This window comes from Klebsiella sp. Q11 (assembly GCF_964241505.1).
Lineage (GTDB): Bacteria > Pseudomonadota > Gammaproteobacteria > Enterobacterales > Enterobacteriaceae > Klebsiella > Klebsiella michiganensis.
In genome coordinates this window covers 114,516-172,186 of record NZ_CAXSXW010000006.1, presented here as the reverse complement: position 1 = coordinate 172,186, position 57,671 = coordinate 114,516, and the positions used below count along the sequence as shown (strand labels likewise).

Annotated in this window: 43 protein-coding genes, 1 tRNA gene, 1 other RNA gene and 2 pseudogenes (2 of these 47 cut by a window edge); 25 read left to right on the top strand and 22 right to left on the bottom strand. The window is 58.5% G+C overall.

Features of this window, described 5'->3' with window-relative positions; translation table 11 throughout:
• Both ssnA and ygfK read right to left on the bottom strand, forming a co-directional pair.
• A protein-coding gene (gene ssnA / locus ACESQ2_RS11595) for a putative aminohydrolase SsnA (protein ID WP_373170587.1) crosses the window boundary here: on the bottom strand, nucleotides 1–993 show its 5' portion. Its footprint begins 339 nt before the window's first position; the window shows 993 of its 1,332 coding nt (coding positions 1–993); its start codon is at nucleotides 991–993; its stop codon lies off the left edge, out of view.
• Between the two features lie 2 nt (nucleotides 994–995).
• Nucleotides 996–4,100 (bottom strand): putative selenate reductase subunit YgfK, encoded by a 3,105-nt coding sequence (ygfK, locus tag ACESQ2_RS11590; protein ID WP_004851914.1) that lies wholly within the window; start codon nucleotides 4,098–4,100, stop codon nucleotides 996–998.
• A 531-nt stretch (nucleotides 4,101–4,631) separates the two neighbouring features.
• Here ygfK and ACESQ2_RS11585 point away from each other — a divergent pair.
• A pseudogene (locus ACESQ2_RS11585) lies at nucleotides 4,632–5,408 on the top strand (XdhC family protein); the annotation flags it as partial.
• A 112-nt stretch (nucleotides 5,409–5,520) separates the two neighbouring features.
• Here the strand turns inward: ACESQ2_RS11585 and arcC are convergent.
• The 5 genes from arcC to ygeW all read right to left on the bottom strand — a co-directional run bounded on the left by arcC (nucleotide 5,521) and on the right by ygeW (nucleotide 11,649).
• Nucleotides 5,521–6,453 carry a carbamate kinase gene (gene arcC, locus ACESQ2_RS11580; RefSeq protein ID WP_042945385.1) on the bottom strand — a complete coding sequence of 311 codons (933 nt, stop codon included), beginning with the start codon at nucleotides 6,451–6,453 and terminating at the stop codon, nucleotides 5,521–5,523.
• Nucleotides 6,454–6,465: 12 nt separating this feature from the next.
• Nucleotides 6,466–7,872: a dihydropyrimidinase gene (hydA, locus tag ACESQ2_RS11575; RefSeq protein ID WP_014229763.1), complete on the bottom strand. Its 1,407-nt coding sequence runs from the start codon at nucleotides 7,870–7,872 to the stop codon at nucleotides 6,466–6,468.
• Nucleotides 7,873–7,922: 50 nt separating this feature from the next.
• The gene (locus ACESQ2_RS11570) at nucleotides 7,923–9,134 is read right to left on the bottom strand and encodes a YgeY family selenium metabolism-linked hydrolase (protein ID WP_373170495.1); all 1,212 of its coding nucleotides are present in this window, start codon (nucleotides 9,132–9,134) and stop codon (nucleotides 7,923–7,925) included.
• A gap of 63 nt (nucleotides 9,135–9,197) precedes the next feature.
• Entirely contained in the window at nucleotides 9,198–10,397 is a 1,200-nt protein-coding gene (gene dpaL, locus ACESQ2_RS11565; protein ID WP_004851905.1) for a diaminopropionate ammonia-lyase, read from the bottom strand.
• A 64-nt stretch (nucleotides 10,398–10,461) separates the two neighbouring features.
• Nucleotides 10,462–11,649 carry a knotted carbamoyltransferase YgeW gene (gene ygeW / locus ACESQ2_RS11560; RefSeq protein ID WP_004851903.1) on the bottom strand — a complete coding sequence of 396 codons (1,188 nt, stop codon included), beginning with the start codon at nucleotides 11,647–11,649 and terminating at the stop codon, nucleotides 10,462–10,464.
• 489 nt (nucleotides 11,650–12,138) lie between these two features.
• On the opposite strand from ygeW, the gene ACESQ2_RS11555 reads away from it, so the two are divergent.
• Both ACESQ2_RS11555 and ACESQ2_RS11550 read left to right on the top strand, forming a co-directional pair.
• Nucleotides 12,139–13,923, top strand: coding sequence for a sigma-54-dependent Fis family transcriptional regulator (locus ACESQ2_RS11555; RefSeq protein WP_048262522.1), 1,785 nt, complete (start codon nucleotides 12,139–12,141; stop codon nucleotides 13,921–13,923).
• 339 nt (nucleotides 13,924–14,262) lie between these two features.
• The gene (locus tag ACESQ2_RS11550; RefSeq protein WP_004900141.1) at nucleotides 14,263–14,433 is read left to right on the top strand and encodes a hypothetical protein; all 171 of its coding nucleotides are present in this window, start codon (nucleotides 14,263–14,265) and stop codon (nucleotides 14,431–14,433) included.
• Here the strand turns inward: ACESQ2_RS11550 and ACESQ2_RS11545 are convergent.
• The 4 genes and pseudogenes from ACESQ2_RS11545 to pth form a co-directional block, all read right to left on the bottom strand.
• A complete protein-coding gene (locus tag ACESQ2_RS11545) occupies nucleotides 14,430–15,047 on the bottom strand; it encodes a Fic family protein (protein WP_064358142.1) in 618 nt (205 codons plus the stop codon). The genes ACESQ2_RS11550 and ACESQ2_RS11545 overlap by 4 nt on opposite strands.
• 168 nt (nucleotides 15,048–15,215) lie before the next feature.
• Nucleotides 15,216–16,222 (bottom strand): annotated as a pseudogene (locus tag ACESQ2_RS11540) (tyrosine-type recombinase/integrase).
• 75 nt (nucleotides 16,223–16,297) lie between these two features.
• Nucleotides 16,298–17,392 carry a redox-regulated ATPase YchF gene (ychF, locus tag ACESQ2_RS11535; protein WP_373170492.1) on the bottom strand — a complete coding sequence of 365 codons (1,095 nt, stop codon included), beginning with the start codon at nucleotides 17,390–17,392 and terminating at the stop codon, nucleotides 16,298–16,300.
• 117 nt (nucleotides 17,393–17,509) lie between these two features.
• Nucleotides 17,510–18,094, bottom strand: coding sequence for an aminoacyl-tRNA hydrolase (pth, locus tag ACESQ2_RS11530; protein ID WP_004121831.1), 585 nt, complete (start codon nucleotides 18,092–18,094; stop codon nucleotides 17,510–17,512).
• A gap of 272 nt (nucleotides 18,095–18,366) precedes the next feature.
• Between pth and ychH the strand changes: the two genes are divergently transcribed.
• Both ychH and ACESQ2_RS11520 read left to right on the top strand, forming a co-directional pair.
• Nucleotides 18,367–18,642 (top strand): stress-induced protein YchH, encoded by a 276-nt coding sequence (ychH, locus tag ACESQ2_RS11525; protein WP_004103160.1) that lies wholly within the window; start codon nucleotides 18,367–18,369, stop codon nucleotides 18,640–18,642.
• 209 nt (nucleotides 18,643–18,851) lie between these two features.
• Complete coding sequence (locus ACESQ2_RS11520) at nucleotides 18,852–19,898, top strand: MerR family transcriptional regulator (protein ID WP_004851896.1); 1,047 nt, start codon at nucleotides 18,852–18,854, stop codon at nucleotides 19,896–19,898.
• On the opposite strand, the gene dauA is transcribed toward ACESQ2_RS11520, so the two are convergent.
• The 4 genes from dauA to lolB form a co-directional block, all read right to left on the bottom strand.
• On the bottom strand, nucleotides 19,899–21,578 hold the full coding sequence (gene dauA / locus ACESQ2_RS11515) for a C4-dicarboxylic acid transporter DauA (protein WP_373170488.1): 1,680 nt from the start codon (nucleotides 21,576–21,578) through the stop codon (nucleotides 19,899–19,901). It lies immediately after the preceding gene.
• Between the two features lie 249 nt (nucleotides 21,579–21,827).
• Nucleotides 21,828–22,775 carry a ribose-phosphate diphosphokinase gene (prs, locus tag ACESQ2_RS11510; protein WP_004103157.1) on the bottom strand — a complete coding sequence of 316 codons (948 nt, stop codon included), beginning with the start codon at nucleotides 22,773–22,775 and terminating at the stop codon, nucleotides 21,828–21,830.
• 182 nt (nucleotides 22,776–22,957) lie between these two features.
• Entirely contained in the window at nucleotides 22,958–23,806 is an 849-nt protein-coding gene (gene ispE, locus ACESQ2_RS11505; protein ID WP_009651969.1) for a 4-(cytidine 5'-diphospho)-2-C-methyl-D-erythritol kinase, read from the bottom strand.
• Nucleotides 23,806–24,417 (bottom strand): lipoprotein insertase outer membrane protein LolB, encoded by a 612-nt coding sequence (gene lolB, locus ACESQ2_RS11500; RefSeq protein WP_004851888.1) that lies wholly within the window; start codon nucleotides 24,415–24,417, stop codon nucleotides 23,806–23,808. The genes ispE and lolB overlap by 1 nt, the downstream gene beginning before the upstream one ends.
• 273 nt (nucleotides 24,418–24,690) lie before the next feature.
• Between lolB and hemA the strand changes: the two genes are divergently transcribed.
• The 6 genes from hemA to kdsA are packed head-to-tail and all read left to right on the top strand — an operon-like array spanning nucleotide 24,691 to nucleotide 30,010.
• The gene (hemA, locus tag ACESQ2_RS11495; RefSeq protein ID WP_004851885.1) at nucleotides 24,691–25,947 is read left to right on the top strand and encodes a glutamyl-tRNA reductase; all 1,257 of its coding nucleotides are present in this window, start codon (nucleotides 24,691–24,693) and stop codon (nucleotides 25,945–25,947) included.
• A gap of 42 nt (nucleotides 25,948–25,989) precedes the next feature.
• Nucleotides 25,990–27,072, top strand: a complete 1,083-nt coding sequence (gene prfA / locus ACESQ2_RS11490; RefSeq protein WP_004851884.1) for a peptide chain release factor 1 — start codon at nucleotides 25,990–25,992, stop codon at nucleotides 27,070–27,072.
• Nucleotides 27,072–27,911: a peptide chain release factor N(5)-glutamine methyltransferase gene (prmC, locus tag ACESQ2_RS11485; protein ID WP_046877764.1), complete on the top strand. Its 840-nt coding sequence runs from the start codon at nucleotides 27,072–27,074 to the stop codon at nucleotides 27,909–27,911. Before prfA ends, prmC begins: the two co-directional genes overlap by 1 nt.
• Nucleotides 27,908–28,300, top strand: coding sequence for an invasion regulator SirB2 (gene sirB2, locus ACESQ2_RS11480; RefSeq protein WP_004851880.1), 393 nt, complete (start codon nucleotides 27,908–27,910; stop codon nucleotides 28,298–28,300). The genes prmC and sirB2 overlap by 4 nt, the downstream gene beginning before the upstream one ends.
• 3 nt (nucleotides 28,301–28,303) lie before the next feature.
• Complete coding sequence (sirB1, locus tag ACESQ2_RS11475; protein ID WP_004851879.1) at nucleotides 28,304–29,116, top strand: invasion regulator SirB1; 813 nt, start codon at nucleotides 28,304–28,306, stop codon at nucleotides 29,114–29,116.
• Between the two features lie 39 nt (nucleotides 29,117–29,155).
• Entirely contained in the window at nucleotides 29,156–30,010 is an 855-nt protein-coding gene (kdsA, locus tag ACESQ2_RS11470; protein ID WP_004851877.1) for a 3-deoxy-8-phosphooctulonate synthase, read from the top strand.
• Between the two features lie 87 nt (nucleotides 30,011–30,097).
• Here the strand turns inward: kdsA and chaA are convergent, their stop codons facing one another.
• Nucleotides 30,098–31,198, bottom strand: a complete 1,101-nt coding sequence (gene chaA, locus ACESQ2_RS11465) for a sodium-potassium/proton antiporter ChaA (RefSeq protein ID WP_024357863.1) — start codon at nucleotides 31,196–31,198, stop codon at nucleotides 30,098–30,100.
• 265 nt (nucleotides 31,199–31,463) lie between these two features.
• Between chaA and chaB the strand changes: the two genes are divergently transcribed.
• Both chaB and ACESQ2_RS11455 read left to right on the top strand, forming a co-directional pair.
• Entirely contained in the window at nucleotides 31,464–31,694 is a 231-nt protein-coding gene (chaB, locus tag ACESQ2_RS11460) for a putative cation transport regulator ChaB (protein ID WP_009651994.1), read from the top strand.
• A gap of 150 nt (nucleotides 31,695–31,844) precedes the next feature.
• Nucleotides 31,845–32,525 (top strand): gamma-glutamylcyclotransferase, encoded by a 681-nt coding sequence (locus tag ACESQ2_RS11455; protein WP_286116018.1) that lies wholly within the window; start codon nucleotides 31,845–31,847, stop codon nucleotides 32,523–32,525.
• 35 nt (nucleotides 32,526–32,560) lie between these two features.
• Here ACESQ2_RS11455 and ACESQ2_RS11450 read toward each other — a convergent pair whose 3' ends face one another.
• Nucleotides 32,561–32,803, bottom strand: a complete 243-nt coding sequence (locus ACESQ2_RS11450) for a DUF1883 domain-containing protein (RefSeq protein ID WP_002910387.1) — start codon at nucleotides 32,801–32,803, stop codon at nucleotides 32,561–32,563.
• A 238-nt stretch (nucleotides 32,804–33,041) separates the two neighbouring features.
• Nucleotides 33,042–33,395, bottom strand: a complete 354-nt coding sequence (locus ACESQ2_RS11445) for a DsrE/DsrF/TusD sulfur relay family protein (RefSeq protein ID WP_014229754.1) — start codon at nucleotides 33,393–33,395, stop codon at nucleotides 33,042–33,044.
• A 68-nt stretch (nucleotides 33,396–33,463) separates the two neighbouring features.
• Between ACESQ2_RS11445 and nasR the strand changes: the two genes are divergently transcribed.
• From nasR to ACESQ2_RS11410, 7 genes are all read left to right on the top strand, one after another.
• On the top strand, nucleotides 33,464–34,654 hold the full coding sequence (nasR, locus tag ACESQ2_RS11440; RefSeq protein ID WP_049069133.1) for a nitrate regulatory protein NasR: 1,191 nt from the start codon (nucleotides 33,464–33,466) through the stop codon (nucleotides 34,652–34,654).
• Nucleotides 34,655–34,901: 247 nt separating this feature from the next.
• Complete coding sequence (locus ACESQ2_RS11435) at nucleotides 34,902–36,158, top strand: CmpA/NrtA family ABC transporter substrate-binding protein (protein ID WP_201993322.1); 1,257 nt, start codon at nucleotides 34,902–34,904, stop codon at nucleotides 36,156–36,158.
• A 1-nt stretch (nucleotide 36,159) separates the two neighbouring features.
• A complete protein-coding gene (gene ntrB / locus ACESQ2_RS11430) occupies nucleotides 36,160–37,044 on the top strand; it encodes a nitrate ABC transporter permease (protein ID WP_014229752.1) in 885 nt (294 codons plus the stop codon).
• A 10-nt stretch (nucleotides 37,045–37,054) separates the two neighbouring features.
• Nucleotides 37,055–37,843 (top strand): ABC transporter ATP-binding protein, encoded by a 789-nt coding sequence (locus ACESQ2_RS11425; protein ID WP_014838761.1) that lies wholly within the window; start codon nucleotides 37,055–37,057, stop codon nucleotides 37,841–37,843.
• A 10-nt stretch (nucleotides 37,844–37,853) separates the two neighbouring features.
• Complete coding sequence (gene nirB / locus ACESQ2_RS11420; protein WP_373170480.1) at nucleotides 37,854–41,924, top strand: nitrite reductase large subunit NirB; 4,071 nt, start codon at nucleotides 37,854–37,856, stop codon at nucleotides 41,922–41,924.
• Complete coding sequence (locus ACESQ2_RS11415) at nucleotides 41,924–44,524, top strand: nitrate reductase (RefSeq protein ID WP_046877623.1); 2,601 nt, start codon at nucleotides 41,924–41,926, stop codon at nucleotides 44,522–44,524. The genes nirB and ACESQ2_RS11415 overlap by 1 nt, the downstream gene beginning before the upstream one ends.
• A gap of 102 nt (nucleotides 44,525–44,626) precedes the next feature.
• The gene (locus ACESQ2_RS11410; protein WP_033837193.1) at nucleotides 44,627–46,006 is read left to right on the top strand and encodes a YchO/YchP family invasin; all 1,380 of its coding nucleotides are present in this window, start codon (nucleotides 44,627–44,629) and stop codon (nucleotides 46,004–46,006) included.
• Here ACESQ2_RS11410 and narL read toward each other — a convergent pair.
• A complete protein-coding gene (gene narL / locus ACESQ2_RS11405; protein ID WP_004103129.1) occupies nucleotides 46,003–46,653 on the bottom strand; it encodes a two-component system response regulator NarL in 651 nt (216 codons plus the stop codon). The genes ACESQ2_RS11410 and narL overlap by 4 nt on opposite strands.
• Nucleotides 46,654–46,663: 10 nt before the next feature.
• Nucleotides 46,664–48,442, bottom strand: coding sequence for a nitrate/nitrite two-component system sensor histidine kinase NarX (narX, locus tag ACESQ2_RS11400; protein ID WP_014229747.1), 1,779 nt, complete (start codon nucleotides 48,440–48,442; stop codon nucleotides 46,664–46,666).
• A 311-nt stretch (nucleotides 48,443–48,753) separates the two neighbouring features.
• On the opposite strand from narX, the gene ACESQ2_RS11395 reads away from it, so the two are divergent.
• The 5 genes from ACESQ2_RS11395 (at nucleotide 48,754) to narI (ending at nucleotide 57,198) form a co-directional block, all read left to right on the top strand.
• A complete protein-coding gene (locus ACESQ2_RS11395) occupies nucleotides 48,754–50,142 on the top strand; it encodes a NarK family nitrate/nitrite MFS transporter (RefSeq protein WP_004851854.1) in 1,389 nt (462 codons plus the stop codon).
• Between the two features lie 396 nt (nucleotides 50,143–50,538).
• Complete coding sequence (locus tag ACESQ2_RS11390; protein WP_014229745.1) at nucleotides 50,539–54,282, top strand: nitrate reductase subunit alpha; 3,744 nt, start codon at nucleotides 50,539–50,541, stop codon at nucleotides 54,280–54,282.
• A complete protein-coding gene (narH, locus tag ACESQ2_RS11385; protein ID WP_014838755.1) occupies nucleotides 54,279–55,814 on the top strand; it encodes a nitrate reductase subunit beta in 1,536 nt (511 codons plus the stop codon). Before ACESQ2_RS11390 ends, narH begins: the two co-directional genes overlap by 4 nt.
• Nucleotides 55,811–56,521, top strand: coding sequence for a nitrate reductase molybdenum cofactor assembly chaperone (gene narJ, locus ACESQ2_RS11380; protein WP_014229743.1), 711 nt, complete (start codon nucleotides 55,811–55,813; stop codon nucleotides 56,519–56,521). Before narH ends, narJ begins: the two co-directional genes overlap by 4 nt.
• The gene (gene narI / locus ACESQ2_RS11375; protein ID WP_014229742.1) at nucleotides 56,521–57,198 is read left to right on the top strand and encodes a respiratory nitrate reductase subunit gamma; all 678 of its coding nucleotides are present in this window, start codon (nucleotides 56,521–56,523) and stop codon (nucleotides 57,196–57,198) included. Before narJ ends, narI begins: the two co-directional genes overlap by 1 nt.
• A gap of 233 nt (nucleotides 57,199–57,431) precedes the next feature.
• On the opposite strand, the gene ACESQ2_RS11370 is transcribed toward narI, so the two are convergent.
• A non-coding RNA gene (locus ACESQ2_RS11370) (RtT sRNA) lies at nucleotides 57,432–57,562 on the bottom strand.
• A 45-nt stretch (nucleotides 57,563–57,607) separates the two neighbouring features.
• Nucleotides 57,608–57,671: transfer RNA gene (locus ACESQ2_RS11365), tRNA-Tyr, on the bottom strand; it runs 21 nt beyond the window's last position.

The window sequence follows — 57,671 nt, the reverse complement described above, 5'->3', positions numbered from 1 at the left end:
GTCGCGGTGTTTAAAGAAGGCAAACTTCATCTCCTCGAACATGTCGGAACCGATGCCGTCGGTGCCGAGCGCCAGATTGCGCATCTGCGGCAGGCGGGGGTTGTAGCCGACGTGGTTGTTCATGTTGGAGCGGGCGTTGTGCACCAGGAAGCCGTCCTGCGCGTTGAGCAGCTCGACGTCGGCATCGGAGATGTACAGGCCGTGGGCAATCAGCGTCTTACTGTTGATAAGGTCGAACTCCGCCAGCCGCACCAGCAGGTCCTTACCGTAAAGGTGATGGCTGTGAGAGACATCGTAGCGGTCTTCCGCCGCGTGGATATGCAGGCCGCGGCCGGTGGCTTTTAGCGCTTCGCGCAGCATCGCCAGACCCTCATCCGGCACGGTGAACGGCGCATGGGCGCCGATATGGGCCTCGACCAGATAAGGCTGGTCGCCCTTTTCGCGCGCGGCGTCGATCTCTCTGGCGAAGCGAATGTTCTCCTCAACGCTGTCGCGCAGCTCGCGGCTGCCAAAGTTACGGTCGGTGGTTTCGAAGCAGGTCATCCCGCGCAGCCCGATTTTGAGGAAGGCGTTGCGCAGCTGGCTCAGGGAGCCCGCGATATAGTGGGGCGACGCATGATGATCGACAACCGCCGTGCAGCCGCTGCGCACGGCCTCCATGGCGCAGATCAGCCCGCTGTAGTAGAGCGACTCTTCGTCCAGCGCCCGGTCAAGGCGCCACCACAGGTTTTTCAGCGTGGAGATAAAGTCCGGGCTGGGGGCGATATTGGCCTGAATCCCCCGGGACAGGCCGGAATAAAAGTGATTGTGGGAGCAGACCATGCCGGGCATCACCAGCTGCCCGCGCATCTCTTTCACCTGCGCCTGCGGATAGCGCTGGCACAGGCCGGGGCCGACAGCGAGAATTTTATCATTCTCAATGGCGATATCGACGTTCTCCCACACTTTCGCCGGATAGATCTGCGCGGCGGTGGCATTTTTCAGGATCAGGATACTCATACTTCAACGCCTCCCAGAAGATAGCTTTGGTGCTGATGAATATGGCTTATGATGCGGCACATGGCGTCCAGCTGGGCCGGTACCTCGTTAAACTGGCCGCGGTCGTTAATTTCCAGCTGCCACGTCTGGTCGTCCTGACGCACTTTGACGCTGGCGCCCGCGACGAAGAAGCCCGGATTGGTGCTGTTGACAAAATCCTGCTCCAGGCTGAACACGGTGATTTTGTCTTTATACGGTTTTCCCTGCCACGGGCAGAACTGAGCGCAGTTGCCGCATTCGTTGCAATAAGCGTCCAGATGCAGGGTCTGGAAGCGATTCTGGAAGCCCGGCACGGCCACGGAAATATTGGCGCGGTTCGGACAGACGTCGACGCACTTGCTGCACACGTAGTTGCACTCCAGGCAGCGGCTGGCTTCCTGCTCGACAAAAGCCTCGCGCTGGTTTTTATCCACCAGCGTGACGGCGATGGCGCCTTTACGCTGGTACACCTTCGCCGGATCGACGTTGTTCCAGACTTTGTTTCCGTAGCTGCTGGCGATATTTTCCCGGGCCAGGATCGCGTCCGTGGCCCGTCGCGCGTTGCCGATAGCGGAGACGATAGAAGAGGGGCCGCGCTGAACGTCGCCGATCAGGAAAACGTTCGGTTTGCTGGTCTCGCCATCGGCGTTGACCACCGGCCAGCCCTGCGGGTCGAGCGGGATCCCCATTGCCGACAGCGCTTCGCCGTCCTGCTGCTCGCCGATGGCGGTAATCAGAGAGTCGACTTGCAGGGTGCGAATCTCATCGGTTTCCACCGGGCGGCGGCGGCCTTTCTCATCCGGCTCGCCCAGCTTCATGACGCGTACGACGAGCGTCCCGTCGGCGTTAAACTGTTCCGGGTTGCATAGCCACTCGAAGTCGACGCCGTCGAGCAGCGCCTCATCGTACTCTTCGCGCCAGGCGGGCATCTCTTGCTGCGAGCGGCGATAGACGATGGTCGCGCTCTGCACGCCGGGTACGCGCAGCGCCGCGCGGGCGCAGTCCATGGCGGTGTTGCCGGCGCCGACCACGGCCACGCGTTTGCCCAGGTTCAGCTCGGCGCCGCGGTTAAACTCGCGCAGGAACTGCAGCGACTTATGCACGTTCTGGTTATCGCCCCCCAGCTTCACGCCGCTGTTTTTATCGGTACCGGTGCCGACCAGCACGTAACGAAAACCTTTCGCCTGCAGTTTTTCCACGCTCAGATGCGGGTCGCAGCCGTACTCAATTTTGACGCCGTGGGCGACGACAAAATCGATATCGTGCTGGATAAGCTCGCCGGGAATGCGGAACTGCGGAATGATATTCTTCACCACGCCTCCGGCGCTGGCTTCGCGTTCAAAAACCGTGACCGGATGGCCGGCGCGGGCGAGGAAGTATCCGGCGGCGAGACCGGCAGGGCCCGCGCCGATCACCGCTACCGGGTGCCGGGAGCCGGATCCCGCGGGCTTATGCCAGCGGCTGCGGTACTCGTCCCAGCCTTTCTCCAGCGCCACTTTTTTCAGCTCACGGATGTTGAGCGCGCTGTCGTAATCCAGACGCGTACAGTTGTACTGGCACTGGTGGTCGCAGATATGACCGGTGATGGCCGGCAACGCGTTGCGCTGATAGATCAGCTCCAGCGCGTCGGCGTAGCGATGCTCGCCCAGCAGGCGGATATACTCCGGAATATCCTGCTTGATGGCGCAGGCCGTCACGCAGGGGGCGACGTAACAGTCCAGCAGCGGCAGCGGCTCGCCGGTATCAATGCGCTCTTCCGGCTTCCACTGTTTCTGGGTGTAGTCCATGCTCACCGCTTTTTCCGCCAGCGCGTTGAGGCGCTCGACGTCGATCTGCGTCATGTTCCAGCCGTCGGCTTTCTCCAGCTCGCGCATGCACTCGCTCAGGCGCAGATATCCTCCCGGCTTCAGCAGGTCGGTGGCCATGGTGATAGGGCGAATGCCGGTGTCGAAAATCTCGCGAATGTTGAGCTGGCTGGCGCCGCCGGAGTAGGAGATCGGCAGCTTGCCGTCAAACGCCCGCGAGAGCAGGGCGGCTACGTTGATCGATAGCGGGAATAGCGCGCGGCCTGACATATACATTTCATCTCCCGGCAGCGCTCCCTTGTTGTTGACGGTGCCGAGGGTGTTGGTCAGCTTGACGCCAAAGCCGAGGCTGCGCGCTTTCGCCAGCGCCATCAGGCGCGTCAGCATCTCCAGCGCCCGGTCGATCTTAAGGTCATGGTCAAACGACGCTTCGCTAAGGCCGATATAGCCGAAGCCGCAGGCGTCGAGGATCTGGCGAACGCGCGGATAGCCGAGCAGGGTCGGGTTGAGCTTCACAAAGGTATTGAGATTTTTCTCCGTCAGCATATAGCGGCAGATGGCTTCGATCTCGTCCGGCGGGCAGCCGTGCATGGTTGAGAGGGTGACGCCCTGAACCAGCCTGGCCGGCACGCGTTGAGCCAGATTGTCCAGCCCGTCTTTGCGCGCGCAGGTTGGCAGGCTGTCGATAAAGGTTCTATTTTGCAGCCAGCGGTTCAGGGTGTCGCGGTACTGGGCGAATTTAGGATGGGCGGAGGCGTCCATCATGTTGTCGATAAATTCCTGCATTGGCGGCTGCTTAATACCGTCAAGGTTGTAGCCGACGCTCATGTTGAAAATAAACGACTTGCTCTCTTTATGGGTGCCCAGCGGAAAGACCTGCTCCAGCAGATGCAGCGTGAACCAGGCTTTCAGGTACTCATCCCAGGCTTTTTTGAGGGTAAATTCGGTGGACCACTCGGTGTTGAAGCACTCATCTTCGGCATCGATGCAGGGCTTTTCCAGCTCCAGGCGGTCAAGGATCTGTACGGTTTTCAGCTCGATAAACCGCCCGCCGGTTAGCCAGGCGGTAATAATGTTCTGCGCCAGCTGGGTATGCGGCCCGGCTGCCGGGCCGAGCGGCGTCGCGCAGCTTTCGCCGAATACGCCGATCGACCGCTGCGCCTGCGGCGTATAAAACTGTTGCTCGGGGATGCCAAAAATAGTCCGCTGACTCTGATACTCGTCGAAAATGCGCGTTAAAAGCTCCTCAAACGGCACGGGACGCATTATATCTCCCATAACCCTCTCCTTAGATATCATTGTAAGATCGACATTGCCGGTGGTAATCATCCCGACGGATAACGAAAGAGGAGCAACAATCACACCAGTTATTCAAACCGCGGCGGCGAAATAATTAATTTGTGAACCAGGTCGAAACTCGACGATGCCGGGCGAATAATTCCATAGCGGGTAAATGAGAACTCAAATCAATACGCTTTATCATTCGGCGAGATTTCTCAAAATCAGATCCGGAATATCAGAATGATAATTTATGTCGGCTATTCGGCGGTGATTTTAGCAGGCGGCTTATTTTTGCTGCGGTAACAGAGGAAATAATCGATGAGATACCCCCGTTGCAGCGTCAATAGGGCTAACGAAATGACCTGACTCACAATTTACGATGAAAAATGGCAGCTAAGTATAAATATTGCATAGTTGCTACGGGTCGCTGCGACGCTATTTCAACGCCGGGTAGACTCTCAAACTGAGAACCCGGGGAAATATCGCAGATAATCAAATAGAGCCGTAAACATCGCCTTTGAGGTTGGTATGAATATTTTTGCAGAAGCTGCACGACTTGAGGAGCAGAACCGTCCCTTTGCCCTGGCGCAGATTGTCGAAAGCCGGGGCTCTACCCCCCGACACTCCGCTCAGATGCTTATCCGGGAGGACGGTTCGATTGTGGGCACCATTGGCGGCGGGATGGTGGAGCGTAAAGTCATCGATGCGGCGCTGGAAGCGCTGCGCGAACGGGCGTCGCGAATGTTTCACGGTCGCATGGCGCGCACCGGCAGCGACGCCGTGGGCTCCGACTGCGGCGGCGCGATGTCGGTTTACATCAGCGTGCACGGCCTGCGCCCGCGCCTGCTGCTGGTCGGCGCCGGGCACGTCAACCGCGCGGTTGCCCACGCCGCGGCGCGGGTGGATTTTGACATCTGCGTCGGCGATATCTATTCCGCCAGCCTTTGCCTCGACGCTTTTCCGCTTTCGGCGCGGCTGGTGCACGCTGCCAGCTTTACGGACGTGGTGGAGGCGATGGCGGTCCGGCCGCAGGATTTCGTGCTGATTGCCACCAACAACCAGGATCGGGAGGCGCTGGACAGGCTGATAACCCAGCCGGTAGCGTGGCTGGGGCTGCTGGCCAGCCGGCGGAAAGTGCAGGCCTTTGTCCGCCAGATGCGGGAAAACGGCGTAACGGAGGCGGATATCAGCCGTCTGCGGGCGCCGATTGGCTATGACATCGGCGCCGAGACGCCAAACGAGATTGCCATCAGCGTGCTGGCGGAGATCCTGCAGGTGAAAAACGGCGCGCCGGGGGGGCTGATGAACCAGGTGAGGCAAGCGTGCCAGCCGGATTGTCTGGCTGAGGCGGTTGAGGTCTGAGCTTCTGCGAGGGGAAATGTTGCCGGGAGGTTCCCGGCAACCCGTGGCGTACAGCTTATTGGCTAATAATGGTGCCCGTTTTTCCTTCAATCCCCTCTTTGGCTTTGCTCAGCATCGTGATCAGCGCTTTACGCCCCGGCCCTGAGCGGGCGAAGGCGGCGGCGGCTTCCACTTTTGGCAGCATTGAGCCTTTGGCAAAGTGCCCCTCTTCGATAAAGCGTTCGGCATCGCGCAGGGAGAGGTTATCCAGCCACTGCTCGTCAGGTTTACCGAAGTTGATCGCCACCTTTTCTACGGCGGTGAGAATGATCAGCAGGTCGGCGTCGATCATCTCCGCCAGCTTCGCGCTGGCCCAGTCCTTGTCGATAACCGCGCTGGCGCCGCGCAGATGGTTACCCTCGCGAATCACCGGAATGCCGCCGCCGCCGACGGTGATCACCACGTGGCAGTCATCCATCAGCGCTTTTACCGTTTGTTTCTCGATAATATCTACCGGCATGGGCGACGCGACGACGCGACGGTAGCCGCGCCCGGCGTCCTCTTTCATGATGTAGCCGTTTTGGCTCAGCTTGTCAGCCTCTTCTTTGCTGAAGAACGAGCCGATGGGCTTGGTCGGATTAAGAAATGCCTTATCGTTAGCATCCACTTCCACCTGGGTTATCAGGGTCGCCACCGGGATATCCAGCTGGCGCGTTAGCAGTTCTTCACGAATCGCGTTTTGCAGGTCGTAGCCGATGTAGCCCTGGCTCAGGGCCACGCAGACCGACATCGGCAGCATGGGCGTATGGGCCTCGGTTTTTGCCGCGGCCTCGAAGGCCTGGTTGATCATGCCCACCTGCGGACCGTTGCCGTGAGTGACCACCACCTGGTGGCCAAGGGCGATAAGATCGACGATCGTCCGGGCGGTGTGTCGTACGGCCTGCATCTGTCCGGCGAGATCGTCGCCCAGCGCATTCCCGCCGAGAGCGAGAACAATTTTTTTACTCATAGCTTCCTCTCATTACGTTTCTGTTCCGCTGACGGCCTGGTGAGCGGTGGAAAAGGGTTGTCGGCGTAAAAAGCGGCCCTGTCCGGCGATGCCGGTAAAGGTGCCGTTATCAAAGATCACTCTGCCGTGGGAGAGCGTCTGGCGAATCGCGCCCTGACAGATAAAGCCTTCATAGGGTGAATAGTCGGCGTTGTCGTGCAGCATGGCATGACGGATGGTGGTGGTACGCTGCGGATCGATGATAACCACGTCGCCATCGGCGCCGGGCGCCAGCAGCCCCTTCTGCGGCCACAGGCCAAACAGCTTCGCCGGGTTGGCGCTGGTGAGCGCCACAAAGCGCTCAGGGGTGATGCGCCCGGTCATCACGCCGTGCGAGAACAGCAGCAGCAGCCGGTTTTCCACCCCCGGCAGGCCGTTCGGGCAGCGGCTAAAGTCGCCGCCGGAGATCTGCCTGCGCTGCTGCGCAGAGAACGCGCAGTGGTCGGTGGCGACCGTGTCAATATCTCCATCATGGATACCGCGCCATAGCGCATCGTTGTTGCTGGCGTTGCGCAGGGGAGGGCTGAGCAGATAGTTAAGCGCGTCTTCGCGCTCGTAGCAGCGCTCGTCCAGCAGCAGATACTGCGGACAGGTCTCCACCCACACCGGCTGGTGGCGTCTTCTGGCCAGGCGCAGGTACTCCAGGCCCAGAGCGTTGGAAAGATGAACAATATAGAGCGGCGCGTTTCCCGCCAGCTGCGCGAGGTTGATCGTTCGGGCGATGGCTTCCGCCTCGCACTCCAGCGGGCGGCTCAGGGCGTGATAGCGCGGCGCGGTTTTACCGGCGTTGATAAATTCCGCCCGGCGCTGGGCGATGGCGGCATCGTTTTCCGGATGCACCGTCGTCAGCGCGCCGGCGCGCTGCAGGTGGCGCATCGCCTGCAATATCTCATCATCGCTGAGTTTGTACTGGTAGGTCAGATAGAGCTTAAAGCTGCTGATGCCGCTATCCACCATCATCGGGATTTCGTCGAGAATGCCGTGGTTAACGTGTTGGATAACGCCGTGAAAACTGTAGTCGATAACGGCTTTATAGGCGGCGTAGCCGCGATAGACCTCGAACTGGTGGCGCAGGTGGCAGCCGACGGGCCCGAAGCCCATATGATCAACAATGGTGGTGGTACCGCCGCAGGCCGCGGCCCGGGTGCCGGTAAAGAAATCATCGCAGCTGCGGGCGAGACCCACATCAATATTGAAATGCGTATGAACGTCGACGCCGCCGGGCATCACGTAGCAGCCCTCGGCGTCAATCACTTCGCAGGGTTGTTCTGCCTCAATAGAACTGGCAAGGCGCTTGACGAGGCCATCTTCAATGAGCAGGTCCTGCTTTAGCTGTCCGTCGGCGTTGACGACGAGGCCATTTTTAATCAGTACGCGCATAGAAACCTCAACATACCGCCGCAGAGCGCGGCGGCAGACAGGACGAACAATTACTCCGTGGCCAGCCAGCTCAGCGGGATAGCGGCATACATCGCGGCGCAGGTGACCAGATGCGATTTCCAGGTTTTCTCGTTCGGCGCATGCGCCTCCGGCTCTTTCCCTGGCCCAAAGCCGATAACCGGAATACCGTGGCGGCCCATAATGGAGACGCCGTTGGTGGAGAAGGTCCACTTATCTACCACCGGCGCTTTGCCGAACAGACCTTCATAGGCGTTGCTCAGGGCGCGAACGGTGAAGTGGTTCTCTTCCACTTTCCAGGTCGGGAAGTAGCATTCGGTCGGGTAGACCAGGCCGGTCCAGGAGGGGCGCTCGTAGTTGTACATTGAGACCACCGCGGCGGCTTTTTTCACCGCCGGCAGCGCGCGGATCTCTTCCAGCGCGCCTTCCCAGGTTTCGCCCCAGGTCAGACGGCGGTCAATGGAGACGGCGCAGCTATCCGCTACCGCGCAGCGGCTCGGCGAGGTGAAGAAAATCTCGGAAACGGTCAGGGTGCCTTTGCCGAGGAACTCGTCATCGCCCAGCTTGTGCGAAAGCTGTTCCAGTTCGGTGAGAACGGGCGCCATTTTGAAGATGGCGTTATCGCCGCGCTCCGGGGCGGAGCCGTGGCAGCTGACGCCCTGAACCTCCACGCGGATCTCCATACGCCCGCGCTGTCCGCGGTAAATCTGGCAGTCGGTAGGTTCGGTGCTGACCACGAATTCCGGACGTATGCCGGATTGTTCAATAATGTACTGCCAGCACAGGCCGTCGCAATCCTCTTCCTGAACGGTACCGGTCACCAGCAGGGTATACTCACCTTCCAGGCCCAGATCTTTAATGATTTTACCGGCGTAAACCATGGAGGCCATTCCGCCCTCCTGGTCAGACGCGCCGCGCCCGCCGATCAGCTCATCGGTCTCCATACCTTCGTACGGGTCGAAGTTCCAGTTCTTGATGTTGCCAATGCCGACGGTATCAATGTGCGCGTCCATGGCGACCAGACGCGGGCCGTGGCCGATGTAGCCCAGCACGTTACCCATCGGATCGATTTCCACTTTGTCGAATCCGACTTTCTCCATCTCCTCTTTGATACGGTGCACCACGCGCTTCTCATCGCTGCTTTCGCTGGGGATGGCGATCATATCGCGCAGGAAGCGGGTCATCTCTTTTTCGTATTGTTTTGATTTTTCCAGGATCGCGTTGAACGGAATTTGCTTAGCCATAAGGATGTTCTCCAGTTCTGAATACGGGGGTCCCGCCGGGCGGGAGGAATGTTGATCAATCGGCTACTGCGCGGCCGGATGTTTGCCTTCCCAGACGACTTCGCGATAGTGCTTAACGTCGGTGTCGCCTTCGGTGCTAATCACCAGCACCACGGAATCGCTATCCAGCTTGAGCTTGTGCATCAGCGCTTCGCGCTGCGGATGGAAATGAATCGCCGCCAGCAGGCCGAGACCGACGGCGCCGGATTCGCCGGAAATAACGCGCGGATCCTGGCCCGCCGGGTTTCCCAGCACCCGCATGCCGAGGGCGGCGACGGCGTCCTGACAGGAGACGAACTGCGTGGCGCAGTTGCGCAGCACTTCCCAGCCCAGCGGGTTGGGCTCACCGCAGGCGAGACCGGCCATAATGGTGGCCATATCGCCGCTGACGTTGACGATCTGGCCCTTCAGCGCAGAGCGGTAGAGACAGTCGGCCAGCTCCGGCTCGACGATAATGGAATGGAGATGCTTCGCGCCGTAGACATCGGCCAGGTAGCCCAGCACGCCGCCCGCCATCGCCCCCACGCCGCCCTGCAGAAGCACGTGCGTCGGACGGGCGATACCCATTGAGGAGAGCTGTTCTACCGTTTCATCGGCGAGGGTGGCATAGCCCTGCATAATCCAGGTCGGAATTTTCGTGTAGCCTTCCCAGGCGGTGTCCTGCACCACCTCCCAGCCGTTTTTCTGCGCGGTCTGCATGGTAAAGCGGACGGTGTCGTCGTAGTTCATGTCGGTGACGATACACTCGGCGCCGAGGCGCAGTATGGCGTCAACCCGCTCCTGCGCGGAGCCTTTCGGCATATAGATGACGGCGTTCTGGCCTAACTGGCGGGCTGCCCACGCCACGCCGCGGCCGTGGTTGCCGTCGGTGGTGGTGGCGAACGTCATCTTCTCTTTGATGCTGGATTTGAGCGTTTCGAAGGAGAGATCGTTGATATCTAAATGATATTTTTCACACAGCAGCCGGGCGATAGCATAAGAGCCGCCGAGCATTTTGAAGGCGTTGAGGCCAAAGCGCCGGGATTCATCTTTAACGAGGATTTTTTGTACCCCAAACAGCGCGGAAAGTTCGTTCAGCGCCACCAGCGGCGTAGGCTGATAGCCGGCGATCTTTTGATGAAAGCGGCGAGCCTGCTGCGCCTGCTGGCGTGAAAACAGCGGTGAAGTCTCTCCGTTAAAAAAACGGTTTTCGGCAATATCCATTTTCAGTGAGAAAGCAGACATACTCGATCCTTATCCTTTTTGAAATGCGAAAGTCGTGGGGCTGGCCCGCAGGCCAGCCTGGGGATTATTTGATGCGTTTCTGCGCTTCCTTGAGCAGCTGCTCCAGCACCTTGCCCGGGTTCGCGTATTTGCGGCAGACGATCATCGCGGCGATGATGTACGGCTTCCAGCTGGCCTCTTTGTAGGTCGGGATCCGGTACTTCTCGAAGACTCCCTCGGTGACTTCGCCCGCGTCGCAGGAGACGCCGGTGATATCCGCCGGCAGGCAGTGCATATACAGCGCGTCACCGTCGCGGGTGTGCTTCATCATCTCTTCCGTACAGTGCCAGTCTTTATGGCCGGCGTTCTGCTCAAGGCAGGCTTTCTCCAGCGCCTTCAGACCTTCATGGTCATTTGCGCGCAGCAGCTCGGTGCGTTTTTCCATTACCTTGTACGGCGCCCAGGATTTCGGATAGACGATATCGGCGTCTTTAAAGGCTTCCTCCATGCTGTTCACCTGGCGGAAGCTGCCGCCGGAGGCCTGGGCATTGTTTTTTGCCACTTCGATAACGTCAGGGATCAGGTCGTACCCTTCCGGGTGGGCGAGGGTGACGTCCATACCGAAGCGGGTCATCAGGCCGATAATGCCCTGCGGCACCGAGAGGGGTTTGCCATAGCTCGGCGAGTAGGCCCAGGTCATGGCGATCTTCTTACCTTTCAGGTTCTCCAGCGAACCGAAGTGCTCGCGCAGCCAGGCGAGATCGGCCATGGATTGCGTCGGGTGGTCGATATCGCACTGCAGATTGATCAGCGCCGGTCGCTGCGGCAGGACGCCCTGCTTGTGGCCGTCGTCCAGCGCTTCGCCTACCTCACGCATGTAGGCGTTGCCCGCGCCAAGGAACATGTCATCGCGGATGCCGATGGCGTCGGCGCAGAAGGAGATCATATTGGCGGTTTCACGGACCGTTTCGCCGTGGGCAATTTGCGATTTCCCCTCATCCAGATCCTGTTGCGCCAGACCTAACAGGTTGAGCGCGGAGGCATAGGAGAAGCGGGTGCGGGTTGAGTTATCGCGGAACACGGAAATACCCAATCCGCTGTTAAACACTTTGGTGGCGATATTTTCAGCGCGTAGCGTTTTTAGCGCGGCGGCGACGTCCAGCACCTGTTTCAGCTCATCCGGCGATTGTTCCCAGGTCAGCAGAAAGTCTTTCTCACTGAGATGAGAGTTAAGTTTATTGATATCCTTAATCAGTTCGTTAACAGTTTTCATGTTTCAATCCTGGTCGTGAATGACGGCTTATTGATTGCTGTGCGGTCGGATATGCAGAGTTGCCGAATTAGCGACTGCCAGCGCTGTATTACCACTAACAATAAGCGTGCCAAATCCTCCGGGAGAGGCGGCGGAGAGGATTGAATAGTTAAGATTATGCCAGGTCTGTCACGAATTCAGGCGAGTTATCCCGGGAAGAGAAAGGTGAAATTTTTCCCCCGCCGTCCATTTCAGCGGGACAGGCGCGGGTTGCCGCCGTAAATAATGCGATTATCATCTTCACATTGCGCCAATATGATAAAAACCGCTGCAAATTTATCATAATGATAAGAAACTGTGATAGCTCTTGCATATTTAAGATAAGGTGGGGGAATTGGCCCTATCTATATCAACGCGGGTGGCTAAAAGGAGTGGTATCATTCCCCGCAGATAAATAAAGCCGCTTCGCTTGACGCCGAACAGGTGAGCAATAATAGAAGGCCGATAGACATGATACCGTCCAAAGCACCCTCCATTTTAATGCAGATTCAGCCTACAATTCAAAAGTTTGCAAGGATGTTATCCAGCGTGCTGCAGCTGGAGGTCGAGATTGTTGATAACGAATTATACCGGGTCGCCGGAACTGGCGCTTATAGTAAACAGATTGGCTATAAATTAAATTCAAATTCACGGCTTCTGCGTTACATTATTGAAACACAGACCGAGAAGGTCGTTACCCACTCCCGCTTCGACCCCCTGTGTAAAGACTGTAACAATAAGGAGAAATGCGAAGAGAAAGCCTTTCTTGGCACGCCGGTGATGTATCACGACCGCTGCGTCGGCGTTATTAGCCTGGTTGCGCTGACGCGCGAGCAGCAGGAACGTATAAATGCGAATATCCAGGAGTTTTCTGATTATGTTCGTCATGTCTCAACCATATTCGTTTCCCGATTTTTGCAGGAGCGGGCGGTCGGCGACAATATCCATAAAATATTTTTAACCATGATCGAAAATATGGATCAGGGCGTACTGGTCGTGGGCAACGATCAAAGAGTCAAATTTGCCAACCAGGCCGCTTTGAAAATAATGAGCGTCACTCAGGGACAGGTGATTGGTAAGTCAATCCAGTTTCAGCCGTTGACCTTCGAAGATAATTTCAAGCACGGCCATATGCAGCACATTATCTCCTTTGACGATCGCAAGGAGCTCATTATCGGCCAGCTGCACGCGGTGCAGGATCAGTGGTTATTTTTAATGGCGTTCCATCAGTCGCACTCTTCGGCCGATTTCAGCTGCGGGCAGGAAGGGCCGCAGATTGAGGCGATGGTGGGAGAGTGTCGACCTATGCGGCAGCTTAAAAAGCTGATCAGCCGCGTGGCCCCGAGCCCCTCCAGCGTAATGATTGCCGGTGAAAGCGGGACCGGGAAAGAGGTGGTTGCCCGCGCTATCCACAAGCTCAGCGATCGCCACGCGAAGCCCTTTATCGCGATTAACTGCGCCGCGATACCCGAGCAGCTGTTAGAAAGCGAACTGTTTGGCTACGTGAAGGGGGCGTTTACCGGCGCATCGGCAAACGGTAAGACCGGCCTGATTCAGGCGGCCAATAGCGGGACGCTGTTTCTTGACGAAATTGGCGATATGCCGCTCACTCTGCAGGCCAAGCTGCTGCGGGCCATTGAGTCACGTGAGATTCAGCCGGTGGGCGCCAGCCATCCGGTTCAGGTCGATATTCGTATCATATCCGCGACCAATCAAAACCTGGAACAGTACATCGCGGAAGGGAAGTTCCGCGAAGATCTCTACTATCGTCTGAACGTGATTCCGCTGCGCCTGCCGCCGCTGCGCGAACGTCAGGAGGACATTGAGCTGCTGATTCACTATTTCCTGCATCTGCATACCGGTCGTCTCAATCTGGTTTATCCCGGCGTCGCGCAGGACGTGATCGATTTCCTTAAGCGCTATCGCTGGCCGGGCAATATTCGTGAACTCAGCAACCTGATGGAGTACCTGGTTAACGTGGTGCCGTCGGGAGAAATCATCGATATGTCGCTGCTGCCGCCGAATCTGTTAAGCAGCGGTGAAGCGGCGAGCCAGGCGACGTCGTCGGCTTCAGCGTCAGCGACACTCACTCAGGAGGAGAACGTGACGGCGCTGGAGGAGATGGAGCGGCAGATGATCCGCGATGCGCTCTCTCGCTACAGTAATAAAAAGCAGGCGGCGGATGAGCTGGGCATCGGCATCGCCACGCTGTATCGCAAAATAAAGAAATATTCGCTGGCGGCGGGTCAGAACTGACGGGAACTGCGGGCAATAAAAAATCCACGCGAGCGCGTGGATTTTGTGGAGGGCATCACGGCGAAGAAACGCTTAGACGTTGAATCGTGATTTGATATTTATTGAATTGATATTTAATGTTTTTATTTTTGATTTTTATTTTCATACTCATGTCTGTACTCACTTTAGTTGATGCTGCTATCTGAGGCTAGTTACCACTGACCCTGACCCAAATTCAGTGCAGTGCTAAATCAGAGCTAGATGGCCCCTTGATGACGTCGGGCTACAGATGATGTGAAGTCGTGTCGAAACCTTGATATAATGAGTACAGATTACACATTCGATAGCTGAGGAATCGCGATGAGCAATGACAAGAAAACGCAGGTGTATTACGTTAAACCGTCTCGCGCTGACATTGTTCGCTCGGTAGCAACGTCAACCGCCGTTGAGACGGGGCAGTCTTCTGAGAAGATCGAAGCTTCGCTTGAAGCGACGCGCAAAAAGTTCGCCCATCTTCGTCTTGCTGTTTAATCACGTCTTAACGCAGTACCGACCCAATAACACATCGGGCCGTAGTCCATTGACATACCTGCGTGGATAGCCGAAATATATTCGGCTTTGTTTTGCTCCCAGCTTTGATAATCCAGCGGCCTGTGTCCCCCCTGAACCGCCATCACATCAGCTAAAAGTCGTGATAAACGTCCATTGCCTTCCCGGAATGGATGGATGAGTATCAGCTCTACATGGGTTATAGCAATAGCCTCTATGATCTGTTCTTCGCTCATGTTAGTGCATGGTGTATATCGGGCAAGGTATTTAGCGTCGAAATCGTGTATTAGTTTTGGCAACTGTGCAGAGGGCGCGAACATAAAGCCCCCTTTGCTGATATTGACAGTCCTTTCTTGCCCGGCCCACTCATAGATGTTTCCCAGCCAGCGGCGATGCCAGCTTTTCAGCAAAGCAATGGTGATCTGCCCTGCTGGAAACTGCTCTTCAAAAATGCAGTGATAGAGCTTCTCTAACAGCACAAGCTCCGCTTCGTCCATCTCACCAGAATCAGCAATCCCCAGCTTATTTGCCAGAACTTGCTCATCGGAGTTTTTCTCATATTGTCCTTCACTGCCAGAGATACGGTATCGGCTCATGGGAACATCCTGCGCTAATGGGTGCTAAGAAATTATAACGCTGGGTGAGGAGAGTAACAATGGTCGTATAATCAGACAGTTACAAAAGTGTAGGCTGAAATATAGTTTTTATAATCTGATGGGAAATTATCGTTAATAATCAGCATTAACAGACCAATACATCATGGTTTACGAAACATCAATAGTGCTGCGCGCGCTTCCTACCCATTCTTCAAGTTTATTTGCCCAGTCCTGCATCATAACCTTTCGCTCATCAAGATAAGTTACATGGTTGTATGTGCGACGAACATTGTTGGTATCAGCGTGCGCAAGTTGGGCCTCAATAGCATCAGGTCGATAGCCCATCTCGTTTAAACGGGTACTTCCAGTGGTTCGGGTTGCATGTGGGCTATATGTACCACTCCAGCCGAGGCTTTTACGTAGCTGGCGCAGCGAGTGCGATGTCATTGGACCTAACGGATTATCCCTGCCCGGGAAAAGGTGCTGCCGATGCCCGGTTAATCCCTGTAGTGTTCTGAGCATTTTGATAGCTTGGGAGGGTAGGGGAATAACGTGTTCTCTCGGGCTTTCATTCGCGCTGCCGGAATTGTCCACAGGGCGTTATCAAGATCGAATTCTGTCCATTCTGCTTCGGTGGCTTCTGCAGGACGCGTCAATGTCCACCACATAAGCCACATACAATAGTTAACCTGGTACGAGCCACGACTATTATCAAAACAGTTTAATAACTTTCCGATTTGCTGAGGATTCAGTGCTTGTTTGTGCTGTGTCTTATTGGCCGGAAGGGCCTTGCGCACAGGCCGTACAGGATCGCTATCAGCTCTAAGCGTTGCAACTGCTAACTCAAAAACTGATGAAACGGTGCGGCGAGCTTCAGCGGCAACTGTCGGTGCTCCTCGTTTAGCAGTTTCTTGAAGAATTCTAAGGATATGGTGTGGAGTGACCTCTCTGATTGGGAGCTTACCTATTGCGGGGAAAACCACACGCTCAAGCATATCCAGTCGGCGCGTTTTGGTAATTTCGGCCCAGTCTTTCATCTGCAACCACTCTTTAGCGATCAGCTTAAAGGTGTTGGAGACGTCGTTGACCTTGCGGATCTTATCTAACTGGCGAGCCTGTGTCGGGCTAACTCCATCTGCGACTTGCTTACGCGCTTGCTGAAATGAAAAATCCACGCAATTGCGTGGATTTTGTGGTTTTTTTCGATGTTCATGAGGTTCAATGAAACCTCATGAGACAACAAATTTTATTTAGACGTTGAACAGGAAGTTCATCACATCGCCATCTTTCACGATGTAATCCTTTCCTTCAGCGCGCATTTTCCCGGCTTCTTTGGCACCCTGCTCGCCTTTATAGGCAATAAAGTCTTCATAGGCGATGGTCTGCGCGCGGATAAAGCCTTTTTCAAAGTCGGTGTGGATTTTACCCGCGGCCTGCGGGGCAGTGGCGCCGACGGGGATAGTCCAGGCGCGCACTTCCTTCACCCCTGCGGTAAAGTAGGTCTGCAGGTTCAGCAGCTCGTAGCCGGCGCGGATAACGCGGTTCAGGCCCGGCTCTTCGAGACCCAGCTCGGCCATAAACTCATCGCGGTCGGCATCGTCCAGCTCGGCGATATCGGACTCAACGGCGGCGCAAACGGCGACCACCACAGAACCTTCGGCGGCGGCGATTTCGCGGACTTTATCGAGATAAGGGTTGTTCTCAAAGCCGTCTTCGTTGACGTTGGCGATATACATGGTCGGCTTCAGGGTCAGGAAGCTCAGATATTTAATCGCCGCTTTGTCTTCGTCGGTCAGATTTTTCAACGAACGCAGCATACCGGCATTCTCAAGGTGCGGCAGGCATTTTTCCAGCGCCGCCAGCTCGGCTTTCGCGTCTTTATCGCCGCCTTTGGCTTTCTTCTGCACGCGATGGATGGCGCGTTCGCAGGTATCCAGGTCGGAGAGCGCCAGTTCGGTATTGATCACTTCAATATCGTCAGCCGGGTCCACTTTATTGTTAACGTGGATAATGTTGTCGTTTTCGAAACAGCGCACCACGTGACCGATAGCTTCGGTTTCGCGGATGTTGGTCAGAAACTGGTTGCCCAGGCCTTCACCTTTCGACGCGCCTTTAACGAGGCCTGCGATATCAACGAATTCCATCGTGGTTGGCAGAATACGCTGTGGTTTGACGATTTCAGCCAGTTTGTCCAGACGCGGATCGGGCATCGGCACGACACCGGTGTTCGGCTCAATGGTACAGAAGGGGAAGTTGGCCGCTTCAATACCCGCTTTAGTGAGCGCATTGAACAGGGTGGATTTGCCGACGTTGGGCAAACCGACGATACCGCATTTGAATCCCATGATTTAAATCACCTTAATCTTTGGATAATCAACCTGTTACAGTGAACAGATTGCAGAAAAGTAAATAGCTTCGCCTATTATACACGGTGCGTGACAAAAATTCCGCACGCCGACCGGTTATTGCGCTTTAAAAGCGTGTAAACGGTTGGTCGCCTTGGTCAGGCCATCCTTCAGCCACACCTCGGTGCAGCGCGCCGCTTCGTCAACGGCCTCATCAATCAGCTTCTGTTCGCTGGCGGGGGGCTTGCCCAGCACAAAACCGACAACTTTATTTTTATCGCCCGGATGGCCGATTCCCACGCGTAAGCGGTGAAAGTTCGGGTTATTGCCCAGCTTGCTGATGATGTCTTTCAGGCCATTATGGCCGCCGTGGCCGCCGCCCAGCTTAAACTTAGCCACGCCTGGCGGTAAGTCGAGCTCATCGTGGGCGACCAGGATTTCGTCCGGGTTGATGCGAAAGAAGGTCGCCATCGCGCCGACGGCTTTGCCGCTCAGGTTCATAAAGGTCGTCGGCACCAGCAGGCGGACATCCTCGCCGGCAAGGTTAATCCGCGAGGTGTAGCCGAAGAATTTGCTCTCTTCGCGCAGCGGCGCGCGGTGGCGTTCAGCCAGTAAATCCACGTACCAGGCGCCGGCGTTATGTCGGGTCGCTGCGTATTCAGCGCCGGGGTTCGCCAGGCCGACAATTAATTTTATGCTCACTTTTTTATCCTGCTTGGATCGTTCTCTGGCGCGTAGTGTACTGTCTGCGCGCGCGGTTGACAAAATTCTGCCAGCGAAACGCACCCGCCACAGATAATCACGGGTTTGAATAATTAGAATTTGATGTTGTTCAGTGGGTTATTTGTAAACTTTTGTTGGCAAGATGTTCGCTTCTGTGATCGTCCACGCAATCGCTATATTGGCCATTGTCTATACTACACCTATAAGATTTGGGGATATTCCCATGCAACCCAAGGTTCCGGAGGTGACATATGAAACGCAGAAACGCTTCGTTACTCGGTAATGTGCTGATGGGGTTGGGGTTGGTCGTCATGGTTGTCGGCGTTGGTTATTCTATTTTAAACCAGCTTCCGCAGCTTGACCTGCCGCAGTTTTTCGCACACGGCGCGATCTTGAGTATCTTTGTCGGCGCGGTACTGTGGCTGGCCGGCGCCCGTATCGGCGGTCATGAACAGGTTAGCGACAGATACTGGTGGGTTCGCCACTACGATAAACGCTGCCGCCGCGATCAGCATCGCCACAGCTGAGTGAATTCCAGACCGCCAGCCGTTGTGAACGGCTGGTGCGCTTTCATGCCGCCCGTTCAGGCTGCCCGCCTGTTGGTGTCTCAAATTCTCCTTTCTCTCTTCGTCTTTCTTCGCCACCGTCTGCCTAATACAATTCCTGTACAGAACGCTTGACCCTGACGTCACGTCAGGCAGCAGAGTGGCGCCACTGGTAAACGAAAGGAGCAGTCATGTTAATTCAGGTGGGTGAACTGGCGAAGCGCGCCGGCATAACCGTCCGCACGCTACATCACTATGAACAAACGGGACTGCTGACGCCTTCGGCCAGAAGCGCGGCGGGTTACCGGCTCTATAATCTGGCGGCCGTTCAGCGACTGCATATGATCAAAGCGCTGGCGCAGGCCGGGCTGGAGCTCGCCACTATCAAGGACTATCTCGACCGGGACGCCTTCTCGCTGTCCGACCTGCTGGTCAAGCAGATCGCCACCCTCGACCGGCAGCTGCAAACCCTCTCCACGCTGCGCCAGCGCCTGGCGCTGCTGCGTGAAGAGCTGGACAGCGGAGACGAGCCCGACCTGGAGTCCTGGCTACAAACGCTGGAGCTGATGAAAATGTACGATCGCTGGTTTAGTCAACAGGAATTACAGGTGCTGCCGTTCGCAGAGCAGGATGCGCAACGTAACCAGATATGGCTGAAGCTGGTAGGTGAAGCGCAGCAGCTTATGGGCGAACGCTGTCCGGCCGATGAGCCTCGGGCGATTGCGCTGGCCACCCGCTGGATGGCGCAGCTGGAGCAGGATACCGCCGGCAGGCCGGAGTTTCTGACTCGCCTGAATGAGATGCACGCCGCCGAACCGCAGATGCGCGAACAAACCGGGGTGACGCCGGAGATGATTGATTTCATTACCCGTGCTTTTGCCGAAAGCAAGCTGGCCATCTGGGCGCGCTATCTGAACGCCGAAGAGCTGGCTTTTACACGGCAGCACTATTTCGATCGCCTGATGGAGTGGCCGGCGCTGGTGGCCGAGCTGCATCGGGCCTGTCGTGAGAAGCGGGAGCCTGCCTCCGCGGAAGGTCAGCAGCTGGCGCAGCGCTGGCTGGCGCTGTTCCAGTCTTACGCGGGAAAGGATCCGCACACGCAGCAGAAGTTTCGTTATGCCATGGAGCGGGAGCCGCATTTGATGAAGGGAACGTGGATGACGCCGGAGGTGCTTGGCTGGCTTCAGCAGGCGATTGGCGTAATGATGCGGCAGGCGCCGGGGCCTGCCGCCGGGTAATTAAATATCCGCCAGCGCGGCGCTGCGGTCCGGGTAGAAGCTCAGGCGGCCCGGAATCGGTTTAACGCCTGCCCGCGCCAGGGTACGCAGCGGCTGAAATTCCAGGTTCGACACGCGTAGCTCACAGCCTTCCGGCAGCTTATTCACGAAGCGCTGGAAGGCATCCAGTCCGCCGGCATCCAGCACCGGCACCGCATCCCACTTCAGCACGACGATACGCTTGCCAGCAATCCGCGTTTCCAGATCGGTAAACAACCCTTCCGCGGCGGCGAAAAACAGCGGACCAATGACGCGCAGCACCAGTACGTCATCGGGAACCTCGACATTGACCGGCGCGAGGCGGGTCATCCGCGCGATCCGGCGCATAAACAGCAGGGAAGCCAGCACAATACCGACGCTAATAGCGATGACCATATCAAACAGGACGGTCAGCGACATACACATCAGCATGACGATAATGTCGTCTTTTGGCGCATAGCGCAGCAGGTTAACGACCTTGTGCGCTTCGCTCATATTCCATGCCACCATCAGCAGCAGCGCCGCCATCGCGGAAAGCGGCAGCCAGGAGAGCAGAGGGGCAAGCACCAGCAGCGCCATGATCACCAGCAGCGCGTGGATCACGGCGGAAACCGGCGAGGTCGCCCCGGCGCGAACGTTGGCCGCCGAGCGGGCGATAGCGGCGGTGGCGGTAATGCCGCCGAAGAACGGTGCGACGATATTGCCGAGCCCCTGGCCAATCAGCTCGCTATTGGCCTTGTGTTTGGTGCCGGTCATGCCGTCCAGCACCACGGCGCACAGCAGGGACTCAATCGCCCCGAGCATGGCCATGGAAAACGCCGCCGGCAGCAGCGCCTGCAGCGAGGACCAGCTGAGGGGGAAGTCTGAACCGGGCATATCCCACGGCAGCACCAGCTGCGGCAGCAGCTGCGGAATACCGTTGCCCTGGCTGCCGTCGGCGAGAATATAGTGGAACTGAGAGCCGATGGTGGCGACGTGCCCGCCAAGCAGGTTGACCACGCCCATCACCGCGCAGCCCGCCAGCAGGGCCGGCAGGTGGCCCGGCAGACGAATCCCCAGACGCGGCCAGATAATCAGCGTGCCCAGCGTGACAACGCCGATGGCGGCATCGCCGGGGTTAATGGTCGGCAGCGCCATCGCCAGCGCGCCGACTTTCTGCAGATAATGTTCAGGCACGTGGGCCATCTGCAGACCGAGAAAATCTTTAATTTGCATGGTACCGATGGTGATACCGATCCCGGAGGTGAAGCCGAGGGTGACCGATAGCGGAATATACTCAATCAGGCGGCCAAAGCGCGCCAGGCCGAAAAGAATCAGGAAGATCCCCGACATCAAGGTGGCGACCAGCAGCCCGGCGAGCCCGAACTGCTGCGAGACCGGGTAGAGGATCACCACGAAAGCGGCGGTTGGCCCGGACACGCTGAAGCGCGAGCCGCCGGTTAAAGCAATTACGATCCCCGCCACCGCGGAGGTATAGAGACCGTACTGCGGCGCCACCCCGCTGCCAATTGCCAGCGCCATCGCCAGCGGGATAGCGATAATCCCGACGGTAATCCCGGCAATCACATCACGAGTAAACCGCGAAGCGGTATATTTTTCTTTCCAACAAGCGTCGATGAGGGCGCGGAAAGGCATCACATGTGAGGAAAATAATCTGTTCACAATAATGTTTCATCCATGAGCGCATCATCTGTCAACTAAATGGCAGGTGAAGGAGGCATCGGTCATTTCCACGTCATCCTTCGGGATGCCTCTGTGTTGGCTGCGTTCATTTACCCCGGTCTCGTACTGCCTGTACGCTGCCGGAGATTCATTCACTTGCCGCCTTGACGCATGCCGAATGATTTTGTGGAGAATAAAAGGTTCAGAGACAAAAAAACCCGCCGCAGCGGGTTTTTGAGCCGGGCTCGATTAATGTTCGAACATAGCAGAGATAGATTCTTCGTTGCTGATACGACGAATCGCTTCGGCCAGCATACCAGACAGCGTCAGAGTACGTACCTTTTCCAGCGCTTTGATTTCCGGCGTCAGCGGAATAGTATCGCAGACGACGAATTCGTCAATCACAGAGTTTTTGATGTTCTGGATGGCGTTGCCGGAGAAGATCGGGTGCGTGGCGTAGGCGAATACGCGTTTCGCGCCGCGCTCTTTCAGCGCTTCCGCAGCTTTACACAGGGTACCGCCGGTATCGATCATATCGTCAACCATTACGCAGTCACGGCCGGCGACGTCACCGATGATGTGCATCACCTGAGAAACGTTAGCGCGCGGACGGCGTTTGTCGATGATAGCCATATCGGTATCGTTCAGCAGCTTGGCGATAGCGCGAGCGCGAACCACGCCGCCGATGTCCGGAGAAACCACGATAGGGTTATCCAGGTTCAGCTGCAGCATATCTTCCAGCAGGATCGGGCTGCCGAATACGTTATCCACCGGAACGTCAAAGAAGCCCTGAATTTGTTCTGCGTGCAGGTCAACGGTCAGAACGCGGTCAACGCCGACGCTGGACAGGAAGTCAGCAACCACTTTCGCGGTGATAGGCACACGAGCAGAACGAACACGACGGTCCTGGCGAGCATAACCGAAGTAGGGGATAACAGCGGTGATACGACCTGCCGAAGCACGACGCAGAGCATCAACCATAACAACCAGTTCCATCAGGTTGTCGTTGGTGGGAGCACAAGTGGACTGGATGATGAAAATATCACCACCGCGTACGTTTTCATTGATTTGTACGCTGACTTCGCCGTCGCTAAAACGACCTACAGCGGCGTCGCCAAGAGAAGTGTACAGGCGGTTGGCAATACGTTGTGCTAGTTCCGGGGTGGCGTTACCAGCAAAAAGCTTCATATCAGGCACGAGAAGAACCTCAGGCATGCGTCCAGTGGTGGATGAAATGGGCCAAAAACGGTGCGGGTGGGCACGATTTCATCCAGGCGGTGTATTTAAAGAGCCCGATGCAACGTCTGGAACAGGGTGACGTTGTCACCGTAACTCAGTTTCCCCGGCGTTTTCACCAAATTTGCTATAATGAGCAGAACTTAGCGCAGCGCCTGCTTGAGCGGAGAGATATTAACACCTCGCGCTACGAAGCCATGCAGCCATGCCGGGGCTTTTTCAAGCACCTGACGAGCGGCGGATTCAGTGTCAAATTCAGCAAAAACACATGCACCGGTGCCAGTCAGGCGCGACGGCGCATATTCTAACAGCCAGGAAAGCGCTGCATCAACCTCACGAAAACGTTTTCTTGCGATAACCTCGCAATCATTGCCGAATTTACATTTTAATAACGTATTAATTGACCTTGACGGGGTATTGCGCGGGAGTTCCGGATCGCGAAAAATGATCGGCGTGGGAATGCTCACTCCCGGATGGGCCACCAGATACCATTTTTCCTCCGGTTCGGCCGGGGTGAGAATTTCCCCGACGCCTTCAGCAAAGGCCGCATGGCCGCGCACGAACACCGGCACGTCGGCGCCCAGCTGCAGACCCAACGCCGCCAGCTCATCTTCCGAGAGATGGCAGCCCCATAAGTGATTCAGCGCCACCAGTACGGTCGCGGCGTTGGACGAACCGCCGCCGAGGCCGCCGCCCATCGGAAGAACCTTGTCGATGCTGATATCGGCGCCGCTGCCCGCAGGAAGCTTCCCGGCCTGGGCTGCGGCCTGCATTAAAAGCCTGGCCGCGCGAATAATCAGGTTCTCTTCATCCGGCACGCCGTCAACCGGCGTCAGCAGACGCAGCTGGCCATCGTCGCGCGGTTCAATCGTCAGCGTGTCGCCATAATCCAGAAACTGAAACAGCGTCTGCAGGGTGTGGTAACCGTCGGCGCGCTGCCCGGTAATATACAAAAACAGATTCAGCTTTGCGGGAGAAGGCCAGCGGGTCATCATTTCACAATCCAGTTATCCATTTTCAGCTTGATGCGCTGACTGCCGTCGTTAAGCTCCATATTGGCCGGTAGCGAAGGTTTGGTGTCCGAGGTGTAGCCACCGTAGGTGACGTGCCAGGTTTTGCCGTTTTGCGTGTAGTTCAGCTCGCGCAGGCGGTACTGATCGTCAAGCGAGTAGTCGGTGGCCTCGCCCGGCAGGCCAATAATCCACTGGCGCAGGCTGTTGAGCGGAATCGGCATGCCGGTCAGGCGGCCAATCATCTCTTCGGCGTCGGTCGCCGTGTAGGTCTGGCCTTTATTGTCAATCAGCTGCACGCTGCCCGGCTGGGCGGTTAACGACAGCTCGGTGCTGCCGAGGGGGTTAGTCAGCAGCAGGCGGTAGCGGTCCTGGCCGGTTTGCTGCCAGAAGAAGCGGGCATAGACTTTTTGCTCATCAGAAAGATAAGCAAAAGCGCCGCGCGTCTGGAACTGATTAAGATTGCGGACATCTTGCTGGTGCTGACGCCACTGTGGAGAATCCGGGCTTTTACCCGGCCCTTTCGGAGCATTAATCGCACAGGCGGTCAGAACGAGGCTTGCCAGCGGCAACAGGCGGAACAGTCGATTCATAATGATGACAAATCCTTGATGTCTACAGTGAAATGCGGCGAATGGGAGAAACAGGCGGCCGATTTGTGTAGCGGGTTACAATTATAACCATTAATGCTAGCGTTGCCGGACGGTAGCGTCTACGTTCAAGTTGTCTGAAATCAAAAAATTACCGTTAATGGCTATTACAGATTAGCTATTACTCCAAAAGGGGAGCCTCTCTTTTATTGATTACGCGCATCCTGTATGATGCCTGCAGACTAACCTTAGCAACGCTGGTACTACTCCCTCACAATGACGCTTTTAGCTCTTGGCATTAACCACAAAACAGCTCCTGTAGCGCTGCGAGAACGCGTAACGTTTTCGCCGGATACGCTCGATCAGGCGCTGGAGAGCTTGCTGGCCCAGCCAATGGTGCAGGGCGGGGTGGTGCTGTCGACCTGTAACCGCACGGAACTCTATCTCAGCGTCGAAGAGCAGGATAACCTTCAGGAAGTGCTTATCCGCTGGCTGTGCGACTACCACGGTTTAAATGAAGACGACCTGCGCAAAAGCCTCTACTGGCATCAGGACAACGAGGCGGTTAGCCATCTGATGCGCGTCGCCAGCGGCCTGGATTCGCTGGTGCTGGGCGAGCCGCAGATCCTCGGGCAGGTGAAAAAAGCCTTTGCCGACTCCAGCCGTGGTCACCTGAACGTTAGCGAGCTGGAGCGCATGTTCCAGAAGTCGTTCTCGGTGGCCAAACGCGTGCGTACCGAAACCGATATCGGCGCCAGCGCGGTCTCCGTGGCGTTTGCCGCCTGTACCCTGGCGCGACAAATCTTCGAATCACTCTCCAGCGTGACCGTGCTGCTGGTTGGCGCCGGTGAGACTATCGAGCTGGTGGCCCGCCATCTGCGCGAGCATAAGGTGCGCAAGATGGTGATTGCTAACCGCACCCGCGAGCGCGCTCAGGCGCTGGCCGATGAAGTCGGCGCGGAGGTAATCGCCCTGAGCGACATCGACGAACGGCTAAAAGAAGCGGATATCATTATTAGTTCTACCGCCAGCCCGCTGCCGATTATTGGCAAAGGGATGGTGGAGCGCGCGCTAAAGGCGCGCCGCAATCAGCCGATGCTGCTGGTGGATATCGCCGTTCCGCGCGATGTCGAACCGGAGGTTGGCAAGCTGGCGAACGCCTATCTCTACAGCGTGGACGATCTGCAAAACATCATTCAGCACAATCTGGCGCAGCGTAAAGCCGCGGCGGTGCAGGCGGAAACCATTGTCGAGCAGGAAGCCAGTGAATTTATGGCCTGGCTGCGCGCTCAGAGCGCCAGCGAGACTATCCGCGAATATCGCTCCCAGGCCGAGCAGGTCCGCGAGGAGCTGACGGCAAAAGCGCTGGCTGCGCTCAATCAGGGCGGCGATGCGCAGGAAATCATGCAGGATCTGGCGCGTAAGCTGACTAACCGCCTGATCCACTCGCCAACCAAATCTCTTCAGCAGGCCGCCCGTGACGGGGATGATGAACGCCTGCATATTCTGCGCAACAGCCTCGGGCTGGAATAGCGCACCTTTCTCTCTTTTTTAGGACAGGGTGAATTCACGCCTATGAAGCCTTCTATTGTTGCCAAACTGGAAGCCCTTTACGAACGCCATGAGGAAGTTCAGGCGCTACTCGGCGATGCCGCAACCATCGCCGATCAGGATAAATTTCGCGCATTGTCGCGCGAATACGCACAGCTGAGCGACGTCGCCCGCTGCTACACCGACTGGCGTCAGCTGCAGGATGATATCGAAGCCGCGCAGATGATGCTCGACGACCCGGAAATGCGCGAAATGGCGCAGGAAGAGCTGCGCGAAGCGAAAGAAAAGGGTGAGCAGATGGAGCAGCAGCTGCAGGTTCTGCTGCTGCCAAAAGACCCGGACGACGAGCGTAACGCGTTTGTTGAAGTTCGCGCCGGTACCGGCGGCGATGAAGCGGCGCTGTTCGCGGGCGATCTGTTCCGTATGTACAGCCGTTACGCGGAATCACGCCGCTGGCGCGTGGAAATCATGAGCGCCAACGAAGGCGAGCACGGCGGCTTTAAAGAAGTGATTGCCAAAATCAGCGGCGACGGCGTCTATGGGCGACTGAAGTTCGAATCCGGCGGCCATCGCGTACAGCGCGTACCGGCCACCGAATCCCAGGGGCGTATCCATACCTCCGCCTGCACCGTGGCGGTCATGCCGGAGCTGCCGGAAGCCGAAATGCCGGATATCAACCCGAGCGATCTGCGCATCGATACCTTCCGCTCCTCCGGCGCGGGTGGTCAGCACGTTAACACCACCGACTCGGCGATCCGTATTACCCACCTGCCGACCGGCATCGTCGTCGAGTGTCAGGACGAACGTTCTCAGCACAAAAACAAAGCCAAAGCGCTGTCGGTGCTTGGCGCGCGTATTCGCGCCGCGGAAGTCTCAAGGCGCCAGCAGGCGGAAGCTTCAGAGCGCCGTAACCTGCTGGGCAGCGGCGATCGCAGCGATCGTAACCGTACCTATAACTTTCCGCAGGGCCGCGTGACCGATCACCGCATCAACCTGACGCTTTACCGTCTGGACGAAGCGATGGAAGGCAAGCTGGATATGCTGATTGAGCCGATCGTTCAGGAATATCAGGCCGATCAGCTGGCCGCCCTTTCCGAGCAGGAATGATGACTTTTCAGCAGTGGCTGACGCAGGCCATCGTCCGCCTGAGCCAAAGTGAAAGCCCGCGCCGGGATGCCGAAATCCTGCTGGGTCACGTGACCGGCAGGGCGCGGACCTATATTCTCGCCTTTGGCGAAACGGCGCTGACGGCGGCGCAGGCCGCCGAGCTGGAAACGCTGCTCAGCCGTCGCGCCCGGGGCGAGCCGGTGGCTCATCTGGTGGGCCAGCGCGAATTCTGGTCGCTGCCGCTGTTCGTTTCTCCCGCCACGCTGATCCCGCGTCCGGATACCGAATGCCTGGTTGAACAGACGCTGGCGCGGTTATCCGACAAGCCGTGCCGCATTCTCGATCTCGGCACCGGCACCGGCGCGATCGCTCTGGCGCTGGCCAGCGAACGCCCCGATTGCCACGTCACCGCCGTTGACGTAATGCCCGACGCGGTGGCGCTGGCGGCGCGTAACGCTGAACATCTCGCTATCCCTAACGTCAGGGTACTGCAAAGCCACTGGTTTAGCGCGCTCGCCGGGCAGCAGTTCGACATCATCGTCAGCAATCCGCCCTATATCGATGAAACCGACCCGCATCTTGCGCAGGGCGATGTGCGCTTTGAGCCGAAAACGGCGCTGGTCGCCGCCGATGGCGGTCTGGCCGATCTGGCGCATATCATCCGCGAAGGCCGCCGCTATCTGGCTGCCGGCGGCGTGATGCTGCTGGAACACGGCTGGACGCAGGGGGAAGCGGTGCGCGCAATCTTTCGCGCGGCGGGTTATGGCAATATTGCCACCTGTCGCGACTACGGAGACAACGAGCGTCTGACGCTCGGGCAATATCAGGGAGGCGTATGAATCTGTTTAACGCGGTACTGTATCTGCATATCGCCTGCGTGGTGGTTTCGGTGAGCCTGTTCGTGCTGCGCTACTGGTGGAGCTGGAGCGGAAACCGTCTGCTCGACCAGCGCTGGGTTCGTATCGCGCCGCACTGTAGCGATACGCTGCTGTTTCTCAGCGGCGCCGGATTAATGGCAATAACGCACTATCTGCCGTTTACCGAAGAGGGTACATGGCTGACTGAGAAGCTGTTTGGCGTTATCATTTATATCGCATTGGGATTTATCGCGCTGGGCCGTCGTCGCCAGCGCAGTCAGCAGAGCCGGTTTGTCGCCTTTCTGCTGGCCCTGGTGGTGTTGTTTATCATTATTCAACTCGCCATCACAAGAACACCGTTACTGGGGTAAGGCATGAGGTCGTTAGCTGATTTCGAATTTAATAAAGCGCCGTTATGCGACGGCATGGTCCTCATTTCTGAATTAATCCGCGACGATTTTCCGACGCACTATGTGCAGGATGAGCTGGAGCGGCTGCTGGGCCTGGCGCGTGAGGAGATTGCCGCTTCGTGGGACCAGGAGCGCCAGATAGAACGTCTGCTGGAGCTTTTCTATCATGACTGGGGCTTTAGCGATTCGCGCGGCGTTTACCGCCTGTCCGACGTGCTCTGGCTTGATAAAGTCCTGAACAATCGTCAGGGTAGCGCGGTATCGCTAGGCGCAATCCTGCTGTGGATTGCTCAGCGTCTGGCGCTGCCGGTGGTGCCGGTGATTTTTCCGACCCAGATGCTGCTGCGCGCCGACCCTGAAGAGAGCGAAGAGATGTGGCTCATTAATCCATTTAACGGCGAAACGCTTAACGAGCATACGCTGGAAGTGTGGCTGAAGGGCAATATTAGTCCGGTCGCCGAGCTGTTTAACGAAGACCTCGATGAAGCCGACAACGCGGAAGTGATCCGCAAGCTGCTCGACACGCTCAAATCGGCGCTGATGGAAGAGCGGCAGATGGAGCTGGCGTTACGGACCAGCGAAGCGCTGCTGCAGTTCAATCCGGAAGACCCGTACGAAATTCGCGACCGGGGACTGATATACGCCCAGCTGGATTGCGATCACGTGGCGCTGCAGGACCTCAGTTACTTCGTTGAACAGTGCCCGGAGGATCCCATCAGCGAGATGATCCGCGCGCAGATCAACACCATTTCGCACAAACAAATTACATTGCATTAGTCTGAAACCATTCCGGTTACACCCTGATAAGGCGAACTTATGAAACAAAAAGTGGTTAGCATTGGTGATATCAACGTAGCAAACGACCTGCCATTCGTGCTGTTTGGTGGCATGAACGTGCTGGAATCCCGCGATCTGGCGATGCGTATCTGCGAACACTACGTGACCGTCACGCAGAAGCTGGGTATTCCTTATGTGTTTAAAGCCTCTTTTGATAAAGCTAACCGTTCTTCCATCCACTCCTATCGCGGGCCGGGGCTGGAAGAAGGGATGAAGATTTTCCAGGAGCTGAAACAAACGTTCGGCGTGAAAATCATCACCGACGTTCACGAAGCCAGCCAGGCTCAGCCGGTCGCTGACGTGGTGGACGTTATTCAGCTGCCTGCGTTCCTCGCCCGTCAGACCGATCTGGTTGAAGCGATGGCGAAAACCGGCGCGGTGATCAACGTGAAAAAACCGCAGTTCGTGAGCCCGGGCCAGATGGGCAATATCGTCGATAAGTTTATCGAAGGCGGCAACGACAAAGTGATCCTTTGCGATCGCGGCGCGAACTTCGGCTACGATAACCTGGTCGTCGACATGCTGGGCTTTGGCGTGATGAAGAAAGCCTCCAATAACTCACCGGTTATCTTCGACGTTACTCACGCTCTGCAGTGCCGCGACCCGTTTGGCGCCGCTTCCGGCGGACGCCGCGCGCAGGTTGCCGAACTGGCGCGTGCCGGGATGGCGGTGGGTATCGCCGGCCTGTTTATTGAAGCGCATCCGGATCCGGAGCACGCGAAATGCGACGGTCCGTCCGCGCTGCCGCTGGATAAACTGGAGCCGTTCCTCAAGCAGATGAAAGCCATCGACGATCTGGTTAAAGGCTTCGATGAGCTCGATACCAGCAAGTAACCGTCGCTGAAATGACAAAAGCCTGCCCGTTGCAAAACCGGCAGGCTTTTTTTATCTCCCCGACAGGCGGACGCCGCCGGGGAAGGTTCAGGCAAAAATGGTCATCAGGTAGGCGGCGAACAGCGCCAGGTGCGCCGCGCCGTTCAGCACGTTGGTACGCCCGGTAGAGAACGATATCTGGCACAGCAGCAGCGAGGCGACCATCACCACCATTTCCGGCGCGCCAAGGCCAAAGCGCAGTTCGTTGCCGGTGAGGAAGGCGATAAGCGTCACCACCGGTACCGTCAGGGAAATGGTGGCCAGCACGGAGCCGAAGAACAGGTTCATCGCCCGCTGGACCTGATTGTTCAGGACCGCTTTCAGCGCGCCAAGGCCTTCCGGAGAGAGGATCAGCAGCGCGACCAGGAAGCCGGTAAAGGCGACGGGGGCATTCATGCTGGTCAGCAGCGTCTCCAGCGGATTGGCGTTCATTTTAGTCACGGCGATAACCGCAACCAGGTGTACCAGCAGCCAGGCGGTGTGCCACTTGCTGCTATGGGCCGACGGTTTGCCGTGATGCGGGTCATCGTCGTCGCCGTCATCCTCGTGTTCGTAAACAAACAGGCTCTGGTGCGTTTTCGTTTGAATCAGCAGGAACACGCCGTACATGGCGGCGGAGATCAGCGCAACCAGCAGCGCCTGGCCGGTGGTGAAATTAGCCCCGGGCAGCGCCATGGGAAAGACCAGGACGATGATCGCCAGCGGAAAGAGGGCAATGAGGTACTGTTTAAGGCCGAACAGATTCATATACTGGGTGGCGAATTTGCGCCCGCCCAACAATAAAGAAAAACCTACCAGCCCGCCGGTAACAATCATGATGATTGAATAAAGCGTATCTCGCATCAGGGTCGGCGCGGCGTCGCCGGTGGCCATTAATGCGGAAATCAGGCTGACTTCGAGAATAACCACTGAAAGGCTTAAAATTAACGAACCATAGGGTTCGCCAAGGCGGTGCGCCAGAACGTCGGCGTGGCGAACAACGCTGAACGCGCTGCTCAGAATCCCGACCAGCGCCAGGATATTAATGGCAACGACCACTGGCAGTGACTGGCTGCTTCCCCAGAAAAACAGCACCGCCAGCGCCAGAACCGGAAAGGCGAGGGAGGTCTCCTTGTGGCGGGTTTTCACCGCCTCATGTGCATCGGTCATGAATTATCTCCAGGTGTGCAGGTGTTATAATTATAGATACTGTAAGTTAATAAAATAACAGACATTGATCGAACTACTTTGTTTTTTTACTTAAATTTACCACTCTGACCATGGAAAAGTGGTAGATTGCCATAAACTGCGGTTAATATCGTTTTGTATTTATTATTCAGATAATTACTAAAACATCTTTCTCATTTATCCATCGCCTTGCCAGCCGGTAAATTGCCTGACAGACTGACTATTCACCCTAAATCTGGAGGTCGCCATGCCCTATAGCAACAAAAGTGAATTACCCGACAGCGTTCAGCACGTTCTGCCTGCGCATGCCCAGGAGATTTACAAAGAGGCCTTTAACAGCGCCTGGGACCAGTATAAGCATAAAGAAGACCGACGCGATGACGCCAGCCGTGAAGAGACGGCGCACAAAGTCGCCTGGGCGGCGGTGAAAAATGAGTACCAAAAAGGCGATGATGATAAGTGGCATAAGAAGAAGTAATCGCTTTTGCTACCTCATGTGCTGCCTGAGCCCTTGCCCGCGGCTCGTTCATTGCTTATTGTCAAATAAAGCTGGATAATAATTCGGCAATACTTCACGGATGGCACCAGATAATCGCCGGGAAGCGGGCAGTGGCGGAGGTAGTAGAAAGTGTTAACGCGTGATTTCTTACTGAATGCGGATTGTAAAACGGCGTTTGGCGCTATTGAGGAATCGCTTCTTTGGTCGGCAGAGCAGCGGGCAGCCTCTTTGGCGGCGACCCTGGCCTGTCGTCCGGACGATGGCTCGGTGTGGATCTTTGGCTACGGTTCGCTGATGTGGAATCCGGCGCTGGAGTATCGCGAATCCTGTACCGGTACGCTACCGGGCTGGCACCGCGCGTTTTGCCTGCGGCTCACCGCCGGGCGCGGTAGCGCCACTCAGCCGGGTCGAATGCTGGCGTTGAAAGAGGGCGGGCGCACCACCGGCGTTGCCTATCGCCTGCCTGATGACACTCTCGAAGAAGAGCTGACCCTGCTGTGGAAGCGGGAGATGATCACCGGCTGCTACCTGCCGACCTGGTGTAAGCTGGATCTGGACGATGGCCGCACCGTCAATGCATTAGTTTTTATTATGGACCCGCGTCATCCGCTGTTTGAGGCGGACACCAGCGCGCAGGTGATAGCGCCGCTGATAGCGCACGCCAGCGGCCCGCTTGGCACCAACGCTCAGTATCTGTTCTCGCTCGATCAGGAGCTGCGGAAACTCGGGATGTACGATGCCTGCCTCGACGATTTAGTCGGCAAGGTGCGTCATCTGCTGGGGGAAAGCAGCCAGCCCGGGCTGGCTTAAGAGTATATCGCCCGGGTTTCCCCGGGCGTTTGCTATCAGGCGGGAACGTAGCTGATGGAGTGCTCCAGCGACTGGCTGTGGCTGTCGATGAGAACGTTCCAGGTGCCGCTGTAAGGCACGGTCAGATACGCGCTATCTCTGTCCTGCACACTCAGAATATCCGCATGACTATCGCCAGGCACTTTGGCGCTCATCAGGTGAATGTGGCAGCGTTCGGAACAACGCACCACCAACGTATCACCGCCAAACAACGTTAAACTTGCTTTTACCATTGCCATTTAATCTCGACCCCGTTTCTGTCTACAGCATCCTGCCAGCCCATTAACCCGCGTGATATTGTTCACACTTTGCTCTGTGCATAACACCAAAGGGGAGGGGGGCAGATGCTGATTTTGATCAAAAAAAGGAATAAAGATTAAACAAAAATGACGTTGTGCCTGAAAGCATTAAGCTGACATTGTTTTCGGTTAACAAACGCCGCCAGCTTAATATTTAATCCCGTTGAATGGCGGGTTTTTAGAAGGTCAGGACTTTATCCGCCGCCAGCGTCCACTGCGCCAGCTCGACGAGGGTGCCAATCTCCACGCCATCAATCAGCGGCAGCGCGCCGATTCCCCGGCCGTCAGCGCAGGTTTTACACAGCTTCACCGGCACGTTTTGCGCGGTGAGGATCTCCAGCATCTGCTGAATGTTGTAGCCTTCCGCTGGCTTCTGTCCGCGCAGGCCGGCGGTCACCGCATCAGACATTAAAAATAATTTCAGTTCGAGGTCAGACTGCTGCTCGCGCAGGGCGATAGCCAGACGCAGGCTATTGAACAGAGATTCGCTGCCGTAGGCGGCACCGTTAGCGATAATCACAATACGTTGCATAAGGACTCCTTCTATAAGGCACGGTTATTGCTTGGCTGAAGTATAAAGCGTTAACCCGGGGGAAGGGTATGAATAATGTGGCGGGTAATACGCCTGAGGTGGTCGACTGGTTTGCGCGCGCGCGTCGCTTACAGAAGCGGCAGCTGCACCAGCTGGCGCAGCAGGGGGCGCTGGCAGGCCAGATAAGCGCGCTGGTGCATATGCTGCAGTGCGAGCGCGGCGCGTCAAATATCTGGCTATGCTCGGGCGGCAGACTATACGCGGCGGAGTGCCGGGCGGGCGCGGCGCTGGTTGATGAGCAGCTCACGCGGTTTTATGCGGCGCTGGAACCTGCCCGCGATGCCGCCAGCAGCGCGCTCTGCTGGCGCATTGCCTGCGCGGTGTGGTATCTGACGCAGCTTGTCGCGTTGCGTAAACGCGTGCGCGGCCTGGAGATTGCCGCCGAAGAGGCCACCGGGCAGTTTAGCCGCATTATCCGCCACCTGTTGAATATCGTTCCGCAGCTCAACGACAGTATCGACGATCCGCAAATCGCCGGGCGGATGGTCGCGCTTTACAGCTTTATGCAGGGGAAAGAGCTGGTCGGACAGGAGCGCGCGCTGGGCGCGCTGGGCTTTGCCCGCGGACAGTTCAGCGATGAGCTGCGCCAGCAGCTGGTGGACCGCATTGACGGCCAGCAGCCCTGTTTTGACACTTTTCAGGCTTTAGCCAGTTCGCCGCAAACCGTTCTGTTTGTTGAGCAATGCCAGGCCGGCCTGGAAATTGAACAGCTGCGGCGGGTCGCCTGCACCCGCCAGCCGCCGCCGGACGAGGGAGAAACGGCGCTACGCTGGTTTTGCGTTCAGACCCTGCGTCTTGAGCAGCTGCGCGGCGTGGAAGAGCGGCTGATCGCAGACCTGCTTAACGCGGCCGATGCGCTGCTGGAGGGAGACGATCGGGAGGTCCAGATGCCGCCCGCCGACTGGCAGGAGGACGGTATAGCCCTGCGGCTGGATAAGCAGCTGTTGCCGCTGGTGCGCCAGCAGGCCCATGAGCTACAGCAGCTCTCCGCCCAGCTCGCGTCGTTAAAAGATGCGCTTGAAGAGCGCAAGCTGATTGAAAAAGCCAAAAGCGTGCTGATGACCCACCAGGGAATGCAGGAGGAGCAGGCCTGGCAGGCGCTGCGTAAAATGGCGATGGACAAAAATCAGCGCATGGTTGAGATAGCCCGCGCGCTGCTGACGGTGAAGTCGCTATGGCAAGTACCTCCAAAGGAGTAGATGCACAATCAGCGGGCATATATTGCCAGCCGACGGTGCAGTTTTTGCCTCAAACGCCCCCGGCAAGTGAGCCAACGCGCGTGAACCGGGCCTCCGCAAATCTGGCATTGGCTTTGCATTAAATAAAACGAGTGAATAAAGGTTTAGGGCAGCGGGCCAACGGCGGCACGTATGTCTAAGGATAAAGGCGTCCAGCGGTGCGTAAGCACCGCCGGGCGCTTTTTTTTTGCGCGTTTCTGGAGCGGGTATGGGCGATACGTTTTCAATTTCACGGCGGCGTTTATTACAGGCGGGGGCGGCGCTGGGCGGCGCGATGCTGCTCCCCGGCATAATGCAGGCGGCGTGGGCGGCTGGGTCGGATAAGCCGGAACAGACCACCGTGCGGGTGGGGTTTATTCCGCTAACCGACTGCGCTCCTTTAGCCATCGCTTCCCTGAAGGGATTCGATAAAAAGTACGGCATCACCCTCGTCCCGAGCAAGGAGGCCAGCTGGGCGGCGGTGCGCGATAAGCTGGTTGCCGGGGAGCTGGACGCCGCGCACATTCTGTACGGCATGCTCTACGGCCTTGAGCTGGGGATCGCCAGTAAACCGCAGGCGATGGCCAATCTGATGACCCTTAACCGCAACGGTCAGGCGATAACGCTCTCCAGCGAGCTGCAGGAGAAGGGCGTCACCGATCTGGGCGGGCTGAAAAAACTGATCGGCCAGCAGGCGCCGGGCAGCTACACCTTCGCCCACACCTTCCCAACCGGCACCCACGCGATGTGGCTCTACTACTGGCTGGCGAGCGGTGGAATTAATCCCTTTGACGATATTCGCACCGTCGTTGTGCCGCCGCCGCAGATGGTAATGAACATGCGCATCGGCAATATGAGCGGCTTTTGCGTTGGCGAACCGTGGAACGCGCGCGCGATTAACGATCGTATCGGCTTCACCGCCGCCACTTCGCAGGATATCTGGCCGGAGCATCCGGAAAAAATTCTCGGCACCCGCAGCGAATGGGTTGAGCGTCATCCCAACACCGCGCGCGCGCTGGTGGCGGCGCTGATGGAGGCCCAGCGCTGGATTGACGCATCCGCCGAGAACACCCGCGAAACGGCGCGCCTTCTCGCCAGACGCGCGTGGCTGAACACCAAAGAGCAGTACCTCAGCGGGCGCATGCTCGGCGAATACGACAACGGTATCGGCCGCCGCTGGCAGGACGCGCACCCGATGCGCTTCTACGAACGGGGAGAAGTGAGTTTTCCGTGGCTCTCGGACGGCATGTGGTTTTTGACCCAGTTCCGCCGTTGGGGATTGCTGAAGTTGGCGCCGGATTATCTGGCGGTGGCCCAGCGCATTAACCGGATTGACGTCTGGAAAGAGGCCGCGCAGGCGGTCGGCGGCATCAGCGCGCCGACGCAGGCGATGCGCAGCAGCACGCTGATCGATGGCAAGGTCTGGAATGGGGCCGATCCGGAAGGCTACGCCCGCAGTTTCGCGATTCAACGTAAGGGGGCATGAGATGAAACACGCATATAAACCGCAACCGCAGGCCGGCGCCGACAGCGCGCCCGGCGAAGTCATTACCCTGCCGCCGTTGCAGGTGCGCAAAACCACGCCTCCGCTCAGCCGCTGGCTGCGGGATGTCACCCAACGTCTTCTGCCGCCGCTGCTCGGGCTGGGATTGCTGCTGCTGGGCTGGCAGCTGGCGGCGATGAACAGCAAAGGCTTTCCGACGCCGCTCAGCACGCTGGATTCCGCGCTAACCCTTTTCGCCGACCCGTTTTATCAGGACGGGCCGAACGATATGGGCATCGGCTGGAACGTGCTGGCGTCGCTGCAGCGGGTGGCGGTGGGATTTGGTCTTGCCGCGCTGGCGGGAATTCCGCTCGGCTTCCTGATTGGCCGCTCGCTGTTTTTCGCCCGCATGTTTAACCCGCTGATCGCGCTGCTGCGCCCGGTCAGCCCGCTGGCCTGGCTGCCCATCGGCCTGCTGCTGTTCCAGAAAGCGGAACCCGCCTCCAGCTGGACCATTTTTATCTGCTCGATCTGGCCGATGGTCATTAACACCGCCGAGGGCGTGCGGCGTATTCCGGAAGATTACCTCAACGTCGCCCGGGTGCTGCAGCTGTCGGAGTGGACGGTGATGCGCAAGATCCTCTTTCCGGCGGTATTGCCCGCGGTGCTGACCGGGGTTCGTCTCTCCATCGGTATCGCCTGGCTGGTGATTGTCGCCGCCGAAATGCTCACCGGCGGCTTAGGGATCGGCTTCTGGATCTGGAACGAGTGGAACAACCTCAACGTCGAAAACATCATCATCGCCATCGTCATTATCGGCGTGGTCGGGCTGCTGCTGGAACAGGGGCTGATGCTGCTCGCCCGTCGTTTTAGCTGGCAGGAAAAATAGGGAGTCGCAGATGAAACCATTAATTCAGGTCCAGGGCGTCAGCCAGCGTTTTAACACCGCCAGCGGCGAATTCCTGGCATTGCAGAACGTCTCCTTCGACATCTACGAAGGGGAAACCATCAGCCTGATCGGCCACTCCGGCTGCGGTAAATCAACCCTGCTGAATCTGATAGCCGGGATAGCCCTGCCGACGGAAGGCGGCCTGCTGTGCGACAACCGTGAAATCGCCGGGCCGGGGCCGGAACGCGCGGTGGTGTTTCAGAACCACTCCCTGCTGCCGTGGCTGACCTGCTTTGACAACGTGGCGCTGGCGGTGGATCAGGTCTTTCGCCGCAGCATGAGCAAAGGCGAGCGCAAAGAGTGGATTGAGCACAACCTCGAGCGGGTACAGATGGGACACGCCCTGCACAAGCGCCCGGGAGAAATCTCCGGCGGCATGAAGCAGCGCGTTGGCATTGCCCGGGCGCTGGCGATGAAACCGAAAGTGCTGCTGCTGGATGAACCCTTTGGCGCCCTTGATGCCCTGACGCGGGCGCATTTACAGGACGCGGTGATGCAGATCCAGCAGTCGCTGAATACCACCATCGTCATGATTACCCATGACGTTGATGAAGCGGTGCTGCTTTCCGACCGGGTGCTGATGATGACCAACGGCCCGGCGGCGACGGTCGGGGAGATCCTCGACGTCAATCTGCCGCGACCGCGTCATCGCGTGCAGCTGGCGGACGATAGCCGCTATCACCATCTGCGCCAGCAGATCCTGCACTTCCTCTATGAAAAACAGCCAAAAGCGGCGTAGGGGGGCGGCGATGAGGCGGCAACTGGTGATTATTGGCAACGGTATGGCGGCCACGCGCCTGGCGCAGGCGCTGGTAGAGCGCGATGCGCAGCGGTTTAGCATCACCCTCATCGGCGATGAGCCGCGCCAGGCCTATAACCGCATTCAGCTGTCGCCGGTGCTTGGCGCCGAGAAAGCGGCAAGCGAGACGCTGCTGCTGCCCGCGTCATGGTATCCGCGGCATAACGTGACGGTACGCGCCGGTGAAACGGTTACGGCGGTGGATATTGCGGCCCGTACGCTGCAAACCACCGCAGGCGAACTGGGCTGGGATGAGCTGGTGTTCGCCACCGGCTCGCTGCCGTTTCTGCCGCCGCTGCCGGGCATCACCCAGCCGCACGTTTTTGCTTTCCGCACCCTGGCGGACGTTGAGGGCATCCTGGCCATCGACGGCCCGGCGGTGGTCATTGGCGGCGGCGTACTCGGCGTAGAGGCCGCCGCGGCGCTGCGGCGTCATGGTGACGGTGTCACTTTACTCCATCGCGGAAGCGGGCTGATGGAGCAGCAAATCGATGCTTTTGCCAGCGAGCAGCTGCAAATGCTGCTTGCCGAGCGCGGGATTCGCTGCGTGATGGAGAGCCGTATCGCCGCTATTGATGAACATCAGGTGCGGCTGGAGGACGGCCGCGCGTTTGCCGCCTCGCGGGTGGTGCTGGCGACCGGCGTGCAGCCGAACAAACGGCTGGCCGAGCGCAGCGGGCTGGCCTGCGCCCGCGGAATCCTCGTTGACCGCCAGCTGGCAACCGCGCAGCCGGGCGTCAGCGCCATCGGCGAGTGCTGTGAAATCGACGGTCAGACCTGGGGGCTGGTGGCACCGTGTCTGCGCCAGGCGGAGGTGCTGGCGGACCGCCTGTGCGCGACCCCTGGCGAGGATTTCAGCTGGCAGGACAGCGGCACCCGCCTGAAGGTCACCGGCATTGAGCTCTTCAGCGCCGGCGAGCTGCGGGCCGCCGAACAGGATGACGTATATACCAGCTGGGATCCGCTGGATCGCCACTACCGTCGCCTGCTGCTGCGCGACGGCAAGCTGCGCGGCGTACTGCTGCTGGGCGATTGCAGCAGCGCCGCGCCCCTCACCGCTCTGCTGGGGGCGCATGCGCCGGCGCCGGCAGATTGGCTCTTCGATCCCTCTTCAACGATGCAGCCGCGCGCTGCGGGACAAACTACGATGACAAAACCTGTATTAGTGCTGGTCGGACACGGTATGGTCGGCCACCATTTTCTTGAGCAATGCGTCGACCGTCACCTTCATCAACAGTACCGGATTGTGGTGTTCTGCGAGGAGCGCTATGCCGCTTACGACCGGGTTCATCTGACTGAATATTTCGCCGGACGCAGCGCGGAATCGCTGTCGCTGGTTGAGGGCGATTTTTTCGCTCAGCACGGTATTGAGCTGCGCCTGAGCGAATCGGTCGCCAGCATCGACCGCGAAGCGCGGGTGGTGCGCGATGCCTTCGGCCACGAAACCCACTGGGATAAGCTGGTGCTGGCGACGGGGTCTTACCCGTTTGTTCCGCCGGTGCCGGGTCATAATCTCGAGGGCTGTTTTGTTTATCGTACGCTAGACGACCTCGACCAGATTGCCGCCCGCGCCGCAACCGCCCGACGGGGTGTGGTTATCGGCGGCGGCCTGCTCGGGCTGGAAGCGGCCAACGCGCTGAAGCAGCTGGGGCTGGAAACTCACGTTGTCGAGTTTGCGCCGAACCTGATGGCGGTGCAGCTGGACAACGGCGGCGCGGCGATGCTGCGGGAAAAAATCAGCCAACTGGGCGTCGGGGTGCATACCAGCAAGGCGACGACGGAAATTGTGCGCAATGAGCAGGGGCTGCAGCTGAACTTCGCCGACGGCACCTCGCTGGCGACCGATATGCTGGTATTCTCCGCCGGTATTCGCCCCCAGGACGCGCTGGCGCGCAGCGGCGGACTGAACGTAGGCGAACGCGGCGGCATTTGCATCGACAACCAGTGCCGTACCTCCGACCCGGACGTACTGGCGATCGGCGAATGCGCCCTGTGGGAGAACAAAATTTATGGTCTGGTGGCGCCCGGCTATCAGATGGCGCGCGCCGCGGCGGCCACCCTGGCGGGCGAGGCAGGCTGCTTTAGCGGCGCGGATATGAGCACTAAGCTGAAGCTGCTGGGCGTCGATGTCGCCTCGTTCGGCGACGCCCAGGGGCGCACGCCGGGCTGTCAGAGCTATCAGTGGACTGATGGGCCGCAGCAGATCTACAAAAAAATCGTGGTCAGCGCGGAGGGCAAAAAACTGCTCGGCGGGGTGCTGGTCGGGGATGCCAGCGACTATGCCACGCTGCTACAGATGATGCTTAACGGGATGGCTTTACCCAAACACCCGGAAAGCCTGATCCTGCCGGCGCGGGAGGGCAGCGCGCCAAAAGCGCTCGGGGTAGCGGCGCTGCCGGACAGCGCGCAGATTTGCTCCTGTCACAACGTCAGCAAAGGCGATATCTGCCAGGCGGTGAGCGGCGGCGCGGGCGATATGGCGGCGATAAAAAGCTGCACTAAAGCGGCGACCGGCTGCGGCGGCTGTAGCGCACTGGTGAAACAGGTGATGGAGTACCAGCTTGCCGAGCAGGGCGTCGAAGTTAAAAAGGATATCTGCGAGCACTTTCCGTGGTCGCGGCAGGAGATCTATCACCTGGTACGCGTCAACCATATCCGCACCTTCGAACAGCTGATTGCCCGCTATGGACGCGGCCACGGCTGTGAAGTCTGTAAACCTCTGGTGGCCTCGGTGCTGGCCTCCTGCTGGAATGAATATCTGCTGAAGCCGGCGCATCTGCCGCTTCAGGACACCAACGATCGCTACTTCGCCAATATTCAGAAAGACGGTACCTATTCGGTGGTGCCGCGCATGGCGGCGGGAGAGGTGACGCCGGACGGGCTGATTGCGATCGGCCAGATCGCCAAACGCTATCAGCTATACAGTAAAGTGACCGGCGGCCAGCGTATCGACCTTTTCGGCGCGCGCCTGGAGCAGCTCCCGGCAATTTGGCGCGAGCTGGCAGAGGCGGGATTTGAAACCGGCCACGCCTACGGCAAATCCCTGCGGACGGTGAAATCCTGCGTCGGTTCGACCTGGTGCCGCTACGGCGTCCAGGATTCCACCGGCCTGGCGGTCACCCTCGAACATCGCTACAAGGGGCTGCGCGCGCCGCACAAAATTAAAATGGCCGTCTCCGGCTGTACCCGCGAATGCGCGGAAGCCCAGGGGAAAGATATTGGGGTTATCGCCACGGAGAAGGGCTGGAACCTGTACGTTTGCGGCAACGGCGGCATGAAGCCACGCCATGCCGACCTGTTCGCCAGCGATCTTGATGAGGCCACCCTTATTCGCAGTATTGATCGGCTGCTGATGTTCTACATTCGTACCGCGGATCGCCTGCAGCGCACCAGTACCTGGATGGACAACCTTGAAGGCGGGGTCGACTATCTGCGCGACGTGATCCTCGAAGACAGCCTCGGCATCGGCGAAGAGCTGGAGCAGGAGATGGCGCGGGTGGTCGAGAGCTACCAGTGCGAATGGCAAACCACCCTTAACGATCCGCAGCGGCTGGCGCTGTTCCGCTCCTACGTGAACAGCGATGAGCCGGACGAAAGCGTACAGCGGCAAACCCTGCGCGGCCAGCCACAGCTGGCCCCGTTCGCGGCGCAGGCCGAACCGGCGCTGCCGTCCCGCCCGTGGCAGGCCATTTGCGAACTCGATGCTATTCCACAGCAGGCGGGGATTGGCGCGCGGCTCGGCGAGCGGCAGATTGCGCTGTTCCGCTTCGGCGACCAGGTGTATGCCCTCGATAACCTTGAACCGGGCAGCGAGGCCAACGTTTTGTCGCGCGGCCTGCTTGGCGATGCGGGCGGCGAACCGATCGTGATTTCGCCTCTGTATAAGCAGCGTATCCGCCTGCGCGATGGCCGCCAGTGCGACGGCGGCGAACTGGCGGTACGCGCCTGGCCGGTTAAAGTGGAGAACGGTAAAGTGTGGGTTGGCAACCAGCAGCTGCTGGCGCGCGCGGAGGCCTCCTGATGACGGAAACCAGGACCACGTGTCCCTATTGCGGAGTCGGCTGCGGCGTTATCGCCAGCCTGAATGCCGATGGCCAGGTTACCGTACGCGGGGATGAGCAGCACCCGGCAAACGTTGGACGCCTGTGCGTGAAGGGGGCGGCGCTGGGCGAAACCGTCGGCCTGGCGGGAAGATTGCTCTTCCCGGAAGTCGACGGCGAGCGCGCAACCTGGACCCAGGCGCTGGCGGCGGCGGGTTCGCGCCTGCGGGAGGTCATCGACCGTCACGGGCCGCAGGCGGTGGCGTTTTATGCCTCCGGCCAGCTGCTGACCGAAGACTACTACGCGGCGAATAAGCTGATGAAGGGGTTTATCGGCGCGGCAAATATCGATACCAATTCGCGGCTGTGCATGTCTTCAGCGGTTACCGGCTACAAACGGGCGCTGGGCGCTGATGTGGTGCCGTGCAGCTATGAGGACGTGGAAAACAGCGATCTGGTGGTGCTGGTCGGGTCGAACGCCGCCTGGGCGCATCCGGTACTCTATCAGCGGCTGGCGCAGGCGAAGCGCGACAATCCGCAGATGCGGGTGGTGGTCATTGATCCGCGTCGGACCGCCACCTGCGATATCGCGGACCGGCATCTGGCGCTGGCTCCCGGCAGCGACGGCGGGCTGTTTGTCGGCCTGCTGAACGCCATTGCCGCCAGCGGCGCCATCAGCGGTGATTTCAGCGATGCGCCGCAGGCGCTGGCTATCGCCCGGAACTGGGACCTCGACAAAGTAGCGCAGTTCTGCGGCCTGCCGCGACAGCAGGTCGCCGATTTCTACAGCGAGTTTATCGCCGCTCCGCGCGCCATCACGCTCTATACCATGGGGATTAACCAGTCCGCCAGCGGCAGCGATAAATGCAACGCTATCATCAACGTTCACCTGGCGAGCGGGAAATTTGGACGCCCGGGCTGCGGGCCTTTTTCGCTGACCGGACAACCTAACGCCATGGGCGGGCGCGAGGTGGGCGGGCTGGCGACCATGCTGGCGGCGCATATGAATTTTGAAACCGATGATTTACGGCGTCTGGCGCGCTTCTGGGGGACCGAACGTCTGGCGCAAACGCCGGGGCTGACGGCGGTGGATCTGTTCGCCGCCATTGGCCGCGGCGAGGTGAAAGCGGTGTGGATTATGGGCACCAATCCGGTGGTGTCGCTGCCGGACAGCCATGCGGTAAGCGAAGCGCTGGCGGCCTGCCCGCTGGTCATCGTTTCCGACGTCGCCGCCGCTACCGATACCGGACGCTTTGCCCATATCCGCTTTCCCGCGCTGGCGTGGGGGGAGAAGAGCGGCACGGTAACCAACTCCGAACGGCGGATCTCACGCCAGCGCGCTTTCATGCCGCCGCCGGGGGAGGCCAGAGCCGACTGGTGGATCGTCGCCCGCGTGGCCCAGGCGCTGGGCTTCGGCTCCGCCTTTGCCTGGCAGCATCCGCACGAGGTGTTCAGCGAACACGCCGCGCTTTCAGGATATGAAAACGATGGCCAGCGGGCGTTTGACATCGGCGGACTGGCGGATCTCAGCCGCGAAGCGTGGGATGCGCTGGAACCGGTGCGCTGGCCGGTGAGCCGCAGCCATGCAAGCTGGGGTTTGCTCAAGGGGTGGCACCGCAGCGGCAAACTGCGCATGGTCCCGGTGACACCACAGCCCACTCGGGCGGTCACCGATGCGTTCTATCCGCTGATCCTCAACAGCGGGCGGATCCGCGATCAGTGGCACACCATGACCCGCACCGGCGCGGTGCCGCGTCTGATGCAGCATATTAGCGAACCGGTGGTGGAAGTCGCGCCAGCGGACGCGACGCGCTATCAGCTGCTGGAAGGTGAACTGGCGCGGGTCCGCTCACCGAATGGGGTGATGGTAGCAAAAGTGACAATCAGCGCTGGCCAGCGTCCCGGGTCGCTGTTTGTGCCGATGCACTGGAATGATCAGTATGCTCGCCAGGGACGGGTGAATAACCTGCTGAGGGCGGTCACCGACCCGCACTCCGGGCAGCCGGAGAGTAAACAGGCGGCGGTAGCGATAGCCGCCTGGCTGCCGGCGTGGAAAGGCGAGCTTTTTGCTCGCCAGCCGGTTCCGCTCCCCGCCTCGCTGCACTGGCGGCGGCGGGCGGCGCAGGGCGTTATCCATCTTTCGCTGGCGGGGGATATCCGCTCCCGCGACTGGCTTGTGGGCTGGTGTCAGCGGCAGGGATGGCAGATGCAGGTAGCCGAAGGCGGCAACGTCTGGAACCTTCTGGCGTGGCAGGGGGGAGAGCTGATGCTCGGCTGGTGGAGCGACGCCAGCGAGCCGGCTATTGATGCCGAGTGGATTCACGCCGCGTTTCGCACCCCGCCGCAGAACGCCGCCCGGCGCCACGCACTATTGAGCGGCAGAAAAGGCGGCGATGAGATGCCGCGCGGGCGCATTATCTGCAGCTGCTTTAGCGTGGGCGAACGGGCGATAGGCGAAGCGATTGCCAGCGGCTGCCGTACGCCTGCCGCGCTGGGGGCGAAGCTCAAATGCGGCACCAGCTGCGGTTCCTGTCTCCCGGAGCTTAAGGCGCTGCTGGCGGCGAAGCGGGTTCAGGCCTGAGATTCAGCATATTCCTGGAATCGCGCCAGAGGCTGCGAGGGCGGGCAAAAAACGATAAACTTAGGTTTTGCCGCCACCACTTCGTGAGTAGACGTAACCGATTTGAGCTCCTTGTCGTTCCGCATAACCCCGTATTTACCGCTTCTTCTGCTGCTGGCAGGCGCGCCCGCCCGCGCGCTGCAGGATAATCAGGCGTTCTCCGGCGCGCCTGAGAGCTTACCCGACCTCGGCCTGGCGCCGCAGGTCGACGACGACGCAAAGCACTTTGCCGAGATGGCGAAGAAATTTGGCGAAGCCAGTATGAGCGATAACGGGCTGACAACCAGCGAACAGGCGCGAGTATTTGCCATCGGTAAACTGGGGAACGAGGTCAGCCACCAGCTGGAGAACTGGCTTTCGCCGTGGGGCAACGCCAACGTCGATCTGCTGGTGGATAAAGAGGGCAATTTTACCGGCAGCAAAGGGAGCTGGTTTGTCCCTCTGCAGGATAACGGTGACTACCTTACCTGGAATCAGTACTCGGTCACCCAGCGGGATACGGGTCTGGTCGGCAATATTGGTCTCGGCCAGCGCTGGCGGATGGGCTCCTGGCTGCTGGGCTACAACTCTTTCTACGATAAAGCCCTGGACGATCGGATGGCGCGCGGCAGCGTCGGGGCCGAAGCCTGGGGCGAGTCGCTGCGCCTGTCGGCGAACTACTACCAGCCGCTCGGCGGCTGGCAGCAGGGGAGTAGCCTGACCCAGCAGCAGCGTATGGCGAGCGGCTACGATGTCACCGCCCAGGCGCGGCTGCCGTTTTATCAGCACATTAATACCAGCGTCAGCGTGGAGCAGTATTTTGGCGATAGCGTCGATCTGTTCCATTCGGGTACCGGCTACCATAACCCGGTCGCGGTGTCGGTGGGGCTGAATTACACTCCCGTTCCGCTGGTGACGGTCACGGCTAAGCATAAGCAGGGCGAGAGCGGCGTCAGCCAAAATGATGTCGGGCTGAAGCTGAACTATCGTTTCGGCGTCCCGCTGAAGCAGCAGCTGGCGGCCGATGAAGTCGCCGTTAGCCGATCGCTTCGCGGCAGCCGCTACGACAGCCCGGAACGGGATAACCTGCCGGTCGTTGAATATCGCCAGCGTAAAACGCTGTCGGTTTATCTGGCGACGCCGCCCTGGGATCTTCAGCCGGGGGAGACGGTGCAGCTGAAACTGCAGATTCGCAGCCTGCACGGCATTAAGTCGCTGAGCTGGCAGGGGGACACCCAGGCGCTAAGCCTGACTTCGCCAATTGAGGCGAACAGTACGGACGGCTGGACCGTGATTATGCCGCGCTGGAGCAGCGAAGCCGGGGCGAGCAACCGCTGGCATCTTTCGCTGGTGGTGGAGGATAAAACGGGTCAGCGCGTCTCATCCAATGAGATCGCACTGGCGCTGACTGAGCCGTTGGTACGGGTACCGGCCGAGGGCGTGTCGTGGCAGCATCTGCCCTAGAATACGCGCTCCTGATGGACCCAAACCGCCGCTTCCACGCGCGATTTCAGCTTCATTTTCTTGAGCATATGCTTGACGTGGACTTTGACCGTGCTTTCGGTGATGTCCAGACGGCGGGCGATCATTTTGTTCGGCAGGCCCTGGGCAATCAGCTTGAGAATATCGCGCTCGCGCGGGGTCAGCTGGCTGATGTCGCGGTCCGAGGTGGCGCGATTAGCGCGCAGGCTGGCAGCCAGCACCGGGGTTAACGCTTCGCTGAGCACCATTTCGCCTGCCGCGGCCTGCTGCAGCGCCTTCAGCAGATCTTCCGGTTCCATATCCTTCAGCAGATAGCCGTCGGCGCCGCGTTTCAGAGCGGTCACCACATCTTCTTCATGATTGGAAACGCTAAATACCACCACGCGGCCGGAAAGCGACTTTTCGCGCAGCTTGTCGAGGGTTTCCAGACCGTTCATGCCCGGCATATTGAGATCCAGCAGAATCAAATCGGGATCTAATGATTCCGCCATCGCAATCCCTTGCTCGCCGTTGCTGGCTTCGCCGATAACCTGGATGTCCGGGGCCATGCTGATCAGCTGTTTGACGCCGGTGCGCAGCATCGGGTGATCGTCGATGAGAAGGATGGTTGCCCGTTCCTGTTGACTCATGAAGTTCTCCTTATTGGATTGAAAACGATTTTTCAGGGATAAAAGTGACCACCACTTCGGTACCGCCGGTTTCCCGACGCCGAACCTGACAGTCCCCGCGCAGGCTCTGCGCGCGATCGCGCATGATAATCAGGCCGTAGTGGTTGCTGCGCTCCGCGTGATCCGGCACGCCGCGACCGTTATCGGCCACCGTCAGCCGGACCTGATTGTCCCGCAACGCCACGGTAACGCTGACATCGGTGGCATTGGCGTGCTTCAGCGCGTTGCTGAGCGCTTCCCGGGCGATTTGCAGCAGATGAATGGCCTGATGCGATGGAACAAAACGCGGCGGCAGCTGATAATCCAGGCGTACCGTGAAACCGAAGTGGGCGCTGTATTCCCGGCAGCTGGCCTCCAGCGCCGGGCGCAGCCCCGGTTCGGTGAGCTGTAGCCGGAAGGTCGTCAGCAGTTCGCGCAGCTGGGCCCAGGAGGTATTGAGTTCATTACGGATTTGCCCCAGCAGCTGGCGGCTCGCTTCCGGCAGATCGTCGCCCTGCATCTGCAGGCAGCTAACCTGCATTTTCATACAGGAGAGCGACTGGGCGATGGAGTCGTGGAGCTCGCGGGCGATAGTGGCGCGCTCCTCCATCACGATAAGCTGCTGCTGGCGCTCCTGATGGCGATCGAGGGCGAGGGTGCCGGTGAGTTGTTCAACCAGCGTATCCACCAGCTGCTGCTGATCGTGGCTCAGATGCCGCCCGGCGGGCAGGGTGGCCAGCAAAATACCGTACTGATTATGGGCATCCGACAGCCGCCATTTTAAGGTGGTGCCGGTATCCGGCAGCGGCGGCAGATCGCGCGGACACAGATAGCAGCCTCTGTCGTCGCACTGAATATCGGAGTGGCAGGAAAACTCCTGATGGTTGTCTTCATCTTCCATATCGTAAACGCGAACTTCAATATCGCGCAGCAGGGTTAGCCCCTGTAACCCGTTAAGAACGGGCGAAATGCGCTCGCAGAGCGGCGCGTTCGAGTGCAGTCGGCGGTTGGCCTGCCACAGGAAGGCGAGGATCTCGTTTTTCTGCTCCAGACCGGCGGTTTTTTCCTGCACCCGGCGTTCAAGCACCGAATAGCTCTCCGCCAGCTCTTCAGACATATTGTTCAGCGCCATACCGAGCGTCGCCATCTCGTTGCGCCCGCTAATCTGCGCGCGCTGGGTAAAATCGCGTCGGCTCACCGCTCGGGCCATGCCGAGCAGCTGTTTCCACGGGCGTAGCAGACGGGCGCGCAGCCAGACGATGGTAAACACCAGCAGCAGCGCCATCCCCACGGCCATGATGCGCTGGATCCAGACCACGTGTTTAATCCGCTCCTCGGTGGTGTGATCGAAAGCGGTCACCAGCTGGTCGATGCGATCGACAAAGCCGGCGACATCCGTCGCGACCGAGGCCTGATTTTGCGCCCTGCGCATCCCCGGCGCCAGCTCCAGCTGCCAGTAGTGCTGTAACGCCTGAAGCTGGCGCTGCTGATCGTCATGGCGAGCGGCGTACTGCAGTTCCGGGCTAAAAACGGTGGCCGTCATTTCATCAAGCAGCTTTTGATCGCTTTCGCCCAGCGGTACTGCCGCCAGCAGGCGGTAGCTCTGCATGCGCAGCGAGCCGGCTTTGTTAATCGCATGCGCGCTGCCCTGAACGCCGTGCACCAGGCGAGAAGAGATCGCCATTCCGGCGACGCCGATGACCGTGGCTAACAGAACGATTAACGCGAGTTGATTAACCAGCGTTAGCGGCGTAAAAAGACGTTTCAACATGGGGTATGAGGCTCCTGACCGGCAAATCATCCGGGAGTGGCGCTTATTCTCGGACATCCCCTGGAGTATACCCATACCCCCAAAGGATTACCCCTTAATTGTCAGGGTGTGATGGGCTGGTGGCAGACGTTCGGACAATGCCAGCACTGGCGTGAAAAACCACACTTTTTTACGCAGAAATAGCTACTCACTTCGGGTGATGCGTTTTTTTTAGCCAAATTAGCGCCAACTTTTCCTTTGATTTATATCAACTTACCGCCGCCTGTAACCCATAAGGTAGCCAGGGTTAATATGAATTATTAGAGGTGTCTATGAGTCACTCTTCAATCCCGGAGAAGACTAACAGTTCAGTCATTAGCGACTGGCGTCCCGAAGATCCTGAATTCTGGCAGCAGCGCGGTCATCGCGTCGCCAGCCGCAATCTGTGGATCTCCGTCCCGTGTCTTTTGCTGGCATTCTGCGTCTGGATGTTGTTCAGCGCCGTTGCCGTCAACCTGAATAAAGTCGGCTTTCAGTTTACCACCGACCAGTTGTTTATGCTGACCGCGCTCCCGGCGCTCTCCGGCGCGCTGCTGCGCGTGCCTTACGCGTTTATGGTGCCGCTGTTCGGCGGACGTCGCTGGACCGCGTTCAGTACCGGGATCATGATCGTGCCCTGCGTCTGGTTAGGCTTCGCGGTACAGGATACCTCTACGCCCTTCAGCGTTTTCGTGATTATTTCTCTGCTCTGCGGTTTTGCGGGGGCGAACTTTGCTTCCAGTATGGCTAACATCAGCTTCTTCTTTCCGAAACAGAAGCAGGGCGGCGCGCTGGGCATCAACGGCGGCCTCGGGAACATGGGCGTCAGCGTAATGCAGCTGGTTGCCCCTCTGGTGATTTCGCTGTCGATCTTCGCCGTCTTTGGTGGTACCGGCAGCGAGCAGCCGGACGGCTCCATGCTGTATCTGGAAAACGCGGCGTGGATCTGGGTGCCGTTCCTGATTATCTTCACCCTGGCGGCGTGGTTCTTTATGAACGATCTGTCGGCGTCGAAGGCGTCGCTGAGCGAGCAGCTACCGGTACTGAAGCGCGCCCATCTGTGGATTATGGCGCTGCTCTATCTTGCCACCTTCGGCTCGTTTATCGGCTTCTCGGCGGGCTTCGCCATGCTGTCGAAGACCCAGTTTCCGGATGTGCAGATTCTGCATTACGCGTTCTTCGGGCCGTTTATCGGCGCCCTGGCGCGCTCGACCGGCGGGGCGATCTCCGACCGCCTCGGCGGGACTCGCGTGACGCTGGTGAACTTCGTGGTTATGGCTATCTTCTGCGGCCTGCTGTTCCTGACGCTGCCGACCCACGGCGAGGGCGGCAACTTTATTGCCTTCTTCGCGGTATTTATGGTGCTGTTCCTGACCGCCGGTCTGGGCAGCGCGTCTACCTTCCAGATGATCTCGGTTATCTTCCGCAAAATGACCATGGATCGCGTTAAGGCGCAGGGCGGCAGCGAAGCGCAGGCCATGCGTGAAGCGGCGACCGATACGGCGGCGGCGCTGGGCTTTATTTCGGCGATTGGCGCGATTGGCGGCTTCTTTATTCCAAAAGCGTTTGGTATTTCGCTGGATTTAACCGGCTCACCGGCCGGCGCTATGAAGGTCTTCCTGGTGTTCTATATCGCCTGCGTGGTGATTACCTGGGCAGTCTACGGACGCAAGCAGAAATAATATTTCTTTCTGAGTTTCTGCAAAGGGCGCAACGGTATTTGCGCCCTTTTTAGCGTTTATTTTTTAGTTACAACATACTAATGGTATAGGGTAATTTTAAAAGCCCCCTGAAGTCACAGAAAAAATGACTTCAGGGGTATCTACCCCTTAATACCATGGCGGATCGCTAATCCTTATTTTCTGCAGGCTTTTATGAAAAATATCTTTGTTAATCAATAAAATAAAAAATAGAAATAAATACTACTTTGGTGGTAATTACTGTGTTAACCCGTTTTTATAAGCCATATCGTCTTGATCGTTATCAATTCTCTCCCTCTTTCATAGCGTTACCTTCGCTGCAAATCCAGCAATGTCGATTTATCAGAGAGCCGTCAGGCTCCACACAGGAGAGACCCGATGAGTAAATTCCTGGACCGGTTTCGCTACTTCAAACAGAAGGGTGAAACCTTTGCCGATGGGCACGGCCAGCTTCTAAAAACCAACCGGGACTGGGAGGATGGATACCGTCAACGTTGGCAGCACGATAAAGTTGTGCGCTCCACCCACGGTGTCAACTGCACCGGTTCGTGCAGCTGGAAGATTTATGTCAAAAATGGCCTGGTTACCTGGGAAACCCAGCAGACCGACTATCCGCGCACCCGTCCGGATATGCCAAACCACGAGCCTCGCGGCTGCCCGCGCGGTGCCAGCTACTCCTGGTATCTTTACAGCGCCAACCGCCTGAAGTATCCGCTGATGCGCAAACGCCTGATGAAAATGTGGCGTGAAGCGAAAGTTCAGCACAGCGATCCGGTGGATGCCTGGGCCTCTATTATTGAAGACGCCGACAAAGCGAAAAGCTTTAAGCAGGCGCGCGGCCGCGGCGGTTTCGTGCGTTCGTCCTGGCAGGAAGTGAACGAGCTGATTGCCGCCTCTAACGTCTACACCGTCAAAACCTACGGCCCGGACCGCGTGGCGGGCTTCTCGCCTATTCCGGCGATGTCGATGGTCTCCTATGCCTCCGGCGCGCGCTATCTGTCGCTGATCGGCGGCACCTGCCTGAGCTTCTACGACTGGTACTGCGACCTGCCGCCTGCGTCACCGCAGACCTGGGGCGAGCAGACCGACGTGCCGGAATCTGCCGACTGGTATAACTCCAGCTATATTATCGCCTGGGGTTCCAACGTTCCGCAGACCCGTACCCCGGATGCCCACTTCTTTACCGAAGTGCGCTACAAAGGTACCAAAACCGTTGCCATCACCCCTGACTACGCCGAAATCGCCAAGCTCTGCGATCTGTGGCTGGCGCCGAAGCAGGGTACCGATGCGGCGATGGCGCTGGCGATGGGCCACGTCATGCTGCGCGAGTTCCATCTCGACAAACCGAGCCAGTATTTCACCGATTACGTGCGCCGCTACACCGACATGCCGATGCTGGTGATGCTTGAAGAGCGCGACGGCTATTACGCGGCGGGCCGCATGCTGCGCGCGGCTGACCTGGTGGATGCATTAGGTCAGGAAACGAACCCGGAATGGAAAACCGTCGCTTTTGATGAGAAGGGCGAAATCACCGTACCGAACGGCTCTATCGGCTTCCGCTGGGGCGACAAAGGCAAGTGGAACCTGGAACAGCGCGACGGCAAAACCGGCGAAGACGTTGAGCTGCGCCTGAGCCTGCTGGGCGGCCACGACGATATCGCCAACGTCGGCTTCCCGTATTTTGGCGGCGAAGGCACCGAGCACTTTAATAAAGTCGAGCTGGAAAACGTGCTGCTGCACAAACTGCCGGTCAAACGCCTGCAGAAGGCCGATGGCTCTAGCGTGCTGGTCACCACCGTCTACGACCTGACCATGGCGAACTACGGTCTGGATCGCGGTCTTGGCGATGAAAACTGCGCCAGCAGCTACGATGACGTCAAAGCGTATACCCCAGCGTGGGCGGAGAAAATCACCGGCGTTTCCCGGGCGCACATTATCCGTACCGCGCGGGAGTTTGCCGATAACGCCGATAAGACCCACGGCCGTTCGATGATTATCGTCGGCGCCGGTCTGAACCACTGGTTCCACCTCGATATGAACTATCGCGGTCTTATCAATATGCTGATCTTCTGCGGCTGCGTCGGTCAGAGCGGCGGCGGCTGGGCGCACTATGTCGGCCAGGAAAAACTGCGTCCGCAGACCGGATGGCAGCCGCTGGCGTTTGCTCTCGACTGGCAGCGTCCGGCGCGTCATATGAACAGCACGTCGTACTTCTATAACCACTCCAGCCAGTGGCGCTACGAAACCGTGACCGCGCAGGAGCTGCTGTCGCCGTTAGCGGATAAATCCCGCTACAGCGGCCACCTGATTGACTTCAACGTGCGCGCTGAACGTATGGGCTGGCTGCCGTCGGCGCCGCAGCTGGGCACCAACCCGCTGCGCATCGCGGAAGAGGCGAAGAAAGCGGGCATGACGCCGGTCGATTACACCGTCAAATCCCTGAAAGAGGGTTCCATTCGCTTTGCCGCAGAGCAGCCGGAAAACGGTAAAAACCATCCGCGCAACCTGTTTATCTGGCGTTCTAACCTGCTGGGCTCCTCCGGTAAGGGCCACGAGTACATGCTGAAGTACCTGCTGGGTACGGAAAACGGTATTCAGGGCAAAGATCTCGGTAAGCAGGGCGGCGTGAAGCCGGAAGAAGTGGAGTGGAAAGACAACGGTCTCGACGGCAAGCTGGATCTGGTGGTGACACTCGATTTCCGTCTGTCGAGCACCTGCCTCTATTCCGACATCGTGCTGCCGACCGCCACCTGGTATGAAAAAGACGACATGAATACCTCGGATATGCATCCGTTTATTCATCCGCTATCAGCCGCCGTCGACCCGGCCTGGGAATCGAAAAGCGACTGGGATATCTACAAAGATATCGCGAAGAAATTCTCTGAAGTCTGCGTGGGGCACCTCGGCAAAGAGACCGACGTGGTGACGCTGCCTATCCAGCACGACTCCGCCGCCGAACTGGCGCAGCCGCTGGACGTTAAGGACTGGAAAAAAGGCGAATGTGACCTGATTCCTGGGAAAACCGCGCCGCATATTCTGACCGTCGAGCGCGATTATCCGGCGACATACGAACGCTTCACTTCTATCGGCCCGCTGATGGAGAAAATCGGCAACGGCGGTAAAGGCATCGCCTGGAATACCCAGAGCGAAATGGATCTGCTGCGCAAGCTCAACTACACCAAAGCGGACGGCCCGGCGAAAGGCCAGCCGATGCTTAACACCGCGATTGATGCGGCAGAGATGATCCTGACCCTGGCACCGGAGACCAACGGCCACGTGGCGGTGAAAGCCTGGGCGGCGCTCAGCGAATTTACCGGTCGCGACCATACGCACCTGGCGACGAATAAAGAAGAGGAAAAAATCCGCTTCCGCGATATTCAGGCCCAGCCGCGCAAAATTATCTCCAGCCCGACCTGGTCCGGACTCGAAGATGAGCACGTTTCCTATAACGCCGGCTATACCAACGTTCACGAACTGATCCCGTGGCGTACGCTTTCCGGCCGCCAGCAGCTGTATCAGGATCACCAGTGGATGCGCGATTTCGGCGAAAGCCTGCTGGTCTATCGTCCGCCAATTGATACCCGTTCGGTGAAAACGGTGATGGGGGCGAAATCCAACGGCAACCCGGAGAAGGCGTTGAACTTCCTGACGCCGCACCAGAAGTGGGGTATCCACTCCACCTACAGCGACAACCTGCTGATGCTGACGCTGTCGCGCGGCGGGCCGATTGTGTGGATGAGCGAAGCGGACGCCAAAGATCTGGGGATTGAGGATAACGACTGGATCGAGGTGTTCAACAGCAACGGCGCGCTGACCGCCCGCGCGGTGGTCAGCCAGCGCGTGCCGGCCGGGATGACCATGATGTACCACGCCCAGGAGCGTATCGTAAACCTGCCGGGTTCCGAGATCACCGAGCAGCGCGGCGGGATCCACAACTCCGTGACCCGTATTACTCCGAAGCCGACCCATATGATCGGCGGCTATGCCCAGCTGGCCTACGGCTTTAACTACTACGGCACGGTAGGGTCTAACCGCGATGAGTTCGTGGTGGTACGTAAGATGAAGAATATTAACTGGTTAGATGGCGAAGGTAACGACCAGGTACAGGAGAGCGTAAAATGAAAATTCGTTCACAAGTCGGCATGGTGCTGAATCTCGATAAGTGCATCGGCTGTCATACCTGCTCGGTCACCTGTAAAAACGTCTGGACCAGCCGCGAGGGTATGGAGTACGCGTGGTTCAACAACGTTGAAAGTAAGCCGGGCGTCGGTTTCCCGAACGACTGGGAGAATCAGGAGAAGTGGAAGGGCGGCTGGATCCGTAAGATCAACGGCAAGCTACAGCCGCGCATGGGCAACCGCGCGATGCTGCTCGGTAAAATCTTTGCTAACCCGCATCTGCCGGGCATCGACGACTACTACGAGCCGTTTGACTACGACTACCAGAACCTGCACAACGCGCCGGAAAGCAAACACCAGCCGATCGCCCGCCCGCGCTCGCTGATCACCGGCCAGCGGATGGATAAAATCACCAGCGGTCCAAACTGGGAAGAAATTCTGGGCGGCGAGTTCGAGAAACGCGCCAAAGACCAGAACTTTGAGAACATGCAGAAGGCGATGTACGGCCAGTTCGAAAACACCTTCATGATGTATCTGCCGCGCCTGTGCGAGCACTGCCTGAACCCGGCGTGCGTGGCGACCTGCCCGAGCGGCGCCATCTACAAACGTGAAGAAGACGGCATCGTACTGATCGACCAGGACAAGTGCCGCGGCTGGCGTATGTGCATCACCGGCTGTCCGTACAAGAAAATCTACTTCAACTGGAAGAGCGGGAAATCGGAGAAGTGCATCTTCTGCTACCCGCGTATCGAATCCGGGATGCCGACCGTTTGCTCGGAAACCTGCGTGGGGCGTATTCGCTACCTCGGCGTGCTGCTGTACGACGCGGACGCCATTGAAAATGCCGCCAGCACGGAGAATGAGAAAGACCTGTATCAGCGTCAGCTGGACGTGTTCCTCAACCCGAACGACCCGAAAGTGATTGAGCAAGCGCTGAAAGACGGCGTGCCGCAGGGCGTTATCGACGCTGCCCAGCAGTCGCCGGTGTACAAAATGGCGATGGACTGGAAGCTGGCGCTGCCGCTGCATCCGGAATATCGCACCTTACCGATGGTCTGGTATGTGCCGCCGCTGTCGCCGATTCAGTCGGCCGCCGACGCGGGGGAACTGGGCAGCAACGGTATTCTGCCGGACGTGGAAAGCCTGCGTATCCCGGTTCAGTATCTGGCCAACCTGCTGACCGCGGGCGATACCCAGCCGGTGCTGCTGGCGCTGAAACGCATGCTGGCGATGCGCCACTTCAAACGCGCGGAAACCGTCGACGGCGTACTGGATACCCGGGCGCTGGAAGAGGTAGGCCTCACTGAAGCCCAGGCGCAGGAGATGTATCGCTATCTGGCTATCGCTAACTACGAAGACCGTTTCGTGGTGCCGAGCAGCCACCGCGAGCAGGCCCGCGACGCCTTCCCGGAGAAAAACGGTTGCGGCTTTACCTTCGGCGACGGCTGCCACGGTTCTGACAGCCAGTTCAATCTGTTTAACAGCCGCCGTATCGATGCTATCGACGTCACCAGCAAAACGGAGCCGCACCCATGATTGAACTCGTCATTGTGTCGCGCCTTCTCGAGTACCCTGACGCTGCCTTATGGCAGCATCAGCAGGAGCTGTTTGACGCTATCGCCGCTTCGGAAAAGCTCGCGCCGGAGGATGCCCATAAGCTGAGCGTTTTCCTGCGTGACCTGACCGCTCAGGATGTGCTGGACGCGCAGTCTCGCTATAGCGAACTGTTCGATCGCGGCCGCGCGACCTCGCTGCTGCTGTTTGAGCACGTGCACGGCGAATCCCGCGATCGCGGCCAGGCAATGGTTGACCTGATGGCGCAGTATGAGCGCCACGGTCTGCAGCTGGATAGCCGCGAATTGCCGGATCATCTCCCGCTGTACCTGGAGTATCTGGCGCAGCTGCCGGAAGCGGAAGCGCTCGGCGGATTGCAGGACGTCGCGCCGATTCTCGGCCTGCTCAGCGCTCGCCTGCAGCAGCGCGAGAGCGGCTACGCGGCGCTGTTTGAGCTGCTGCTCAAGCTGGCTAACGCGCAGGTCGATAGCCAGAAAGTGGCGGAAAAAATCGCCGATGAAGCCCGCGACGATACGCCGCAGGCGCTGGACGCCGTCTGGGAAGAAGAACAGGTGAAATTCTTTGCCGATCAGGGCTGCGGCGAGTCGGAGATCTCCGCTCACCAGCGTCGTTTTGCCGGAGCCGTTGCCCCGCAATATTTGAATATCTCTAACGGAGGACAGCAATAATGCACTTCCTGAATATGTTCTTCTTTGACATCTATCCGTATATCGCCGGTACGGTGTTCCTGGTGGGAAGCTGGCTGCGTTATGACTACGGGCAGTATACCTGGCGTGCGGCCTCCAGCCAGATGCTGGACCGTAAAGGGATGAATCTGGCTTCGAACCTGTTTCATATCGGGATTCTGGGGATCTTTGCCGGTCACTTTCTCGGTATGCTGACGCCGCACTGGATGTACGAATCCTTCCTGCCGGTCGACGTGAAGCAGAAGATGGCGATGATTGCGGGCGGCGCCTGCGGCGTGATGACGCTGGTGGGCGGTCTGCTGCTGCTGAAACGTCGTCTGCTGAGCCCGCGCGTGCGCGCCACCACCACCGGAGCGGATATTCTGATCCTCTCCCTGCTGATGGTGCAGTGCGCCCTGGGCCTGCTGACTATTCCGTTCTCCGCTCAGCATATGGACGGTAGCGAAATGATGAAGCTGGTCGGCTGGGCGCAGTCGGTGGTGACCTTCCACGGCGGAGCATCTTCGCACCTGGACGGCGTGGCGTTTATTTTCCGCGTGCACCTGGTGCTGGGGATGACGCTGTTTGTACTGTTCCCGTTCTCCCGTCTGGTGCATATCTGGAGCGCGCCGGTGGAGTACCTGACGCGCAAATACCAGATTGTTCGCGCCCGTCGCTAATTCTATTTCGAGTAAAGCTAAACCCTGCTGCGGCAGGGTTTTTCATTTGTGCGGTCTGCTCCCGGCGGCGCTACGCTTGGCCGGGCTACAGACTGCATGCCCTTGTAGCCCGGCCAAGCGTAGCGCCGCCGGGGCACATATGGCAGAAATACAGAATCAGTTCTGGAGAAATAAAAGAGCTAACTAAGACGGTTTTGATAATTTGATTTTGCTGAGGTACTGCAGGGAAGTGATGGTGGTGGGGGAAGGATTACTCGGCGCGTTGCGCCTCGCCCTTCGGGTCGTTGCCTGCGGCAACGCTTTCTCGCTCCGCTCGAATCGAACCTTAGTCGAAGCTTCTCATCCTTCCCTGCATCGGAAGAATATAAGGCAATGTACCTATATGAGAGTCGGTGTGTTCTGGAAGTGATGGTGGTGGGGGAAGGATTCGAACCTTCGAAGTCGATGACGGCAGATTTACAGTCTGCTCCCTT

What these genes read in the sequence shown, in the direction of transcription:
- ygfK (WP_004851914.1), bottom strand. Translation starts at nt 4,100, where the DNA reads ATGGGAGATATAATGCGTCCCGTGCCGTTTGAGGAGCTTTTAACGCGC.
- arcC (WP_042945385.1), bottom strand. Translation starts at nt 6,453, where the DNA reads ATGAGTAAAAAAATTGTTCTCGCTCTCGGCGGGAATGCGCTGGGCGAC.
- hydA (WP_014229763.1), bottom strand. Translation starts at nt 7,872, where the DNA reads ATGCGCGTACTGATTAAAAATGGCCTCGTCGTCAACGCCGACGGACAG.
- ACESQ2_RS11570 (WP_373170495.1), bottom strand. Translation starts at nt 9,134, where the DNA reads ATGGCTAAGCAAATTCCGTTCAACGCGATCCTGGAAAAATCAAAACAA.
- dpaL (WP_004851905.1), bottom strand. Translation starts at nt 10,397, where the DNA reads ATGTCTGCTTTCTCACTGAAAATGGATATTGCCGAAAACCGTTTTTTT.
- ygeW (WP_004851903.1), bottom strand. Translation starts at nt 11,649, where the DNA reads ATGAAAACTGTTAACGAACTGATTAAGGATATCAATAAACTTAACTCT.
- ACESQ2_RS11555 (WP_048262522.1), top strand. Translation starts at nt 12,139, where the DNA reads ATGATACCGTCCAAAGCACCCTCCATTTTAATGCAGATTCAGCCTACA.
- ACESQ2_RS11550 (WP_004900141.1), top strand. Translation starts at nt 14,263, where the DNA reads ATGAGCAATGACAAGAAAACGCAGGTGTATTACGTTAAACCGTCTCGC.
- ACESQ2_RS11545 (WP_064358142.1), bottom strand. Translation starts at nt 15,047, where the DNA reads ATGAGCCGATACCGTATCTCTGGCAGTGAAGGACAATATGAGAAAAAC.
- ychF (WP_373170492.1), bottom strand. Translation starts at nt 17,392, where the DNA reads ATGGGATTCAAATGCGGTATCGTCGGTTTGCCCAACGTCGGCAAATCC.
- ychH (WP_004103160.1), top strand. Translation starts at nt 18,367, where the DNA reads ATGAAACGCAGAAACGCTTCGTTACTCGGTAATGTGCTGATGGGGTTG.
- ACESQ2_RS11520 (WP_004851896.1), top strand. Translation starts at nt 18,852, where the DNA reads ATGTTAATTCAGGTGGGTGAACTGGCGAAGCGCGCCGGCATAACCGTC.
- ispE (WP_009651969.1), bottom strand. Translation starts at nt 23,806, where the DNA reads ATGACCCGCTGGCCTTCTCCCGCAAAGCTGAATCTGTTTTTGTATATT.
- lolB (WP_004851888.1), bottom strand. Translation starts at nt 24,417, where the DNA reads ATGAATCGACTGTTCCGCCTGTTGCCGCTGGCAAGCCTCGTTCTGACC.
- hemA (WP_004851885.1), top strand. Translation starts at nt 24,691, where the DNA reads ATGACGCTTTTAGCTCTTGGCATTAACCACAAAACAGCTCCTGTAGCG.
- prfA (WP_004851884.1), top strand. Translation starts at nt 25,990, where the DNA reads ATGAAGCCTTCTATTGTTGCCAAACTGGAAGCCCTTTACGAACGCCAT.
- prmC (WP_046877764.1), top strand. Translation starts at nt 27,072, where the DNA reads ATGACTTTTCAGCAGTGGCTGACGCAGGCCATCGTCCGCCTGAGCCAA.
- sirB2 (WP_004851880.1), top strand. Translation starts at nt 27,908, where the DNA reads ATGAATCTGTTTAACGCGGTACTGTATCTGCATATCGCCTGCGTGGTG.
- sirB1 (WP_004851879.1), top strand. Translation starts at nt 28,304, where the DNA reads ATGAGGTCGTTAGCTGATTTCGAATTTAATAAAGCGCCGTTATGCGAC.
- kdsA (WP_004851877.1), top strand. Translation starts at nt 29,156, where the DNA reads ATGAAACAAAAAGTGGTTAGCATTGGTGATATCAACGTAGCAAACGAC.
- chaA (WP_024357863.1), bottom strand. Translation starts at nt 31,198, where the DNA reads ATGACCGATGCACATGAGGCGGTGAAAACCCGCCACAAGGAGACCTCC.
- chaB (WP_009651994.1), top strand. Translation starts at nt 31,464, where the DNA reads ATGCCCTATAGCAACAAAAGTGAATTACCCGACAGCGTTCAGCACGTT.
- ACESQ2_RS11450 (WP_002910387.1), bottom strand. Translation starts at nt 32,803, where the DNA reads ATGGCAATGGTAAAAGCAAGTTTAACGTTGTTTGGCGGTGATACGTTG.
- ACESQ2_RS11445 (WP_014229754.1), bottom strand. Translation starts at nt 33,395, where the DNA reads ATGCAACGTATTGTGATTATCGCTAACGGTGCCGCCTACGGCAGCGAA.
- nasR (WP_049069133.1), top strand. Translation starts at nt 33,464, where the DNA reads ATGAATAATGTGGCGGGTAATACGCCTGAGGTGGTCGACTGGTTTGCG.
- ACESQ2_RS11435 (WP_201993322.1), top strand. Translation starts at nt 34,902, where the DNA reads ATGGGCGATACGTTTTCAATTTCACGGCGGCGTTTATTACAGGCGGGG.
- ntrB (WP_014229752.1), top strand. Translation starts at nt 36,160, where the DNA reads ATGAAACACGCATATAAACCGCAACCGCAGGCCGGCGCCGACAGCGCG.
- ACESQ2_RS11425 (WP_014838761.1), top strand. Translation starts at nt 37,055, where the DNA reads ATGAAACCATTAATTCAGGTCCAGGGCGTCAGCCAGCGTTTTAACACC.
- nirB (WP_373170480.1), top strand. Translation starts at nt 37,854, where the DNA reads ATGAGGCGGCAACTGGTGATTATTGGCAACGGTATGGCGGCCACGCGC.
- ACESQ2_RS11415 (WP_046877623.1), top strand. Translation starts at nt 41,924, where the DNA reads ATGACGGAAACCAGGACCACGTGTCCCTATTGCGGAGTCGGCTGCGGC.
- narL (WP_004103129.1), bottom strand. Translation starts at nt 46,653, where the DNA reads ATGAGTCAACAGGAACGGGCAACCATCCTTCTCATCGACGATCACCCG.
- narX (WP_014229747.1), bottom strand. Translation starts at nt 48,442, where the DNA reads ATGTTGAAACGTCTTTTTACGCCGCTAACGCTGGTTAATCAACTCGCG.
- ACESQ2_RS11395 (WP_004851854.1), top strand. Translation starts at nt 48,754, where the DNA reads ATGAGTCACTCTTCAATCCCGGAGAAGACTAACAGTTCAGTCATTAGC.
- ACESQ2_RS11390 (WP_014229745.1), top strand. Translation starts at nt 50,539, where the DNA reads ATGAGTAAATTCCTGGACCGGTTTCGCTACTTCAAACAGAAGGGTGAA.
- narH (WP_014838755.1), top strand. Translation starts at nt 54,279, where the DNA reads ATGAAAATTCGTTCACAAGTCGGCATGGTGCTGAATCTCGATAAGTGC.
- narJ (WP_014229743.1), top strand. Translation starts at nt 55,811, where the DNA reads ATGATTGAACTCGTCATTGTGTCGCGCCTTCTCGAGTACCCTGACGCT.
- narI (WP_014229742.1), top strand. Translation starts at nt 56,521, where the DNA reads ATGCACTTCCTGAATATGTTCTTCTTTGACATCTATCCGTATATCGCC.